This window comes from Micromonospora sp. NPDC049366, assembly GCF_044466625.1.
Classification (GTDB): Bacteria; Actinomycetota; Actinomycetes; order Mycobacteriales; family Micromonosporaceae; genus Micromonospora.
In genome coordinates this window covers 55,151-97,317 of the sequence record NZ_JBITMV010000021.1, presented here as the reverse complement: position 1 = coordinate 97,317, position 42,167 = coordinate 55,151, and the positions used below count along the sequence as shown (strand labels likewise).

At 71.3% G+C, this 42,167-nt stretch carries 39 protein-coding genes, 1 tRNA gene and 4 pseudogenes; 19 read left to right on the top strand and 25 right to left on the bottom strand.

The genetic code is table 11. The features are described from left to right. The first annotated feature begins 415 nt into the window (after nt 1-415). From ACIBTV_RS26555 to ACIBTV_RS26540, 4 genes are all read left to right on the top strand, one after another. The gene (locus ACIBTV_RS26555; RefSeq protein WP_396709179.1) at nt 416-2,152 is read left to right on the top strand and encodes an LLM class flavin-dependent oxidoreductase; all 1,737 of its coding nucleotides are present in this window, start codon (nt 416-418) and stop codon (nt 2,150-2,152) included. Beyond that, nucleotides 2,124-3,358, top strand: a protein-coding gene (locus tag ACIBTV_RS26550) for an IS3 family transposase (RefSeq protein ID WP_396709177.1) whose coding sequence is annotated in 2 segments (ribosomal slippage) — nt 2,124-2,403 and nt 2,403-3,358 — 1,236 coding nt in all. Because the reading frame shifts where the segments join, the coding sequence is not laid out codon by codon here. The genes ACIBTV_RS26555 and ACIBTV_RS26550 overlap by 29 nt, the downstream gene beginning before the upstream one ends. Nucleotides 3,359-3,389: 31 nt before the next feature. After that, nucleotides 3,390-3,554 (top strand): BBE domain-containing protein, encoded by a 165-nt coding sequence (locus ACIBTV_RS26545; RefSeq protein WP_396709175.1) that lies wholly within the window; start codon nt 3,390-3,392, stop codon nt 3,552-3,554. Between the two features lie 87 nt (nt 3,555-3,641). Continuing rightward, the gene (locus ACIBTV_RS26540) at nt 3,642-4,721 is read left to right on the top strand and encodes an LLM class flavin-dependent oxidoreductase (RefSeq protein WP_396709173.1); all 1,080 of its coding nucleotides are present in this window, start codon (nt 3,642-3,644) and stop codon (nt 4,719-4,721) included. Here the strand turns inward: ACIBTV_RS26540 and ACIBTV_RS26535 are convergent. The 3 genes from ACIBTV_RS26535 to ACIBTV_RS26525 are packed head-to-tail and all read right to left on the bottom strand — an operon-like array spanning nt 4,690 to nt 7,119. Beyond that, nucleotides 4,690-4,974, bottom strand: a complete 285-nt coding sequence (locus ACIBTV_RS26535; protein ID WP_396709171.1) for a hypothetical protein — start codon at nt 4,972-4,974, stop codon at nt 4,690-4,692. The two genes, ACIBTV_RS26540 and ACIBTV_RS26535, sit on opposite strands and share 32 nt — an antisense overlap. Beyond that, the gene (locus tag ACIBTV_RS26530; protein ID WP_396709169.1) at nt 4,955-6,271 is read right to left on the bottom strand and encodes an FAD-binding oxidoreductase; all 1,317 of its coding nucleotides are present in this window, start codon (nt 6,269-6,271) and stop codon (nt 4,955-4,957) included. Before ACIBTV_RS26530 ends, ACIBTV_RS26535 begins: the two co-directional genes overlap by 20 nt. After that, nucleotides 6,268-7,119 (bottom strand): LLM class flavin-dependent oxidoreductase, encoded by an 852-nt coding sequence (locus tag ACIBTV_RS26525; protein ID WP_396709168.1) that lies wholly within the window; start codon nt 7,117-7,119, stop codon nt 6,268-6,270. Before ACIBTV_RS26525 ends, ACIBTV_RS26530 begins: the two co-directional genes overlap by 4 nt. A 109-nt stretch (nt 7,120-7,228) precedes the next feature. On the opposite strand from ACIBTV_RS26525, the gene ACIBTV_RS26520 reads away from it, so the two are divergent. Further along, complete coding sequence (locus ACIBTV_RS26520) at nt 7,229-7,591, top strand: winged helix-turn-helix transcriptional regulator (RefSeq protein ID WP_396709166.1); 363 nt, start codon at nt 7,229-7,231, stop codon at nt 7,589-7,591. Between the two features lie 393 nt (nt 7,592-7,984). Here ACIBTV_RS26520 and ACIBTV_RS26515 read toward each other — a convergent pair whose 3' ends face one another. The 7 genes and pseudogenes from ACIBTV_RS26515 to ACIBTV_RS26485 form a co-directional block, all read right to left on the bottom strand. Beyond that, complete coding sequence (locus ACIBTV_RS26515; protein WP_396709165.1) at nt 7,985-9,457, bottom strand: MFS transporter; 1,473 nt, start codon at nt 9,455-9,457, stop codon at nt 7,985-7,987. Between the two features lie 522 nt (nt 9,458-9,979). After that, nucleotides 9,980-10,626, bottom strand: a pseudogene (locus tag ACIBTV_RS26510) (nucleotidyl transferase AbiEii/AbiGii toxin family protein). A 3-nt stretch (nt 10,627-10,629) separates the two neighbouring features. Further along, a complete protein-coding gene (locus ACIBTV_RS26505) occupies nt 10,630-11,196 on the bottom strand; it encodes a hypothetical protein (RefSeq protein ID WP_396709163.1) in 567 nt (188 codons plus the stop codon). Between the two features lie 256 nt (nt 11,197-11,452). Then, nucleotides 11,453-12,739 carry a TIGR02679 family protein gene (locus ACIBTV_RS26500; protein ID WP_396709162.1) on the bottom strand — a complete coding sequence of 429 codons (1,287 nt, stop codon included), beginning with the start codon at nt 12,737-12,739 and terminating at the stop codon, nt 11,453-11,455. Next, nucleotides 12,736-16,860, bottom strand: a complete 4,125-nt coding sequence (locus tag ACIBTV_RS26495; RefSeq protein WP_396709160.1) for a TIGR02680 family protein — start codon at nt 16,858-16,860, stop codon at nt 12,736-12,738. Before ACIBTV_RS26495 ends, ACIBTV_RS26500 begins: the two co-directional genes overlap by 4 nt. A gap of 12 nt (nt 16,861-16,872) precedes the next feature. After that, on the bottom strand, nt 16,873-18,264 hold the full coding sequence (locus tag ACIBTV_RS26490) for a DUF2398 family protein (RefSeq protein WP_396709158.1): 1,392 nt from the start codon (nt 18,262-18,264) through the stop codon (nt 16,873-16,875). Continuing rightward, nucleotides 18,261-19,829 (bottom strand): TIGR02677 family protein, encoded by a 1,569-nt coding sequence (locus ACIBTV_RS26485; RefSeq protein WP_396709156.1) that lies wholly within the window; start codon nt 19,827-19,829, stop codon nt 18,261-18,263. Before ACIBTV_RS26485 ends, ACIBTV_RS26490 begins: the two co-directional genes overlap by 4 nt. Nucleotides 19,830-20,254: 425 nt before the next feature. Here ACIBTV_RS26485 and ACIBTV_RS26480 point away from each other — a divergent pair, with 425 nt between their 5' ends. From ACIBTV_RS26480 to ACIBTV_RS26455, 6 genes and pseudogenes are all read left to right on the top strand, one after another. Then, nucleotides 20,255-20,566 (top strand): hypothetical protein, encoded by a 312-nt coding sequence (locus ACIBTV_RS26480; protein ID WP_396709154.1) that lies wholly within the window; start codon nt 20,255-20,257, stop codon nt 20,564-20,566. A gap of 6 nt (nt 20,567-20,572) precedes the next feature. Beyond that, nucleotides 20,573-21,724, top strand: coding sequence for a hypothetical protein (locus tag ACIBTV_RS26475; protein ID WP_396709152.1), 1,152 nt, complete (start codon nt 20,573-20,575; stop codon nt 21,722-21,724). Nucleotides 21,725-22,080: 356 nt separating this feature from the next. Further along, a pseudogene (locus tag ACIBTV_RS26470) lies at nt 22,081-22,500 on the top strand (IS110 family transposase); the annotation flags it as partial. 148 nt (nt 22,501-22,648) lie between these two features. Beyond that, nucleotides 22,649-23,035, top strand: coding sequence for a transposase (locus ACIBTV_RS26465; RefSeq protein ID WP_396709193.1), 387 nt, complete (start codon nt 22,649-22,651; stop codon nt 23,033-23,035). Nucleotides 23,036-23,234: 199 nt separating this feature from the next. After that, a tRNA-Arg gene (locus tag ACIBTV_RS26460) sits at nt 23,235-23,310 on the top strand. A gap of 188 nt (nt 23,311-23,498) precedes the next feature. Continuing rightward, nucleotides 23,499-23,822, top strand: coding sequence for a hypothetical protein (locus ACIBTV_RS26455; RefSeq protein WP_396709151.1), 324 nt, complete (start codon nt 23,499-23,501; stop codon nt 23,820-23,822). 293 nt (nt 23,823-24,115) lie between these two features. Here ACIBTV_RS26455 and ACIBTV_RS26450 read toward each other — a convergent pair whose 3' ends face one another. Beyond that, nucleotides 24,116-24,601, bottom strand: a complete 486-nt coding sequence (locus ACIBTV_RS26450) for an isochorismatase family protein (RefSeq protein ID WP_396709149.1) — start codon at nt 24,599-24,601, stop codon at nt 24,116-24,118. 227 nt (nt 24,602-24,828) lie between these two features. On the opposite strand from ACIBTV_RS26450, the gene ACIBTV_RS26445 reads away from it, so the two are divergent. After that, nucleotides 24,829-25,557 carry a VOC family protein gene (locus ACIBTV_RS26445; RefSeq protein ID WP_396709147.1) on the top strand — a complete coding sequence of 243 codons (729 nt, stop codon included), beginning with the start codon at nt 24,829-24,831 and terminating at the stop codon, nt 25,555-25,557. Between the two features lie 25 nt (nt 25,558-25,582). On the opposite strand, the gene ACIBTV_RS26440 is transcribed toward ACIBTV_RS26445, so the two are convergent. The 3 genes and pseudogenes from ACIBTV_RS26440 to ACIBTV_RS26430 form a co-directional block, all read right to left on the bottom strand. Continuing rightward, a complete protein-coding gene (locus tag ACIBTV_RS26440; protein ID WP_396709146.1) occupies nt 25,583-26,017 on the bottom strand; it encodes a hypothetical protein in 435 nt (144 codons plus the stop codon). A 52-nt stretch (nt 26,018-26,069) separates the two neighbouring features. Continuing rightward, a complete protein-coding gene (locus ACIBTV_RS26435; protein WP_396709144.1) occupies nt 26,070-26,435 on the bottom strand; it encodes a hypothetical protein in 366 nt (121 codons plus the stop codon). Between the two features lie 51 nt (nt 26,436-26,486). Further along, nucleotides 26,487-26,959 (bottom strand): annotated as a pseudogene (locus ACIBTV_RS26430) (GNAT family N-acetyltransferase); the annotation flags it as partial. Here ACIBTV_RS26430 and ACIBTV_RS26425 point away from each other — a divergent pair. Next, nucleotides 26,956-27,108, top strand: a pseudogene (locus ACIBTV_RS26425) (GNAT family N-acetyltransferase); the annotation flags it as partial. The pseudogenes ACIBTV_RS26430 and ACIBTV_RS26425 overlap by 4 nt on opposite strands. A 67-nt stretch (nt 27,109-27,175) precedes the next feature. On the opposite strand, the gene ACIBTV_RS26420 reads toward ACIBTV_RS26425, so the two are convergent. Both ACIBTV_RS26420 and ACIBTV_RS26415 read right to left on the bottom strand, forming a co-directional pair. Beyond that, the gene (locus tag ACIBTV_RS26420) at nt 27,176-27,640 is read right to left on the bottom strand and encodes a hypothetical protein (protein WP_396709142.1); all 465 of its coding nucleotides are present in this window, start codon (nt 27,638-27,640) and stop codon (nt 27,176-27,178) included. A 212-nt stretch (nt 27,641-27,852) separates the two neighbouring features. Next, nucleotides 27,853-28,701: an SDR family oxidoreductase gene (locus tag ACIBTV_RS26415; protein ID WP_396709140.1), complete on the bottom strand. Its 849-nt coding sequence runs from the start codon at nt 28,699-28,701 to the stop codon at nt 27,853-27,855. Nucleotides 28,702-28,817: 116 nt separating this feature from the next. Here ACIBTV_RS26415 and ACIBTV_RS26410 point away from each other — a divergent pair, with 116 nt between their 5' ends. Further along, nucleotides 28,818-29,177 carry a winged helix-turn-helix transcriptional regulator gene (locus ACIBTV_RS26410; RefSeq protein ID WP_396709138.1) on the top strand — a complete coding sequence of 120 codons (360 nt, stop codon included), beginning with the start codon at nt 28,818-28,820 and terminating at the stop codon, nt 29,175-29,177. Between the two features lie 242 nt (nt 29,178-29,419). On the opposite strand, the gene ACIBTV_RS26405 is transcribed toward ACIBTV_RS26410, so the two are convergent. From ACIBTV_RS26405 to ACIBTV_RS26390, 4 genes are all read right to left on the bottom strand, one after another. Beyond that, nucleotides 29,420-30,022 carry an ATP-dependent Clp protease proteolytic subunit gene (locus ACIBTV_RS26405; RefSeq protein WP_396709136.1) on the bottom strand — a complete coding sequence of 201 codons (603 nt, stop codon included), beginning with the start codon at nt 30,020-30,022 and terminating at the stop codon, nt 29,420-29,422. Nucleotides 30,023-30,154: 132 nt separating this feature from the next. Further along, a complete protein-coding gene (locus ACIBTV_RS26400; protein WP_396709134.1) occupies nt 30,155-30,646 on the bottom strand; it encodes a helix-turn-helix domain-containing protein in 492 nt (163 codons plus the stop codon). A gap of 161 nt (nt 30,647-30,807) precedes the next feature. Next, entirely contained in the window at nt 30,808-31,929 is a 1,122-nt protein-coding gene (locus ACIBTV_RS26395) for a hypothetical protein (RefSeq protein ID WP_396709132.1), read from the bottom strand. 13 nt (nt 31,930-31,942) lie between these two features. Next, on the bottom strand, nt 31,943-32,455 hold the full coding sequence (locus ACIBTV_RS26390; protein ID WP_396709131.1) for a sigma-70 family RNA polymerase sigma factor: 513 nt from the start codon (nt 32,453-32,455) through the stop codon (nt 31,943-31,945). Between the two features lie 163 nt (nt 32,456-32,618). On the opposite strand from ACIBTV_RS26390, the gene ACIBTV_RS26385 reads away from it, so the two are divergent. Continuing rightward, nucleotides 32,619-33,632, top strand: coding sequence for a potassium channel family protein (locus tag ACIBTV_RS26385; RefSeq protein ID WP_396709129.1), 1,014 nt, complete (start codon nt 32,619-32,621; stop codon nt 33,630-33,632). A 4-nt stretch (nt 33,633-33,636) separates the two neighbouring features. On the opposite strand, the gene ACIBTV_RS26380 is transcribed toward ACIBTV_RS26385, so the two are convergent. Continuing rightward, nucleotides 33,637-34,119, bottom strand: coding sequence for a MarR family winged helix-turn-helix transcriptional regulator (locus ACIBTV_RS26380; protein ID WP_396709127.1), 483 nt, complete (start codon nt 34,117-34,119; stop codon nt 33,637-33,639). Nucleotides 34,120-34,201: 82 nt separating this feature from the next. Between ACIBTV_RS26380 and ACIBTV_RS26375 the strand changes: the two genes are divergently transcribed. Further along, nucleotides 34,202-34,849, top strand: coding sequence for an FMN-dependent NADH-azoreductase (locus ACIBTV_RS26375; protein ID WP_396709126.1), 648 nt, complete (start codon nt 34,202-34,204; stop codon nt 34,847-34,849). A 74-nt stretch (nt 34,850-34,923) separates the two neighbouring features. Here ACIBTV_RS26375 and ACIBTV_RS26370 read toward each other — a convergent pair whose 3' ends face one another. From ACIBTV_RS26370 to ACIBTV_RS26360, 3 genes are all read right to left on the bottom strand, one after another. Beyond that, complete coding sequence (locus tag ACIBTV_RS26370; RefSeq protein WP_396709124.1) at nt 34,924-35,958, bottom strand: 2-oxoacid:ferredoxin oxidoreductase subunit beta; 1,035 nt, start codon at nt 35,956-35,958, stop codon at nt 34,924-34,926. Then, complete coding sequence (locus tag ACIBTV_RS26365; protein WP_396709122.1) at nt 35,951-37,798, bottom strand: 2-oxoacid:acceptor oxidoreductase subunit alpha; 1,848 nt, start codon at nt 37,796-37,798, stop codon at nt 35,951-35,953. The genes ACIBTV_RS26370 and ACIBTV_RS26365 overlap by 8 nt, the downstream gene beginning before the upstream one ends. A 279-nt stretch (nt 37,799-38,077) precedes the next feature. Continuing rightward, a complete protein-coding gene (locus tag ACIBTV_RS26360) occupies nt 38,078-39,499 on the bottom strand; it encodes a hypothetical protein (protein ID WP_396709120.1) in 1,422 nt (473 codons plus the stop codon). Nucleotides 39,500-39,627: 128 nt separating this feature from the next. Here ACIBTV_RS26360 and ndhC point away from each other — a divergent pair, with 128 nt between their 5' ends. Next, nucleotides 39,628-40,005: an NADH-quinone oxidoreductase subunit A gene (gene ndhC, locus ACIBTV_RS26355; protein WP_396709119.1), complete on the top strand. Its 378-nt coding sequence runs from the start codon at nt 39,628-39,630 to the stop codon at nt 40,003-40,005. A gap of 11 nt (nt 40,006-40,016) precedes the next feature. Here ndhC and folP read toward each other — a convergent pair whose 3' ends face one another. Beyond that, nucleotides 40,017-40,886 (bottom strand): dihydropteroate synthase, encoded by an 870-nt coding sequence (folP, locus tag ACIBTV_RS26350; RefSeq protein WP_396709117.1) that lies wholly within the window; start codon nt 40,884-40,886, stop codon nt 40,017-40,019. A 150-nt stretch (nt 40,887-41,036) separates the two neighbouring features. On the opposite strand from folP, the gene ACIBTV_RS26345 reads away from it, so the two are divergent. Then, nucleotides 41,037-41,651 carry a DivIVA domain-containing protein gene (locus tag ACIBTV_RS26345; protein WP_396709115.1) on the top strand — a complete coding sequence of 205 codons (615 nt, stop codon included), beginning with the start codon at nt 41,037-41,039 and terminating at the stop codon, nt 41,649-41,651. Then, nucleotides 41,648-42,145 (top strand): SRPBCC family protein, encoded by a 498-nt coding sequence (locus tag ACIBTV_RS26340; protein WP_396709113.1) that lies wholly within the window; start codon nt 41,648-41,650, stop codon nt 42,143-42,145. Before ACIBTV_RS26345 ends, ACIBTV_RS26340 begins: the two co-directional genes overlap by 4 nt. Nucleotides 42,146-42,167 lie beyond the last annotated feature (22 nt).

The window sequence follows — 42,167 nt, the reverse complement described above, 5'->3', positions numbered from 1 at the left end:
GAAGCCCCACTTACTCGGGTAGAAGTCGCCGTACTTGCTGGCCATCGCTGTTCGCCTTCCGCCGCGAACCCCTGCCGGGCATTGCGGCTCGGTGATGAAGTTGGGCCATCCGACAGAATGTCTGTCCGGAATATGGTTTGACGAACATACATCGGCAAGCGCCCCCGACGCGGTGACCTGGCCTACAAGGTGAGTTGTTAGACAAACATGTTGTCTAACAAACTATATGCATCTAAGCTTGTCGGTCCGTGCGACGCGCAGCAGAAAGAGGAATCACCCATGCGGATCCGAGCGGCCGTCGTTCCGGGCGCCGGGTGACCGCTGGCTACCGAGGCGGTCGGGAATCACCCCGCGCCCTCGCGCGCTATATGTTGACGAACAAATTATTTTTACGACAAACAGAAGAGGGTGACAGGTGGAGATCGGGGTGCTTCTGGACGCGGACAGCGCGGAGGCCGACGAACTGGTCACTCTCGCGCAGGCCGCCGAGGAGAACGGGATCGGCGTCGCTCTGGTAACTGGTAGCCGGAATGCCGATGCGTGGACCGTGGCGGCCCAGATCGCCGGGGCGACCGACCGCATCCGTGTGAGCGTTCCGCCGCGCAACGAGCCATTCGACCCGTCGGGTGTCGACTCGGCGGTTCCCGCGGTGTTCGAGAAGGGGGTGGCGACGCGCGCTGCGCTCGCCCCGGAGCGCACCCTGCCGCCGGGCGCCCGCTGGACGATCGTGGATGTCGATGTCGATGTCGATGTCGATGTCGATGTCGACGCGGTGCGCGACGCCGCCGGGGCCGGCATCCCCGTCGTGCCCGTCCACACCGCAGGCGACGTGACTCGCCTCTTACCACTGATAGCGGCCCCAGCGCCGGAGGCACCGGCCGGGCGCCCGCAACGGTCCGCACTGTCCCTGGCGCAGCGGGTGCCGGGCATCGCCTACGACGCGGTGCCGGCAAGCCTGGCCAGCCGTGCGGTCGAGCCCGGCGACCCCGAACACCGCGCCGTCGCCTCAACCTACCTGCGCGGTGGCAACCCCGGGCTCGTGCTGCGCCCGCGCACGGTTGCCGAGGTGGCGGACGCGATCGCGTTCGCCCGCGACCATCGGGACATCCCGTTCGGGGTACGCAGTGCCGGGCACGGCATCAGCGGCCGCTCCACCAACCGGGGCGGGCTGGTGATCAACGTCGGGGCGATGGACTCCCTCAAGGTTCTCGACAAGTCGCGTCGGCTGGTACGGATCGGGCCGGGCCGCACCTGGAAGCGCGTAGCGCAGTCTCTTGTCTCCCACGGGTGGGCTCTTGGCTCCGGGGACTACGGCGGCGTTGGTGTCGGCGGGCTGGCGACAGCGGGCGGCATCGGCCTGCTGTCCCGCAAGCACGGCCTCACCGTCGACCATCTTCGGGCGGTGGAACTGGTGCTGGCCGACGGCACGCCGGTCCGCGCCTCCGACACGGAGAACCCCGACCTGTTCTGGGCCGTGCGCGGAGCGGGGGCCAACTTCGGGATCGCGACGGCGTTCGAGTTCGAGACCTCCGTGGTCGGCCAGGTCGGCTGGGCGCAGCTTACTCTGGTCTCTGCCGACATCGAGGAATCGCTGTACCGCTACGGGCAGATCGCCAGCGAGGCCCCGCGGGACACCACCGTGTTCCTGGTAACCGGCCGGGCGCGGCAGGGTCGGTGGGTCGTCTCCCTCTACGCGGTGGTCGACAATCCCGACCCGGACACCGTCATCGCGCGGCTGACCCCGTTTCTCGACCTGGGTCAGCTCACTCGGCAGCAGGTGGTGATGACCCCATATCCGGGAGTGTTGGCCAACGCTGCCGACATCGGACCGGACGGCCAGCGGGGCTTCGGTGAGCCGGTCTCGCGCTCCGCGTTCATCCCGGAGCTCACCCGCCAGTTCGCTCACGATGCGGCCGAGCTGCTGAGCACCGACCTGATCTACTTCTTCGAATTGCGCGCCATGGGCGGGGCGATCACCGAGGTGTCTCCGGACGCGATGGCGTTCAGCCACCGGTCCCCGCAGTTCCAGGCGACCGCGATGAGTTCCAGCGACGACCTCCTGACGGCCGAGTGTCCCGCACCGGGTTTGATGGAGACATCGAAACCTGGGAGGAACACCCGCGATGCCGGCACCGAAGAAGTACAACGATGAGCTGCGTGAGCGTGCGACCCGGTTGGCGGTCGAGGCCCGCCGGGATCCGGCGTCGGCGGTCGGGGCGATCCGGCGGATCGCCGGGCAGCTCGGGGTTCATCCGGAGGCGTTGCGGACGTGGGTGAAGAAGGCTGAGACCGACGCCGGTGACCGGCCGGGCACCACCAGCAGCGACGCGGAACGCCTCGCCGCGTTGGAACGGGAGGTGCGTGAGCTGCGCCGGGCCAACCAGATTTTGAAGTCCGCGGCGTCTTTCTTCGCGGCGGAGCTGGACCGTCCGTCGCGATGAGGGTCGCCTTCGTCGACTCTCACCAGGAAGAACACGGTGTCCAGCCGGTCCTGCGGGCGCTTGAGGGCACGCCGGCACAGATCGCACCGTCGACCTACTACGCCGCCAAGACCCGCCCCGCCAGCGCCCGCTCACGGCGTGACGAGGAGCTGACCGCGATGATCGAGCAGGTCCACGCGGCCAACTACGGCGTCTACGGAGCCCGCAAGATCTGGCACGAGCTGCACCGTCGCGGTGTGCGGGTGGCTCGGTGCACGGTCGAGCGGCTGATGCGCGTCGCTGGGCTGCGAGGGCTGCTGCGCGATAAGTCGCCGCGGACGACCCGGCCGGCGGCCGAGACCGATCGGCCTCGTGACCTGGTGAAACGTGACTTCACCGCAGTCGGCCCGAACCAGCTGTGGGTCGCGGATCTGACCTACGTGCGTACCGCTGTGGGCTGGGTGTACGCCGCGTTCGTCCTCGACGTGTACTCCCGCATGATCGTCGGCTGGCAGGTCGCTACCAGCCTCTACACGGATCTGGCCCTCGACGCGCTGAAAATGGCGATATGGCGCCGTCAGAATCAGGGCGCTGACCTGCAAGGACTTGTGCATCACTCGGACAGGGGCGCCCAATATCGAGCAATCCGCTACAGCCAGCGCCTCGCCGAGGCCGGCGCCGTCGCCTCCGTCGGTTCCAAGGGCGACTCGTACGACAACGCGATGGCCGAGGCGTTCAACTCCCTCTACAAGGCCGAACTCGTCCGCAACAAAGGCCCCTGGCGCGGACTCGACGACCTGGAGATGGCCACCGTCGAGTACATCGACTGGTACAACAACCGGCGCCTACACGGCGAGCTCGGACACGTTCCACCCACCGAACACGAAGCACTACACGCGATGACCCACCCGGTCACCGCACCCCTGAAAACCAGCTAACCAACTCTCCATCAAACCCGGGGCTTGACACTTGGACGCCTTCCCAACGCCGGTACTGCAGCGGCTACGGCGGCTCAAGGCCGAGTACGACCCGACCAACCTGTTCCGGGACAACTTCAACATCCCTCCGGCCGAGCTCTCGGTCAGCAACATGAGCGGCGGAGACCGGGCGTCTGAGACGGAGGAGGCGGCATGACGCCCCCGGGAGAACGTCGCGCACGCACGCCGGTGACCGTCCAGCGGCATACCACCCACCGAGTTCGATAAGGATTGGGAGAAGGCAGTGGAGCTGGGTATCGGCGCGTTCGGGGATGCGAACTGGGACCCGGAGACGGGCAGGCGCATCTCGGAAGCGCAGGCGATCCGCAACATCGTGGAGTCCGGAGTGCTTGCTGAGCAGGTGGGTCTGGACTGGTTCGGTGTCGGGGAGCACCACACCCCTGAATTCCCTGGATCCGCGGCCGCGCCGATCCTGGGGGCGATCGCGGCGCAGACCAGTCGAATCAAGCTCTCCACGGCGGTGACCGTGCTCAGCACCGATGACCCGGTCCGCGTGTACGAGCAGTACTCGACGGTCGACGCGATCTCGAACGGGCGTGTCGAGCTGATCCCCGGCCGCGGATCATCGATCGAATCGTTCCCGCTCTTCGGCTACGACCCGAAGGACTACGACGAGTTGTTCGTCGAGAAGCTGGACCTCTTGCTGAAGGTCAACCAGCAGGAACGGGTCGTCTGGCAGGGTAAGACCCGCCCCGCCCTCAACGGGCAGTACATTCCGCCGCGCGCCGAGCACGGCCCTATCCCGATCTGGCTCGGCGTCGGGGGCAACCCCCGCTCGGTCATCCGGGCGGCCCAGCTGGGTCTACCGATGGCGACCGGCGTCCTGGGCGGTAACGCGATCCGCAACGCGGGTATCGCCGACCTGTACCGCCGCGCTGCCGAGAAGTTCGGCAACACGCCGCAGCAGACCCTGCTCATGCTCGGCTCGCCCGGTTTCCTGATGAAGGACGGAAAGAAGGCCCGCGACACCTTCTGGCCGCACTGGCACCAGTTCATGAAGGTGGTCGGCGATCAGCGCGGTTTCCTGCCACCCACCCGCGAACGGTACGACCAGGACACCGGAGCGCAGGGCGGGTTGTTGGTCGGCTCCCCGGAGGAGATCATCGAACGCATCCTCTTCATGCACGAGCGCTGGGGTCAGGTGCGCTCCTACATCCACATCGATACCGGGGCAGTGCCGCAGCGAGAGGTCCTCAAGACGATCGAGCTGTACGGCACCGTGGTGCGCCCGGCCGTCCAGGCCGAGCTCGGCACCGCGAGCGTCGATGAGCTCATGGGACGCACGACCCCGGCCGCCGCCTGAGCAGCACCCGGCCCTCCGGCTCCTCGTCGAGGACGGGGAGCCGGTCGGTGCCGGGCCGACCGTTCGGCGATGCTGCGATAGCACCGGTGATGCTGAGCCGGCCGACGTCGTCGCGCCGCCGGTAGTGCTCGACTTCCTCGTCGGTGACCACGCCGGCCGGCCGGTCGGCGAAGTGGTCATCGGCGTGATGCCGAGCACCGTTCCGTTCAGCGACGACAAATTGTCCCTTCTCTTTACCGAAGTTCTCCGGCAAACAGGGCTGAGCGGAAAACGCCGTCTGGGTCGTAGCGACGCCACAGCGCCAGAACGCGGTCTCCGGTGGTGCCGGGGTAGAAGCGCCGGAAGGCGGCTGCGTCGAGACGGCTTTCGAAGTTCGCGTACGCGCCTCGGGTGTGTGCACCGATCGGATGCCACACGCGGTCGAGTGTGGCCCGGTCGCCGGGTGCGAATGCCGTGCCGATGACCAGCACGTCCGAGTCGCGGTGGGAGTAGGCGGTGGCGTCCGCGGCCACGTCGTTGACGGCGCCGCCGACCGAACGCAGTTGTAGCAGCGGTGGTCGCGGTCCAGTGGCGGCCGCCGTGATGGCACGGGCCACGTCCGGGGTCATAGTGGGCAACAGGCCGTTGGTGGTGTTGACCGGCTGCTGGCCGACGTTCGCGTGCAGGTGCGCGGTCGACACCAACCCCGAGTACGGGACACGGTGCGCGCTCTGATTGAGCAGTGTGCCGATCTCGAGCAGTGGCGTGACGGCCTTGCGCATGCGCTCGATGTTCGACCCGGCGTACACCGCAGTCAGCGAAAGGACCGCCTGCCGCCCGTCGGAGATGAGCATGGCCGCGGTGGTGAGCTGGCGTGGTGCGCTGGCCAGGCATTCGGCCCAGCGGGTGAGCGTGCTTCCGTCCGGGTCTGCCACCAGAGCCAGTTGGGCAACGCCGACCTCGCGCAACTCGGTGGCCTCGATCTCGAACGCGGTAACGATGCCCACGCCTGCGCCGGCGCCACGCACGGCCCAGAACAGGTCAGGCTCGTGCTCGGCGTCGGCGCGCACGACGCGGCCGTCAGCGAGCACCACCTCGGCCGCCCGAACGCGGTCGATAGTCAGGCCGTAGTCCCGAACCAACCAGCCCACGCCGCCCGAGGTGGCGAGGCCGCCGACGCCCACGTTGCCGTGGTCGCCGGAGCTGATCGCCAGCCCTGCCGGTGCCAGAGCCTGGGCCACCTCGGCCCACCGTGCCCCGGCGCCGACCCGGACCAGCCGGGTCTTGCGGTCGAGCACGCGCACCTCATTGAGCCCCGACACGTCGATGACCACGCCGTCGTCGTTCGAGGAGCGCCCGGACAGGCCATGTCCCCCGCTGCGGACAGCGATCGGCAGACCGCTGTCGCGGGCGTACCGCAACGCGACGACCACGTCGGTGGTGGTCTCGGGCAGCACCACCATCGCCGGCCGCGCCGCCCTGGTGTAGGTGGAGCGCACCAGCCGGTAGCGCGGGTCGACCGGTGTGACGACCTTGCCGTTCAATTCCGTGGGAAGAGTCGGCGAGGTCATCGGGTCACCCGCTCCCGTACGGCCGGGATGACCTCACCGGCGAACAGTTCGAGCTGGGACTGTGGTTCCGCGACCGGCCAGAAGATGAACGTGTCGAAACGCAGGCGGGTGGACCAGTCTGCCAGCGTGTCGGCCCACTGCTCGACACCGCCGGACAGTCCGCGTACGCCCCGGGCCGTTCCGATCACGCCGATCACGTTGTAGATGCGGCGGATCGCTGCGGGGTCGCGGCCCGCTGCCCGGGCGGAGCCATCGATGATCTTCTGCTTGGCCGGCACCTCGTCCGGCGTCACGTAGATGTTCAGCGGTGAGATCCAGCCGTCCGCCGTTCTGCCGGCGACAGCAAGCATCTTGGGACCCTGGGCGCCGAGCCACACCGGCACCGGCACTGCCGGGACCGGACCGGCCTGGTAGCCCTCGATCAGGTGCTGCGCACCGCGCAGCCGGACGAAGTCGCCGGACAGCGCGGGCCGCAGCACCCGGAAGGCCTCCTCGGTGTAGGTCACCATTTCTGGGTTACTCCGGCGGGTGCCGCCCATGGCCGCGATGCCGTCCGCGAACGCGCCGCCGCCCACGCCCAAGGCCAGCCGGCCATGGTGCAGTGCGTTGAAGGTGAGTGCTGCCTTGGCGAGCATGGCTGGGGGCCGCAGTTGCATGTCGGCGACGTCGGTCATGAAACCGATCCGGCTGGTCTGCCCAGCCAGGTGGGTCAACCAGGTCCAGCTGTCGAGGTGAGCGGCTTGGTACGGATGATCCTGAATGGCCAGGTAGTCGAGGCCGGCTTCTTCGGCGGCTGAGGCTAGCCGCACCCCGTCGTCGGCACGCGCTGCATCCGGGTCGAGACTCAACCCGAAGCGAAGGAGAGTGTTTGGCATGCCCCCAACGGTCCGTGGTGAGCCGCGCCCTTCCAAACTCGACGTTATCTACTCACGAAAAATTAGTTGATATACTTGGGCCATGACCCAGCTCCCCGAGGGCACGCCGCCGGAGGCGACCGCCGCTGAGTGCCGGCAGGTCCAGTCAGTGCTGGACACGGTCGGCCGCCGCTGGTCCGGCGCGATCATGGTCGCGGCCAGCCGCGGCGCCGGGCGTTTCACCGACTTCCGGCGCGCCATCCCGGGCATCTCGGACCGAATGCTCTCGCAACGCCTGAAGGAGCTGGAGAATCTCGGCCTGCTGAGCCGCACTGTGGTGCCGACCACCCCGGTGCAGATCCTATACGAGCCGACCGCTCGCGGCTCGGAGCTGCTGAACTTCCTGCAGCCCCTCTTCCGTTGGGGCGAGAAGCACCTGCCTGCCCTGCCTCCCGTCGGAGATTAGTCGGGGGCAGAGCGCGCCCAGCCTCCTGACCGCCCGGGGGCCGGGCGGCCGCTCGCCGAGCAAATCACTGATTTCCATCGAGCTGAAGAGGTGGCGGTACCGGCCGTCGAAGGTTGGCGCAAACATCAGCCGCACCACCATTTCCGAACGCATCAAAGACCGTTGGTTCAGGCCAGTTCGTGTGGCAGTTCTCGTGTGGAAACACGAACGCCCGCATTCGCCGCAAGCTGTCTTCGACACCCTGGCCCGCCGCTGTACCGGCGACATCCTCGGCCCCGAGCGCACCCGGTCGCCTCCGCGACTACCGCCGCGTAGGCGACCGGAGGCGGGAGCGCACGGCTGCGCTCCCGCCCCCGACCGTGCGGCCGCCACGTCGCGGCCGCACGCCGCCCGTCAGTCACCGAGCGCGGGCTCCAGGTTGATGACCGGCACCTGGTCGGAATCGGCCGGCTGGGCCGACTCGGCGATGTGCCGGCCGTCGGACGAACGGATGCCGAGGATGACAACCGCGGCTGCGGCCAGCAGGATGATTCCGCCGATCATGAAACCGCGGTCGAATCCCCTGACCAGGGCCTCGTTTGCCTCGACGCCCCTGTCGACCAGGTCCAGGGTGTACGCCGCGGCGACCGAACTCAGCGTCGCCAGGCCGATCGCGCTGCCCAGCTGCTGCGAGGTGTTGATCAGGCCGGAGGCCAGCCCGCTCTCCTCGGGTTGCACACCAACCGAGGCCACCAGGAACATAGCCGCCCAGGCGAATCCCGCGCCGATCGCGGTCAGCAGCATGCCGGGCAGGACTCCGCCGGCGTAAGAGCTGTCCGCGTCGAGGAGGCCCAGGTGGAAGAGGCCGGCGGCCAGGATCAGCAGGCCGATCCACAGGGCCGGCTTGGGACCACCCTTGGCGATGATCTTCTGAGCCATCGTGCCGGCGACGGCCATCGCGACTGGCCACGGCAGGTACGCCAGTCCCACCTCGATCGGGCTGTAGCCCTTGACCTGCGCCAGGTAGAGCGTCGGGAAGAACATCATGACGAACATGCCGCCGGTCATCAGGACCATCGCCACGTTGGCGGATGCCAGAGCACGCACCTTGAAGATGCCCAGCCGCACCAGCGGCTGCTTCGACACGCGCTCAATGATCAGGAACACTACGATCAGAGCGGCCGCAGCCCCGATGAACAGCCACACCTTGCCCGAGCCCCAGCCCCACTCGGCCGCATTCACGACGCCGTAGACCAGCAGCATCAATCCGGCCGTGATGGTGACCGCACCGGGCAGGTCCATGCGGGTCCGGCCCTCGGTCGCGTGCTTGCTGTTCGGGATGAACTTCAGCGCGGCGAGGATCGCGATCGCGGCGATCGGCAGGTTGACCAGGAAGATGGCCCGCCAATCGAACCACTCGGTGAGGACACCGCCCGCCAGCATGCCGGCAGCGCTGCCGGAGGCGGTAACCGCGCTGAAGACACCGAGCGCCTTGGCCCGCTCCTTCACCCCTCCGAAGGTCACGATGATGATCGACAGCACGGCAGGGGAGATCAGAGCGCCGCCGAGCCCCTGCGCCGCCCGGCCGATAATCAACGTCTCCGGGTTCTGCGCGAACCCGTTGACCGCGGACGACAGGCCGAACAGCAGTAGGCCGACGACCAGGAGGCGCTGCCGGCCCAGAAGGTCACCGGCTCGCCCACCGAACAGCAGGAAGCCGCCGAACAGCAGGATGTAGGCGTTGATCACCCACTGCAGCTGGAGCTGGCTGTCGAAGTTCAACCCCGATCCGATGGACGGAAGCGCCACCGTCACGATGGTCGAATCGAGCACGACCATGAACTGGGCGACGAGGACGATCCAGAGAATCGTCTTGGACCTTGCCATTATTCCCCTCACAGGTAAGGACATGGGCCGGATTCGGATCGGCCGCACCCTTAGAGGATTCGGGACTGGCGGTGCAACGACAAATGGCCTCTTAGTAACTTACTTTTTTCCGCTTTTCGGTTAGTGCTCCAGCTCACGATGTTGACCTCGGCTCAGCTGCGGCCTGATGCGACCACCAAGATCAGCAGAGGTGGTGCTGTGCGAACTCGCGTAGAGACTCCCTGGGCTGGGCGAACAGGGGTCCGGATGACGTGGGTGAACGCCGGCCGCTCCCTGCCACTCCAGGTGAACCCCCAGGTCGCTAGACTGGGCCCTCGCGCCCTCGTAGCTCAGGGGATAGAGCATCGGTTTCCTAAGACGGCGCTCCGCCGGTGTCAGCAGACCGATGACCTGTGGCTTTCCTGTCGTCCCCGTTGCGTGCCGGTCGCTTCGCGGGATCGCCGCGATCGCTTGCCGAAGATCAGCCGGAACGTTGTGGGCCCTGTGGGTGCCGGCTTGACGTTGCCGCGAGTCGGGACCGAGTCACCCTTCCTCGTCGTCGAGCAGTTCGCGGCGCCACTCCGCGAATCGGCTTCGGAGATCGTCCAGCGCAGTGCCGGTGATGCCGTACTGGGCGAAGTCGTCGGGATCGAGCTGGGTGGCTTGTCCGAGGGCGTCGGCGAAGATGCGCGGGTGAAAGCCGCGGTCGGCGCGCTGCGCGAGGGTGAGGAGGGCTTCGCGGGTGTAGCGGCCTGACCGCAGGGTGGCGTCGATGTCGATGAAGTCCCGGGCGAACGCTCGCCCGTAGAGGGCGCTCATCTTGTTCGCTACCGCGTCGTCAGGGTGGAGGACGGGTCCGATCGCCATGAGGATCGGTTCGTTGGCGCGCCAGTCCACGCCGAGTTCGACCTTGGAAACCCGTACGCCGCGGTGACGGCCAGCCGGGCGAAGGTGTCGTACTGGCGCTCGGCTTCGACGGTGAGGCCGTCGTCTCGGTAGGCGTGGACGACGGCGGTGACTGCGGCGGTGAACTCGTCGCGGCGGTCCCAGGCGGTGAACAGGTCGACGTCCTCGCTGGGCCGCTCGACGAGCCCGGCGGCCTGGACCGCATAACCGCCGGCCAGCGCGAAACCGTATCGAGAGGCCGCCGCGAGCCCGGTACGGGCGAGGCGTTCGTGGAAAGGGTCCACCGCTTATGTCGCGTTGCTGCGGGTGGCGGCGAGTTCGGGGAAGGCGTCCTCCCAGCGCTGGCGGAGCTGGGGTGGCAGCCAGAGGGTGGGCCAGAGGCGCCGAAGGAGGTCGGCGTCGAGCCAGGTGTGCAGATCCTCGACCGTGCTGGCTTCGGTGAGCACCACCTTGTACATGCTGGCCAGGCGGGCGGGCCGGTTCAGGTCGTACTCGGCATGCCCGGACCAGTCGAGATGGCGCGGAAGCGTCACCGTCCCACCGGTCGGGCCGTGCAGCGCGGCAAGGGTTTCGGCCACGACGTAGGGTTTCCGGTCACCGTAGGGCTGGTAGTCCGCCGGTGGCTGGGGTGAGGTCCTGCGCCGGCTGATGTTGGTCGCCCGTCGGACCTCCGGTCGGAGCGCCTGCCGGATCGTCTCCCGGCTGTACCCGGTGACCCGCTGCAGATCCACCGGCCGCCACCCGGCCGCATGAAACGCCCGCAACTGCTCGTCCCGCTCGGTCAAGGCAGCCGCCCGCGTCGCCTCGTACCGGGCGACAACCGCATGCAGTTCGTCTTCGGAGAACCGGCTCATTCCCGTCAGCCTACCACGCTAGGCCAAGCACGCTTGGCTTCGCTGTCATTCGGATTCGGGTCCTCACCGACGGCTGCCTTGATGGCCAGCAGTTCCGGGGCGAGTCGTACCTCGTCGATGACCGGTCAACTCAACCAGCGCACGTTCGATCTGCGAGGAGGCGCTCTTTCGATCTGCGGCGACACCCGTGTTCGATACGCGGGCCTGCGGCGTTCGACCTACGGCATCCAGCAGGTTGGTCAACTCCTGCCAGCCGTTACCCGGCTCCGGTCACGCGCAGGTCGGCGATCAGCAGGTCGAGCAGCCGCTCCTCCATCACCGCGCGGCCGGTCCGCCGCATCGACTCGCCCAGCGACTCGTCCCACGGCGTCCGGGTGGGCGTACCGATCAGTGCCGTGCCGGTGCCCGCCCTCGGCAGGTAGTCAGCGGCGGTCATCCGCCACGGCACCGCGCCCGGATACCGCTGGAGAGCTGCCGCGGTCAGTCGTACGCCGGTCCAGTCGAAGTCGTTGCGCCACCGGATCGCCGCTCCGTGAGCGGCGTCGAGCAGTGTGTGGACGGCGACCGACGGCACTCCTTCGGTGCAGATCAGCGGTGGGGCCTGGGCACCGAGCGTGGTGGTGGCGGCGCGCAGCACGGCGGGGTTTTCGCAGACGTATACCTCGTCGCAGTTCAGGGTGAGCGGTGCCAGGCGCAGTTGGTGCAGGGTGACCCGCATCGGAACACCTGCCTGCGCGGCTTCCGTCAGCCACCTTCCGACCAGCCCGCCGGTGGCCGGTGCGTTGAGCACCAGCACCTGGCTGGCGAGGTCGTCCGGGACCAGACCAACCGATTCCCACAACGCCCGTTCCCGCTCGCCGTCGACCGGGAGCGCCGTCTGCTGCCAGATGGCGACGGCACGGAGGACGAGCCCGCGCAGCGGCCCGTCGGTGAGGGCCTTCGTGTCGTCCAGCACCCGGTCGGCGAAGACCGGAATTGGTTCGTCGGCCGCGGGCAGCGCATCCAGGACGCGGACCACGTCCTCGAACGGCAGTCCGGTGCGGACGATGCGGGTCAGGGTGCCGTCGCGGCGCAGCCCGTCGAGCCACTCGGCGTACCAGGCGGTGCCGGCGTGTCGGCCCTCGTGGGCCGCAGCGAGGACGGCATCGCGGGCCACCGCCTCGCGCGTCCGGTCGGACGGCCGGTTGCGCAGCGGCGCCGTCATGGTGAGCACCTCGACCAGGCCGACTCCGTGCGCGCCGCGCAGGTGCTCGTCCACCTCACCGAGTCGGATGCTGAGGCGGGCCGCTGCGGCCGAGCGGTGGGTGCCGGTGATGCCGATGATCACGAGACGTTCGTCGTCGGTGGGGATGGAAAGCGTCACGGTGGTGTCGAGCCGGCCACCGCTGCGTTCCAGGCTGCGCCGGGCGGCCGCCAGCAATCGCCGCCAGCCGGGCTGCTCGACGAGATCTACCGGGCCGCCCGGCAGGTCCCGCCCGGCCGGCACCAGCGACGGGTGTGCGGCGGCCCGATCCGACGACCGTTCGCCGTGCCCGTCTGTCATTCGTCTGTGAGGTCGAGCAGGACACCGGTCCGGTCGGTTCCGGCTTGATTACCGGGGGCGCGGCGGGTCTCCGGGGAGCCGAGCGCGCGGGCCAGGGTTCCGTCGAAGTCGGCGATGTTGGTCGAGCCGTCCCAGACCAGCAGCACGGTGGACACGGCGTGTTCCACGGCGGAGTGGGACAGGTCGTAGTGGGCGGCGCCGCTGACCGCCGGGTGGGTGGCCCAGAGGTCGTAGCCGGTCATGAACAGGTCCAGGTCGAACTGTTTCGCCAGGGCCATCAGCTCACCCCGGCCGGTGTCGTCCACGCCGGCGAACGCCTCGTCGAGGCCGAGCAGCCGGGGTGCGTCGGGTCGGGCCGAGCCGAAGAGCGCGTTGGCGGCGGCGAACAGCGGCAGGTGTAGGGAGACCGACTGTTCGCCGCCGGAGAGCTGGCTGTGTCGGGCCCGGGTCAGTGCCTCCGTGCCGCCGCCGGGGCGGTGGAGGGTGAACGCGAACGTCCGCCACTGCCGGTAGTCGAGGACGTCGCCGAGCAGTTCCCGGTAGGGCCGTTCGGGCGCGGCGGCCCGCGCCGTCTTGATCCGGGCGGCGAAGTGCCGGCGCATGGTGGTGAGCTGGGCCGGCCCGAGCCGGGCCGGGTCGCGTTCGAGGAGCTTGCAGACGTCGCGTTGCTCGGCGTCGAGGTCGTCGGCGAGCCGCCAGCCGACGCCGACGGTGAGCCCGGAGGACATCCGCCGGGCGCGCATCTGGCTGTCCATGGCCGCCACCAGGTCGCGGGCCTCAATGGTCCGGTGGTGGATCTGTCGGGCGAGTTGCCCGAGCAGGGCGTCCTCCAGCACCCGCTGCTCGGAGTCGGTCAGCAGTTGCTCCTGGTCGCGACGTTCACGGGCGATCCGGTCGGCGAAGTGGGCGACGGGGGTGAGGCCCTGCTCGTCGGCGACCCGGACCACGATCACCCCGTCGTCGGTGTCCCACTCGGGCCGGTGGTCGAGGCCGGCGGCGGGTAGTTGAGCCTGCAGTTCGGTCAGCGCGGTGGTGAGCCGGGTGGCGCTCTGCTTGAGTGACGTCTCGGTGGGGCTCAGCTCCCGGGTGGCGGCGAGGATCGCCTCGTGCAGCGCCGCCACCTGCGGATGCAGGTCGTCGTCCGACATCTGCGCCGGCCAGCGCAGGTCGGTGGGGCAGCGCAGCAGGCCCAGCAGGTCCGGCTGGGCGTACGGGCGCAGCCGCTGGGCGTCGTGCTGCGCCTCGGCGACGGCGGCAATGAGCGCCTGCTCGCCCAGCTCCACCCGGGTCAGCGCGGCTACCCGCCGTTCCCGGGCGGCGCCGAGTGAGCTACGGGCCTGCTCGACGGCCTGCTCCGCCTCGATGATCGCATCGGCGGTCCGGGCCACGTCGGCCAGCACCCGTTCCGCGTCGGCGCCCACGCTGTCGCGCAGCGTCCGGTACGCTTCCGCCTTCTCCTGGTGCCGCGCGCGGGCGGTGCGTGCGGTCTCTGCCGCGGCGGTGAACCGGTCGACTGCCTCGTCGTGTCGCTGGCGAGCCTGGTCCTCCTGCTCGGCGGCATGCGTGGCGGCGGTCCGCGCGCCCTCCAGGCGTACCCCTCGTTTCTCGAAGCGGCTCACCGCTTCGGCGGTGTCGTCAAGCCGGTCGACCGGCAGCGACCGCTCCGCCGCGCTCCGCCGCAGCGCGGCCGCGGCGGCGGCCCGTTCGGCCAGGGACTGGTCGAGGCGGGCGGCGGCGGCCGCGCTGGCTTCCTGCCGGGCGCGCAGCGTCGCGGCGGCCCGGTCCAGTTCGCGCAGCGCGGTGTGGACCGGTGCGGGTGCCGGCAGGTGCGCGGCGGCCGCGTCCACCGCCGCCAGCAGCGCCTCGACGGACGCGCGGTCGCGGTCCACCGCGTCGAGGTCGGCGTCGATGACGGTCAGCAGCCGGTCGCACTCGGTGACCCGGGCGGCGCGGCGGGTGGCCCGGGCGGTCGCGCCGATGTACTCACAGGAGGCCTTGGCGAACCGACCGGCAGCGATGCCCTGGGCGTACCGGCCGTCCACGCCGATGACCGGCGCGGCGTCGGGCGTGGTCACGTCGGCAAGCGCCACCGAGGTGAGCACCTCGGTGATCCGCGCGGCGGGCACGTCGTCCTGTTCCTCGGGGGCCAGCACGTCGGCGAGGGTGGCCCCGGTGGGTCGCCGGTGCGGCGGCAGCGGCAGCAGGTAGCCGTCGAGGTCGTCGCCGGCCAGCGCGCTCGCCGTCGTCCCGGGGTCGGGGTGCAGCCAGGCGTCCAGCAGCCCGGCCGCGTGCAGCGCCGCCTCGACGGCCGCCGCGTCCGCGCCGCTCACCCCGTCGGCGAAACGGACCAGTCGCCACAGCGGCGCGCCGGGCCGGCCGGCGCGCGTCGCCGGCCGGGTCACCGGAGCGGGTGGGGCGTCGTCGTGCTCGGCGGCGATCCGGTCCCGCTCGGCGGCCACCTCCGCCCGCCGGTCGGCCAGCGCCGCCCGCTGCGCCGCCAACGCCGCGAGTCGATCCCGCCGGTGGGTCACCGCGATGGCGGTGGCGTCGGCGTACACCTCGCGCAGGATCCGCGCGCCCGGCTCGCCGATGGTGTCCACGGCGGCGCTCAGCCCGGCGGCCAGGTCCGGGCCCGCGATGTCAGCCAGCAGCCCGGCAATGCCCTGCGCCCACTGCTCGAGCTGGGCGCGCAGCCGGGCGCGGGCCTGCGTGACGGCGTCCTCGGCGCGCCGCTCGGCCTGCTCGGCGTCGGCGACGGCGGCGGTGGCGCCGGCCGCGTCGGCGGCGGCCCGGGCGTGGTCCCGGTCGGCCTGGTCATGCCGCGCCACCTGCGCGCGGACGGCGCGCACGTCGTCGCGGCGGCCGGCGGCCCGCGCGGTGATCCGGGCCGCCAGGTCGTCGAGGGCGGAGTCGTCGGCGTTCCAGGTGATCCCGGCTGCCTCGGCGTCTAGCAGGAGATCGTCGGCGAGCCGGTCGGCCGCCGTCCGCGTGTCCCGGGCCGCGACCGTCGCCCGTTCTGATTCGGTACGCCGTCGCGCCACCGCACTCTCCTCGGCGACGACGGCCTCGTCGGCCCGTCCGGCCGCCTCGGCCAGGTCGTGCACGTGCCGCTGCAGGTCGGCGAGCTGCTCGTGGGACTGGTATGCCGCCGAGGCCTTCAGACTGTCCAGGTGGGCGCGGAGCCGTCCGGGCTCGCCCTCGACGGCCCGTAGCCGCTGACCCGCCGCGGACTCCGCCTCGGCCGCCGCGCCGGCCGCGTGTCGGGCGTCGCCGAGTGCGGTCGACCGGCTGGTGACCGCGTCGCGGCGGGCGGTCAGGGCGTCGGCGGCGGCCCGCGCGTGGGTCCGCAGATAGGTGGAGTAGACCGTCAGGAACGCGGCGGTGGCGCCGTCCGCCGCCACCAGCCCTTCGAGGGTACGGGCGACCGCCTCCATGTCGTCGAAGGAGCGGGCGGCCTCCACCAGCAGGTGGTCCTCGACCGGGCGCAGCCCCCGTTGCAGCGTGCGGGACAGCTCGACCGGGTTGAGGTCCTTGGCCAGTTGCGGCTTGCGCAGGGTCAGCACCAGGTCCAGCAGTTGCTCGTAGCGGGCCGGGCCGAGGCCGAACAGCCTGTTGTCGACGAGCTGCCGGTAGTCCTCGGCCGAGTCCCGCACCGCCTCGGCGCCCAGCCGGTCGATCAGGTCGCGGCGGGTCAGTGGCCGGTCGTCGGCGTCCAGCAGGGAGAAGTCCACCCCGACCCGGCCGTCGAACACGAAGTGCCAGCGGGTGACCCGGTCGACGTGCCGGTGTGCCCGCAACCCGATGCCGACGGTCACGTACTGCTCGCCGTCGCCGAACTCCATCCACACGTACGCGTGGGTGACCTCCTGCCCCCGGTAGAGCAGGTTCGACTTCATCGTCCGGTCCTCGCTGGCGAACGGGTTGAGCCGGCGCGGTTCGATCCGCCCGTCGAGGACGAACGGGAACAGCACCTCCAGCGCCTTGGTCTTGCCGGAGCCGTTGGGCCCGCGCAGCACCAGCCACCCGTCGACGAAGCTGAACTCCTCGTCCCGGTAGTCCCACAGGTTGATGATCCCGGCGCGGGTGGGGGCGAACCGGTGGACGGCGCGTTGCTCGATCACGATCGACTTCCCTCAGAACAGGGTTTCGGTGGAGGCGCGGGGCTTGACCGTGGCGACGGTGTGGCGGTAGCGGCCCACCAGCGGCCGGACGAGCACCCCGCCCGGCACGGCGGTGACCGCACCGAACCGCTCCAGCAGCGCGACCGCCTCGGCGCGCAGGCGCTCCGGGTCGGCGTGCCACTGGGCGCCGAACGCGGTCCCGTACCGCTGCAGGATCTCTCCGACGGCGGTACGCAGGAAGCTGTCGGTGATGAACGGCAACCGGCCGGCGCTGTCGGTCTCGTCGAGGCCGCTCTCGCCTTCGACAGTCCAGTGCTCGTCCGAGCCGGCGTCGTCGAGGCGTATCAGGGTGGCCGTGGGCAGGCCGGTGTCGATGTGGCCCGCCAACGCCTGCTGCCGGGCCCGCCCGTCGGGCGGGGTCAGCCGCTTGACCCGGCGGCCGTCGGGGTCCGCCACCCGGTCGGCCATCTCCACCGCCAGCAGCACCGCGGCCTGCGCCACCGAGCCGGTGCCCGGGAACCGCTCCGCGGTGAACCCGGCGGTGTCCACCAGCAGCACGCCCTCGGCCCGCCGCTCCACCCGCAGACCGGTCAGCCGGGCCAGGTCGGTGGCGAGCGCGGAGCCGCGCAGATGGTTGGCGACCGCCGGGTCGACGTCGGTGTGGTAGACGACCGGTAATTCCACCACCGCCCGCCGGGCCGCCTGGGCCGCCTGCCGGCGCTCGGCGTTGCCGCTGCTGCTCATCGCCCGATCGAGCATCGCCGACACCGAGTCGATGTGCTGCAGCACCCGGGGCGGCCGGAACAGCGCGAACACCACGTCCCGCGCCACGTCGTACAACGCCTCACCCGCCCCGGGGTCACTGGCCCAGGCGGCGCTGGAGCCGTCGGCCAGCCGCAGCACGCCCCGCTCCTCCAGCCAGCCGACCGCGTCCACGAACGCCCGTCGGTCCGGGCCGTGGTCCGGATCCAGCCCGAGGCCGGTGATCCGGTTCGCGTCGCCGGCCACCGAGTCGGCCAACTCGCTGAGGGTGATCTGGATCCCGGCGCGGCCCAGCACCGCCAGGCACAACGACAGGTACGCGTAGCGCTGCCGGTCGAACGGTCGCCCGGTGCGCGACACCGCCGGTTGGGTGCCGTCGAGCTGGTCCTTCGCCCGTACCAGCCGGGCCGTGGAACCGTGCAGCTCCAGGCGGTATCCGAACGCCTCGGCGAGATCCCGACGCAGGGTGGCGGCGAACCGTCGTAGCCGGGGCAGCGCCCGCTCGTCGGGCCAGGTCGCCGTGATCAGCGGGTGGCGCAGAATCAGCCGAACCGCCCGCTGGTAGTCCGCCAACTCCAGCTCCGGGACATCGACGGCGAACCGGTGGACCGCCGGCCGGAGCGCGCTCGGTTCCGCGGTCACGCCGGCACCAGCTCGGGACGGCGGACCGCGGTGTGCTGGGCAGCGGTGACCGTCAGCGTGTACCCGTCCAGATGCAACTGGCCCTCGGCGGTGCGCACCGTGGTGAACCGGCCCGGCGTCGGGGTGAGGGTCAGCCGCACGCCGTGCGCGGCGGCTGCCAGCGGCACCCCCGTTCGGCCACCCACCCGGGCCGCCAGTGCGATGTCGAGCAGGCGCAGCAGGACCTGGGTCTGCGATCCGTCCAACTGGTGACCGTCCACGCCCTCGGCGGCCAGCGCCGTCGCCGCGTCGGCCAACCGGCGCTCTCGGGCGAGCTGGTCGCCGCGCAGCCGGTGCCGCCGGTCGTCGACCCGGTCCAGCCGGGCCGGCCGTCCCCGACCCTGCCCCGGTGCCCGGCCGGTGGTCACCAGGGTGCGGGACAGCTCCACCGCCGGCGCCTCCCACCACGACAACCGGCCGGCGATCGCCTCCGGATCCGGGTGCGCCACCCCGGCGTGGCGCGGAGCGCCGAGGCCGAACACGACGTCGAACAGGGCGTGCGCGGCCTCCTGGGTGCCGGTGTGGGTGAACCACGCAGCCAGGTGCCGCAACTGCGACTCCCGGCTGACCCCGCCGCGTCGCGCCTCGGTGACCCGGCGCAGCAGAGCCAGAACGTCACCGATCGCGGCGATGGTGGCGTCCGACAATCGGTCCACCTCGCTGGGCTGCTCCGGGCCCGGCGGCGCCAACCAGGACCGCAGCCCCGCCCAGCGCCGCCGCCAGTCCTCCAGGCGCTGCACCGGGGTGTGGAACAGCCGCTCGTCGGCCTCGGCGGCCGCCTCGATCAGCCGCTCCAGACCGGTCGCCTCCACCTCGTGCACCGCCGCGCGCAGCCGGGGCGTGTACCGCTGCAACTCGTCGTGGAAGTCCCGCAGATGAGCCAGCAGCGCGTCCTTGTGCGCGAGGAACACCTCCGGCCGCACGTCGTTGGTCCGCCCCAGGTCGCCCAGCATGTGGTAGAAGCGGGCGGCCCGCTCGGCGATGTCGGCCAACGCCCGGTCCAATCGGTTGAACTTTCGGTAGACCTCTTCCGCGTCCCCGGCCTCGTTGGCCGCGGCGAGCGCGTTCAGGTCCGCCAGCAGGTCGGCGAAGACCAGCCGGGACAGCGTCGAGTCGTCCATGCTCGCCGACAGCACCGCCTCCACCGCCCGGTGCGCCCGGTAGCCCGCCTCGGTGAACTGGTACACCGAGTGCCGGTTGCGGTATTCCGCCAGCGTCGTGGCCCGGGAACCGTCCTGTCCCCGGTCGAGCACCCCCCACTCCACCAGGGCGTCGAGCAGCCGCGGCAACTCCAGCCCGGCCGGATCCGGGCAGTCGGCGTCCGCCTCGTGCAGCGTCGCCAGCGCGGCGGCCACGTCGGAGGTGTGCAGCACCACGTGGTAGCTGGACCGTGCCGAGTCGAACGCCCGCAGCAGCCACAGATAGGCGAACCGGTTCTCCGCCGTCACGTAACCGAACAGCCGCATCCGGTCGTCCAGCCCGAAGTCGTCGAGGCCGAACGTGGGCCTGGATGGCTGCGCGGTCATCGTTCTCCTCACGGGACGCGAACGGCTACCCACCCTACCCACCCGGTCTCGAAGGGCGGTGAGAACAGGCTGGCCATGTATGCGAGCTGGCCGGCTGTACCTTTTTGCGCTCCAAGTGGGCCTGTTCTCGCGCCGCACGGCGTACACGTGGGCCCGGAACCGGTCGGCGAACAACGCCAGCTTGTCCCGAGTCGACGAAGCCATGGTGACCAGCCCCGGCGGCTCAACCGGCGCCGACAACTGCTCCGGCGCCGCAGTCGTGTCCTGGCCGCGCAACTCCAGCAGACGTCCCAGTCGGGCGTTCTCCGCCCGTAACCGCTCCACCTCCCGCCGAAGATCGACGAACTCGGCCACCGAACCCATGCCGACGATCCTCGCGCATCAGGCTCCGGACACCCCGACACCCGGTCCGGTATCCTCCGCCGATGGCATCGAAGGGCACCGCCGCGCTGCAGGCGATGATCGAGGAAGCCACGGTCGACACGGACGGTTACGAGGACGAACGCACCGGCCTGTTCACCATGATCGAGGAGCATCTGGCGGTGCCGTTCACCACCACCGTCCTCGGCGTCGAGGTCACCGTGCGGAAGATCGACCTGACCGCGGACAGCATCGTCGCGGTCTGCGCCCGAGGTCGCCACCGGCAGAGGATCGACCTGCTCGACCTGCCGATGCCCACCCCGGCACCGGACGGCGCCGCGTGGGTCGACGCCTATCGGCACTGGGTCGGAAGGTAGGCCCTCGTGAGTGAGTACCAGTACTACGAGTTCACCGCCGTCGACCGGCCCCTCACCGGCCGGGAGCGGGCCGAGCTGCGGTCGCTGTCCACCCGGGCCGACATCACCGCCACCAGCTTCGTCAACACCTACGAGTGGGGCAACTTCAAGGGCGACCCGCGAACGCTCATGGAACGGTACTTCGACGCGCACCTGTACCTGGCGAACTGGGGCACCCGCCAGCTCATGCTGCGGTTACCGAAGAACGTGCTCGACCCCGCCACCGTCGCCCGGTACTGCCAGGGTGACAGCGCATCCGCCTGGACCGCCGGCACGCACGTCATCATCGACCTGTACGACGAGGACGAGGACGGCACCGACGAGTGGGACCTCGACGGCCACGGCCTGCTCGCCTCGATCATCCCGGTCCGGGCCGGCCTCGCCGCCGGTGACCTGCGCCTGCTCTACCTGGCCTGGCTGCGCTGCGTACAGTCCGCCGAGATCGCCGACGACGAGCCTGAACCGCCCGCCCCGGACGGACTGGGCAGCCTCGACGCGTCCCTCACCGCCGTTGCCGAGTTTCTGCGCATCGACCCCGATCTGATCGCAGCTGCGGCGGCCGGGTCGTCGCCGGCCGGCTCCGGTGAACCGACCGCCGCGCAACTACGCACCTGGGTCGTCGGACTGCCCGTACGGGACAAGGACGCCATCCTGGCCGACCTGATCACCGGCGGCGACAGCCACCTGCGCAACCGACTGCTGCGCCGCTACCGCGACGCGCATCCCACCGACGCGTCCACCCCGACGGCCGCCCGCACGGCCGGGGAGCTACTCGCCACCGCCGCCGACCTGCGCGCCGAACGGGAGCGCCTCGACGCCGAGCGGCGCGAACGCGACCGGGTTCGCAGGGAACGGTCCGCCGCAGCAGCCCGGCAACGGCACCTCGACACCCTCGCGAGCGACCAACCCGCCGCATGGCAGCGGGTCGACGAACTCATCGCCACGAAGAAACCCCGCGAGTACGACACCGCTGTACAACTCCTCGTCGATCTGCGCGACCTTGGCGAACGCGACGGGGACAGCTCATCGTTCCGAGACCGGTTGGCCGAGTTGCGGGCGGTGCACGCCCGCAAGCCCAGCCTGCTCGAACGCCTCAACCTCGCAGGCCTCGACACCTGACGGCATGGTTCGCCGCCCGGCGACCATCACCGAGGCGCGCAAGATCGTGAACCGCTCGGGGTTCCGGCGTGACGCCCCTGATGGCGGCGGCATGGGCTCCGGGTGTCCGCCGAGCCCCGCAACCGGACATCGAACTGTGTCGTCTGCCGTGTGGACCCGGCGGGTCGGGTGACTGTCTGGGTGTGTGCTGCCGATGTCATGGCCAGCTAGGAGTAGGACGCCCCGGCCCTCGCTGATGACCGCTGTATCAGCACTGGATGGAGACTTGCGACCGATCGCCCTTTCCGAAGTTGTGGCCACTGAACCGCGGCGGGTCCAAGCCCCTTGGCCAGCACGAGCGAAAAGGATGATGCCCGATGGGCAGCCTGTGGGCCGGCGTCGACGTCGGCAAGACCCACCACCACGTGTGCGTCATTGACGACGACGGCACCGTGGTCCTGTCCGAGAAGATCCCCAACGACCAGCACGCGGTCTCCAGCATCGCCGGGCGGCTCGGCAAACGCCGCAAGCCGATCCGCTGGGCCGTCGACCTGCGAGGCGGGCCCGCCTCGCTGCTGTTGGCGGTCCTGTTTGACCGGGGTGCGGACGTGCGCTACGTCAGCGGCACGGTCACCTCGCGGATGGCGGAGGCGTTCCACGGCGAACGCAAGACCGACGCCCACGACGCCTACGTCATCGCCCAGACCCTGCGCATGCGCGGCGATCTACCGACCCTCACCCTCGCGGACGGGGTGCAGCAGCAGTTGAAGCTGCTCGTCTCCCGCCGTCTCGACCTGGTCGCCGACCGGGTCCGTCTCACTGCCCGCATCCAGGACCTGCTGGCCATGATCAGCCCCGCGCTGGAGAAGACGCTGAACCTGCGCAGCAAGGGCGCGCTGCGGCTCCTCGCCCAGTGGCAGACACCCGCCGGACTGCGCCGCGCCGGTGAAGCCCGCATCCTGGCCTACCTACGCCAGCACGGCATGCGGGCCGCCAAGCACCGCCATCGAGGAAACCGTCGCAGGCATCGTCGCCGAGCACGCGTTGGGAGAGATCGTCACCAGTTTGCCCGGAATCGGCACCACCCTCGCCGCCGAGTTCCTCGCCCACGCCGGCACCCTTACCACCTACCCGAGCGCTGCGGCGCTCGCCGCGCACGCCGGGCTCGCGCCGATCTCCCGCGACTCCGGCCGCAGGCAGGGTCACCAGGTTCGGCCGCACCGCTACCACCGGTCTACGCCGGGTGTTCAGTATGTCCAGTTTCACGACAAGACCCCCTACCAGCCCAAACAACCAAGATCGGCAGAGGTGGCGCTGCGCGAACTCGCGTAGAGACTCCTCCAGCGGATGCCAACGGGGGTCAACCGCTGCCAATGCGGGTCACTGTGGCCCACCTCGGTCGCAAACCGGGGCTCGTGTGCTCCGGGTGTGGTCCTGGGCTGGGCGAACGGCGGTCCGGGGAACGTAGGTGAACGTGGGCCACTCCCTGCCACCCCAGGTGAACCCCCAGGTCGCTAGACTAGGCGCTCGCGCCCTCGTAGCTCAGGGGATAGAGCATCGGTTTCCTAAACCGTGTGTCGCAGGTTCGAATCCTGCCGGGGGCACCAAATCACAGTCACGATCACCGATCACTGATCCGCTCTCCGGGGCATCGCGTCGCCCAACCCGGCCGACCGCACCGGCAGGTTGAAGCGACGGTCTACGACTTCCCGACGAGGAGATCCGCCGCTACAGAGGGTGGACCGCCAAGATCCAACTAGCGCGCGTGCGCACACCGTGTGGGACCCTTCTGCGCATGGAAGAGGCGAAGTCGATCGTCGTGCAGCTGTACTGCCGTTTTGAGATCACAGTCGATGACTCGGAGGCTGTGTTCGAGGCTGCCGAGCGGCGGCTGCGGGCTGCCGACATCGACTGGCCGAGCGAGCCGGGCGCCCTGGAAGAGGCGGTCGCTGGATTGCGAAGCGACTTGGAGCAGTCGGTTGCCAGCTTGGTCGATCCTGACCGGGTGTTGGCGGACGTTGCCGGCATGGATGTGCGCCGTGGGCGGTGGTGGGCTGAGATCGGCGGCCCGTCCGAGCGATTCCAGCCCGGCTTCAGGTCGCTGGATGCGGAGACGTGATTCCGCGGTCGCTGCTCCCAGGTCGGCAGTCGGCCCGTGCCCGTTGCGTGCCCGTTCAGGTGGGCGGCGGCGGTCAACGACGGCCAGCTCCTGGACGTGACAGCCAGCGTGGCGACGCAGGTCGCGGAACAGGCGCGGAAAGACCTTGAGTCATCTGCCCAGGTCAACCGCGACCCCGAGGCGAGATCCGGAACGGCGACATCAATTGGGCTACGGCACGCCGGTCAGAGCTCAGCGATCCTGTCGTTGACGGTGGCCTCGAATCCGGCCGTGAGTGGGCGCGGCGGGCGACCTCATCTGAGCCGTTCGAGCACCTCGTCGGTGGTGACCACCTCGCCGAACCGGGGCAGGACCACCGTCAGTGCGTGCTCGTGTTCGCCGGCTGTCATGCCGCTCATCGCATCGGACGCGAAGATGACCTCGAACCCGTGATCGGATGCGGCGCGCGCGGTCGACTCGACGCCCATCGTCGTCGCAATACCGGTCATGACCACTGTGTCCACACCGCGTTCCCGCAGCCGGTCGGCCAAGTCCGTGCCATAGAACGCGCCGATGGTCCGCTTCACGACGGCGATGTCGCCGGGCTGCGGCTGCATCTCCGGGACGAACCCGCTGCCGGGTGGCTGCTCGGCGACGCCCGGCCGATCCACCCGGACCAGCACCACGGTGCCGCCAGCCCGGCGGAACGCCGTCACCAGACGGCTTGCGCGGGCCACCACGTCGGAGCCCTTGTGGGGACCCATGTCCTGCTCGACGATACGCGGCATCAGGTCCACCACGATCAGCGCGGTACGTCCGGCGGCGATCGGCTGGGTAAGGGGTGACGACACTATGTGAACCTAACAGCTCGGCAGGCCCAGGAGTGTCACCGTCCATGCCGCGGCCGAACGGTGTGGCAATCGCGCCAGCCAGAAGACCTGCGCACTGCTGCATCGGGGTCCACCGCCGACCGGGGCGCGACGGTGGTGAACAACGCGGATCAACCGTCAGCCCTAGGATCGCCGGTATGGTGACGCGGCTCGTCCAGATCAACATGAAGGCCCGGGACGACTCCGCCCTGGGCGGCTTCTGGGCGGAGGTGCTCGGCTGGGAGGCCTCCCGCGAGGGACCCGGCGTGACGAACCTCGAACCCGAGGGCTTCGTCTACCCCGACCCTGTCGCGGTCTGCATCGATCTCGTCGTCTCCCCGGAGCCCAAGACGGTGAAGAACCGTGTCCACGTCGACCTCGCCACCACCTCGGTGGAGCACCAGACGGAGTTGGTCGCGCGCCTGACGGATCTGGGCGCCACACCCGCCGACATCGGCCAGGGTGACGTCCCATGGACGGTGCTGGTCGATCCGGAGGGCAACGAGTTCTGCGTGCTTGACCCGCGACCGCGGTACCGGGACACGGGGCCGATCGCGGCGGTGGTGGTCGACTGCGCGGACCCGCGAGCGATGGCCCGCTTCTGGGGTGAGGCCACGGACTGGGTCGTGCACGAGGTGACCGACGACAGCGCGGCTCTCCGCTCCGCCAAGGGCGTCGGCCCCTATCTGGAGTTCATCCGTACGGCGGACCCGAAGACCGTGTGGAACCGGGTCCATCTCGACGTCCGGCCCTATCCGGGTGACGACCTGGCGGCCGAGGCGGCCAGGCTGCGGGCGCTCGGCGCCACCACCATCGACCTGGACGTCCCGTGGAAGGTCCTCGCCGACCCGGAGGGCAACGAGTTCTGCCTCCTCAGCCCGAGCTGACCCGAAGCCTCGTCACCGCTCACAGTCACGCCCACGGTGGGAGGTATCGACTCACGTAGTCGCGGGCCCGTGGGACGGGGTCCTGCCAGTATCGGTCCGGCGTCCGGGAGTGGTGCGTCGCGCAGAAATCGGCGAGGCTGTCCACAATGGCGATGTGCTCCAGCGGGCGGCCCTCGAAGGCCACGTTGACCGCCAGGAACTCCGGCTCGGGATTCCAGCCGGAGTGATCGAACGCCCAGCCGTCCCAGCGGGCGTAGACGTGGAAGACCTGCCAGCCGCCGGCGAGGCGTATCCCGGCGATGTCGATCGCCCGGTCCGGGTAGGTGTCCCGGCACACCCAGGCCAGGATGTGACACGCCCCGGAGGCGAAGAAGGCCTGGTCCGTTCGGTCCCAGGAGATGCGCTGATCCGAACGCTCGATCGCGGTCCGGCGAAATGCGCCCGCTGCTTCGGCCGCCACCACCGGACCCTAACCGGGCGCCGTCGGGGCCACAACGCGCGGGCGTGCGGTGCTAGCCGACGTACCAGTCGAACAGTTCCCACCCGGGCGGTGTCGCCATCACGAGCAGCATGAGGACGCTGGCGCCGCTGACCGCCGCCAGCAGCCGCCAGCGCGGCTGTGCGTCGCGGGCGGCGGTGGACGCCAGTAACGGCAGGGCCAGCAGCAGGCAGATCAGCGCCGGGACGTAGCCCACGCCGACGGCGGCCACCGCCGGCCAGGACCAGCCGGGCGGCGCCTGCTCGGGGAAGTGGTCGGCCTCGGCGAGGAGGTACGCGACCGCCGCGTACGCGTACGCGGCGAGGACTGTCAGCTGCACCCAGGTGAGGCCCCACACCCGTCGGCCGGTGCCCGCGGTCGCCTGAACTGTCGCCTCCATCGCGGCAGGATATCGGCGTCCGCCGCCGGCGGCAGCCCCTCCCGACGGGGGCTACCGGTCCGAGGTGTGCACCGCGTGCGACTGCTGCATGATCCAGGTCGGCAGCGGCTCCTCGACGACGCGTACGACCTCCCAGCCGGCGCGGCGGTAGACCTCGACGTTGCCGGGGTTGCTGGTCTCCAGGACGGCTGGCACGCCCTCCTCGGCGGCCCGGCGGAGCCCGGCCCGCATGACCGCGTGACCCCAGCGGCGGCCGGCGTAGTCGGGGTGGGCGCCGAGGACGCCGAGGTACCAGAACGGGGTGGTCGGCAGGGCGGCGTGGACCGCCCGCTCGTACGCGTGGACCCGGCTCAACTCGGCGGGGGCAGCTCGGCGGCGAGGCTGTCGTCGCCCGGTCCGTCGGCGACCGCGGGCGGTTCCCAGATCGCGACCGACGCGCCGTGACCGATCGTCCAGATCGTCTGCCGGTGCACCCGCTTGTCGAAGAGATGCCCGAAGAACGCGGCGGCGTGGCGCGGATCAGTCCGGCATCTTCCCGGAGAACACGGCGAGCCTCGCCCTGCACGAGCGGGCCGGATTCCGGGTCCTCGGCGTCCGGGAACGGGTGGGTCGGCATCACGGCCGTTGGCGGGACGTCATCCTGGTGGAACGCCGCAGCCCCGTCGTCGGCTGACGGGCGTCCAGCATCGTGCGGCGGGGTCGACCGGCAGGAGCGGCGCACCTGCCGGTCGACCCGGTGATCAGTTGCCGCAGGCCGTGTCCATCGCGGTCAGGTGCTTCTCCAGGGTGGGCTCGTCGACCTCCATCGCCTTCGCGTCGGCCATCCGCTGCTCGATCGCCGTGGCCAGGTTCTCGAAGGAGCCGCGTACGGCCGGGTCGGCCGCCTGGGGCGCCTGGGCCCGCAGGCCGGTCACGATGGTCGTGTAGCGCTCGCGGATCAGCCGGTTCTTCTCGGCCTCGGCGACCGGCTTGTCGATCTGGGCGATGGCGTCGTCCGCCATGCCGACGAAGCCGGCCTTCACCGCGTCCAGTGCGGCGGCGCAGACCGTCTTGCTGTTGGCGGCGACGTCGACCGTCGGGCTGGCGGCGGCACCGGTCGGCGCGCCGGCCGTGGGTTCGCTCTTCTTCTCGCAGCCGGCGACCGGGCCGGCGAGGGCCGCCAGGGCGGCGAGGGTACCGAGGGCGCGCAGGCGCATGGTGGGCATGGTGATGTCTCCCCGTGTGTGGTGCTGGTCGGTCTGCGTGGGCGGAACTGACGCCCTGACCGCTGGCTGGCCACTGTAGACGGGGTTGTGACCTCCGTCGATCTCGATTCGGCGGTCACCCGCGCGGCTTGCGGGCCACCAGGTACGCCTGTGGCGTCGTCCCGGTCCCGCCGGCCGCCCGCGGGTGCGGGCGGGGCGGCCGGCGGACGCCGTCAGAGCGCGGTGCGGAGCGCCTCGGCCAGGGTGACCGGCGGACGACCGATGAGTCGGGCCAGGTCGTCGCCCTCGACCTCCAACTCGCCGCGGGCGAGGCCGCGGTCGCTGTCGGCGAGGACGGCGGCGAAGTCGGCGGGTACGCCCGCGCCCACCAGCACCTCGGCGTACTTCTCCTCGGACAGGTCGGTGTAGGTCACGGCCTGGCCGGTCTGCCGGGACAGCTCCTCGGCCAGCTCGGTCAGGGTGAACGGCGCGCCACCCAGTTCGTACACCTGGTTGGCGTGGCCGTCGGTGGTGACCACCACGGCGGCGGCCTCGGCGAAGTCGGCACGGGTGGCCGCGCTGACCCGGCCGTCCTCGGCGGCGCCGGCGACCCCGTACTGGAGGTAGGTGGGGACCTGGTCGGTGTAGTTCTCCAGGTACCAGCTGTTGCGGAGGAAGACGTACGGCAGGCCGGAGGCGGCGATCTCCTGCTCGATCGCGTAGTGCTCCTTGGCGAGGATCAGGCCGGACCGGTCCGCCTTGGGGGCGCTGGTGTAGGCGATGAGGCCGACACCCGCCTCCTTGGCCGCGTCGATCACGTTGCGGGACTGCGCCACCCGGCGGCCGAGTTCGTTGCCGGAGACGTACACCAGCTTCTCCGCGCCGGCGAAGGCGGTGCGCAGCGACGCGGGGTCGTTGTAGTCGCCGTGCCGCACGGTCACCCCGCGTTCGGCGAGGTCGGCGAGCTTGGTGGTGTCCCGGCCGAGCGCGACGATGTCGTCGGCCGGTACGCCCCGGCTGAGCAGCGATTCCACGACGAGTCGACCGAGGTGGCCGGTGACACCGGTGACGACGATGGACATGCGATCTCCCTCTCGAGTGGGTCGGACCTCTGCTCCAACGGGAAGCACTTCCCGTTACTTCCCGTTGGAGAGTAGGCACCTTGAAGTGCGTAAGCGCCCTGTGGGAGAGTGATGTCGTGAAGCCCGACGTGTACAGCCAGAGGTGCGGCAGCCGGCAGGTCCTCGACCGCATCGGTGACCGGTGGAGCGTCCTGGTGGTGCTCACCCTCGCCGACGGGACCAAGCGCTACGGCGACCTGGCCCGGCGCATCGAGGGGGTGAGCCAGAAGATGCTCACCCAGACGCTACGCGCCCTGGAGCGCGACGGCCTGGTCACCCGCGAGGTGCACGCCTCCGTCCCGCCCCGGGTCGACTACGCCCTGACCGACCTCGGGCGCAGTCTGCTCGACCTGGTCTCCGGGCTGGAGGCGTGGGCGACCACCCACCTCGACGAGGTGGAGGCCGCCCGGGTCCGCTACGACGCCCAGGCGATGTAACGAGATTCGGTGGGAAGACGCTGCGGCGCGAGCGCGGGCGCGGGATTCCCGGCGCGCATAGTCTCTCAGTAACCGAGAGCCGACAGGTCGTGGTAATCCCACGATCGGGCGTCGGACGCGAGTGAGGGGCGTGTTCGACCCGCTGTCGGTGCTCAGCCGCTGTTCGGAGGCGCGTCACGCTGACCCTGCCCTGACGGTGCGCGGCGGCGACCGGCGGGACCATCGCCGGCCGCCGCCGCCGTTCAGCTCACCGCCAGTTCGTCGACGCCCGTGATCACCTGATCGATCAGCCCGTACTCGCGGGCCTCGTCGGCGGTGAACCAGCGGTCCCGGTCCCAGTCGCGTTGGATCTCCTCCAGCGTCCGACCGCTGTGCCGGGCGATCAACTCCTGCATGCTCCGCTTCACGCGCAGCAGGTTCTCCGCCTGGATGGTGATGTCGGCACTCGTCCCGCCGAAACCCCCGGACGGCTGGTGCATCATGATCCGCGAGTGCGGCAGCGCGTACCGCTTGCCGGCCGTGCCGCCGCACAGCAGGAACTGCCCCATCGAGCCGGCGAAGCCGATCGCCAGGGTGGCCACGTCGTTGCGGACGTACCGCATCGTGTCGTAGACCGCCATGCCCGCGCTGACCGAGCCGCCCGGCGAGTTGATGTAGAGGAAGATGTCCCGCTCGGGGTCCTCGGCCGCCAGCAGCAGGATCTGGGCGCAGATCTGGTTCGCCGTCGTGTCGGTGACCTCCGAGCCGAGGAAGACGATGCGCTCCTTCAGCAGCCGCTCGAACACCTGGTCGCCGAAGGACGGCCGCCCGTCGTCCAGCATCCGCACAGCCTCGTAACCGATCATCGCGCCGCCCTCCCGCGTGCCGGCGGGCGGTGGGACCGCCCGGGAACCGGCCTCACCAGCGTGCGCGCGGCCTCGGCGGCGGGCCCAGCGATTCTGCCGGCGGCGAATCTGCCGCCGGCAGAACGACAGCCCCTAGACGGTCGTCAGCCGCCGCGGGCCCGTGCGGGCTCGTCGGCAGCCGATCAACCGGACGGTACGCGGACCGGGGCGCGCCGCCGGCCGAGGACCGAACCGGTCCACCCGCAGGGTCGGCCCACTCGCGCCGGGACCGCGGTGCAGCATCGCCCGCGGCGTACGCGGCCCCAGCGGCAGGGCCGGCCCGCCGTCGCGTCGGCTCGCCGGGACCGGCTCCAGCGTGGTCAGCCCGCGCGGTGCGGCGGGCACCCGCGGCTCGACCTGGCGCAGGTCGTCCCGGGCCTCCTCCAGCAGCTCGGAGAGGTGGATGCCGAGCGCCCGGCAGATCGCCGCCAGCACCTCCGAGGAGGCCTCCTTACGACCCCGTTCCACCTCGGAAAGGTAGGGCACGGAGACGCCGGCAACCTCGGCCACCTCGCGCAGCGTGCGGCCCTGCCGCAGGCGCAGCCGGCGCAGCACCCCACCTATCACCCGTCGCAGCAACGACATGCCGGCCTCACTCTCGCGGTCGTCGTTCCGGGGACACCCCCATCATGCCCGCCGCCGACGGCCGGCTCCGTCCGGTGCCGCCGCCGGCCGAGCGGCTGGTCGTCGACGCCGAGCGCGGCGACGGGCGCCCGGGTGACGGGGCGTCCGTCGCCGCGGGGGCGTCACGGGTGCAGGTGCGGCAGCCAGCCGGCGGCCGTCGAACCGACGGCGAGCTGCCCGAACAGCGTCCGCGTGCCGCCGGCGGGCAGCAGCGCGTGATCGTCGACGACGACGTCGACCCCGTTGACGTCGTAGACGGTCAGCGACTCGTCGCCCCCCTGCCCGCCGAACCGGGCGGGACGGCCGCCGACCGTGGTGTTCGGGTCGGGGTGCGCCTTGTGCCCCGGGGCGGTGTCCGGTCGGTGGCGGTAGAAACCGACGGTGAGGGTGCGGGCGCGCTGCTGGGCGGGTGCGGCGCCCGGCGGCTCCGCCGACCAGGTCGTCGTCGCGGACCAGGAGAGCGGGTCGCCGCGCGTCTCCGACACGTCCAGCGTGATCACCCGCAAGGTCTCGGGTACGCCCCGGACGGGCACCGGGAGCGACACCGGATCGTGACCGAACCGCAGCGACCGGGCCACCCGCACCGCCGTGTCCGACGCGTCGCCCGAGCCGCCGAAGACCCGGACCTGTGCCCAGCCGTCCGGGGCGTACCGCCAGCGCAGGATGGCCTCGGGTTGATCTGCCCCGGAGTACCGCGCGAAGGTGCTCGGGACGCCGTTCAGGTCGGGGCCGACGCTGGTCCCGAGCGGGCGGGCCGGGGCGCCGTCGTCGCGCTGCGGGGCCGACGGCTCGACCCCCTTCGGGTACAGGTTCACCGAGACGCCGCGCCACCGGTCGCCCGGTGCGCCCGTGGTGGCACCCAGGTACACGCCCGGCCCGGATTGCAGCAGCCCGGCCTGGTACTGGACGGTGCGGACACCGTCCGGCAGCCACTCGAACCGTACGTGCCGCACCGTGGGGTCCACGACGGTCAACGCCGCCGGCAGAGCGGTCGCGCCCTCCGCGAGCGTCCCGTCGGCCGACCCGGCACTGATCGGCGCCCGGTCGGGGGCCAGCAGGCCCGGCACCGTCATCCCCCCGGCGATCAGCGCGGCCACCAGCAACGCCGCGGCGCCGCCCTGGGCGTACCGGCGCTGCCGCCGCCCCCGGGTCATCGCCCGGTCCACGTCGAGCACCGTGGAGCGGGTCTCCACCGCCTCGACCTCGGACCGCATCAGGTCCGCCAGTTCACGTTCGTCCAGCATGGTGGTTCCCTTCTCAGCGGGCGGTCAGGGTGGGGGCGAGCAGGGCACGCAGGGTGGACAGGCCTTTCGCGGCCTGGCTCTTCACGGTGCCGGGCGAGCAGTCGAGGGCGTGGGCGGTCTCCTCGACGCTGAGATCCTGGAAGTACCGGAGCACGAGCACCGCGCGTTGTCGGGGCGGCACCTGACGCAGCGCCCCGATGAGGGTGATCCGGTCGGTCGGGTCGACCGGGTCGGTGTGCCGCTCGGGCAGCGCGGCGCCGAGCGCCACCCGGGCCCAGCGCAGCCGCCGTTCGTCCAGCAGGCGCCGGAGCAGCATGGTCCGGACGAGGGCGTCCAGGTGGTCCGCCCGGCGGGCGCGGGCCCAGTTGCGGTACAGCTCGGTGAGCACCCGTTGCAGGATGTCGTCGCCACGGTCCCAGTCGCCGGTCATCAGGTAGGCGGTGCGCCGCCACCGCACCATCCGGGAGCGCACGTAGTCGGTGTACTCAGCGTCGGCCTCGGCTCGTCGCCCGCCGGTTGTCGTCACGAGGGGTACGCCCTCCCTGTCTGCCGGCCTCGGCCGGTTCGTCGCTGCCGTCAGGTAGTCGGGTGCGGGGTCCGGGCCGGTTGCCCCGCTCGACGACCCCGGCGTGCGGATCTCCGCGTACCCGCTATGTTGTGGGCGTGCAGGCGACGGAGCAGGTGCGACGGTGATCCATTTTCCCGCGCAACGGCGGGGCCCCCTCAGTGCGCTCAGCCTGCGCCTGGCGGCCGCGATCGGCCTGGTCTTCGCGACCGTGGCGGTCGTCTATCTGGACCGGGACGGCTACCGCGACGTCAACGAGGACGGCATCACCCTCCTCGACGCCTTCTACTACACGGTGGTGACCCTCTCGACCACCGGCTACGGGGACATCACCCCGTTCAGCGAGAGCGCCCGGCTGGTGAACGTCGTGTTCATCACCCCGGCGCGGGTGCTGTTCCTGATCATCCTGGTCGGCACCACCCTGGAAGTCCTGACCGAGCAGTACCGGACCGGCCGTCGGCTGACGCGGTGGAGGAAGACCGTGAAAAACCACGTCATCATCTGCGGCTACGGCACGAAGGGCCGCAGCGCGGTCACCGCCCTGCTGGAGAACGGGCTCGACAAGTCCCGCATCATCATCGTCGAGCGCAGCGGCGCGGCGCTGCGGCAGGCCACGTCCGCCGGGCTCGTCGCGATCGAGGGCTCCGCGACCCGTTCGGCGACCCTGGACGAGGCGCACGTACGCACCGCCAAGGCCGTGATCATCGCGACCGACAGCGACGACGCGTCGGTCCTGGTGGCCCTGACCGTACGGCAGTTGACCGCCGGTCAGGTGCGGATCATCGCCGCCGCGCGGGAGGCGGAGAACGCTCCGCTGCTCAAGCAGAGCGGCGCGCACCACGTGATCGTCTCCTCGGCCACCGCGGGTCGCCTGCTGGGCCTGTCGACGTCCGCCCCGCCGCTGATCGACGTCGTGGAGGACCTGCTCACGCCGGGGCAGGGCATGGCGTTGGCGATGCGGTCGGCGGAGCGGGACGAGGTCGGCCGCTCGCCACGTGAGCTGGACTCGTTGGTCATCGCGCTGGTGCGCCGGGGCAAGGTGGTCACGCTGGCGGACCGGGCCGGCGCGGTGATCGAGACCGGCGACATGCTGGTGCACGTCCGCGACGACCGGCCGCAGTCGACGACGGTCGCCTGACCGGTCAGCAGGAGCTGTCCGGGGCCCCCTCGGCAGCGGCCTCGGCGCAGGTGACCGGCGCGCTCGCGGCGCGGCAGAGCAACTCGTAGAGCGTCTCGCGCTCGGCCGGGCTGAGGGCGCCGAGCACCTCGTCCTCGACGGTGGCGAGGGCGCACTCGGCCTCGCGGAGCCGTTTCGTGCCGGTTTCGGTCATGCTGACCACGTGCCGGCGGCGGTCCTCCGCTGAGCGCTTCCGCTCGACCAGCCCCTCCGCCTCCAGGTCGTTGAGCAGCCCGACGACGTTTGTGCCGTCGATCTGGAGGGTGCCGGCGAGCGCCTGCTGGCTGATGTCGCCGGAGGTGCGCAGCACCGTGAGCGCGACGATGTGCCGGGGGCGCAGGCCGAGGGGGGCGAGCACGGATTCCGCTCGCAGTCTCATCCGCCGCGCCAGGTGATCAAGCAGTGCGCCGGACGGGCGCTCCATCTGGCCGGCCTCCCCCGCAGACATGTGACCCAGTCTACCCACGCACAGAAGATGGGCCTGCTATAAATGGTTTGCCCGGCACTAACGATCTGCGAAGGGTTATCCAATGGCACACCTGTTGCACATCGACTCGAGCATCCGGGGGGAGCAGTCGGTCAGTCGCCGGCTCACCGCTCGCGCCGTCACCGGCTGGCGCGCCGCCAACCCGGACGGAACCGTGACCTACCGCGACCTCGGTCGGAACCCGCTGCCCCACCTCGACGAGGCGGGCGCCCTGGCGCGGATGCTCCCCGCCGACCAGCACACGCCCGCGCAGCGGGCATCGTGGCAGCTGACCGAGGAACTGGTGGACGAGGTGAAGCGGGCCGACACGGTCCTGCTCGGCCTCCCGCTCTACAACTACGGCGCGCCGAGCAGCGTGAAGGCATGGGTCGACCACCTCATCGCCGCCGGCCTGTCGTACGACCCGACGACCAACGCTGGTCTGCTCGGCGGCCGTGACTTCATCGTGCTGGCCAGCCGGGGTGGCGGCTACAGCCCCGGCACCCCGCGCGAGGGTTGGGACCACGCCTCGCCGTGGCTGCCGCACGGCCTCTCGCTGACCGGCCTGGAGCCGCGCCTCATCGCCTGCGAGCTCAGCCTCGCCCCGGTCACCCCGGCCATGGCCGAGCTGATCCCGCTGCACGAGGAGAGCCTCGCCGCCGCGGAGCGCGCGATCGACGAGCTGTGGGTGCCGGCCCCGACCGTGGCCTGACCGACGCCGCCCGGAAGACGGAAGGGCGGGCCGTTCCGATCGGAACGGCCCGCCCTTCGGCGTCAGCAGACGGGTCAGAGGATCGTCCAGGTGTCCCCACTGTTGAGCAGCCCGGCGAGCTGCTGCTCCGGAGTCTCGGTGACCTTCGCCCGGGCGGCCGCCAACTGGCCCTGCACCACGCTGTCGTAGGACGGCCGGTCGACCGAGCGGAAGACACCGATCGGCGTGTTGCGCAGGTCGAGGCCGGGCAGCCGGGACAGCGCGAAGGCGTACGCGGGGTCGGTGACCGTGGCATCGTGCACGACGATCTCGTCGGGGCTGGTGGCGGCGGTCTCGCGTACCTCCAGGCCGAAGCCGCCCGGCGGGTGGACGACGCAGAACTGCCCGTCCTTGCCGAACGTGATCGGCTGCCCGTGCTCCAGCCGGATCAGGTAGTCGTCCCGGGTCGCCGGCTCCTTGAGCTGGTCGAACGCGCCGTCGTTGAAGATGTTGCAGTTCTGGTAGATCTCCACGAACGCGGAGCCCTCGTGCTCGGCGGCGGCGCGCAGCACCGACTGGAGGTGCTTGCGGTCGGAGTCGATGGTGCGGGCGACGAAGGTCGCCTCGGCGCCGAGGGCCAGCGACAACGGGTTGAACGGGGCGTCCGCCGAGCCGACCGGCGTCGACTTGGTGATCTTGCCGACCTCGGAGGTCGGAGAATACTGACCCTTGGTCAGCCCGTAGATCCGGTTGTTGAAGAGCAGGATCTTGAGGTTGACGTTGCGGCGCAGCGCGTGGATCAGGTGGTTGCCGCCGATGGAGAGCGCGTCGCCGTCGCCGGTGACCGCCCAGACCGACAGGTCCGGGCGGGAGGCGGAGAGGCCGGTGGCGATCGCCGGGGCGCGGCCGTGGATCGAGTGCATCCCGTAGGTGTTCATGTAGTACGGGAAGCGGGACGAGCAGCCGATCCCGGAGACGAAGACGATGCGCTCCCGGGGGATGTTCAGCTCCGGCATGAACTGCTGGACGGCGGCGAGGATGGCGTAGTCACCGCAGCCGGGGCACCAGCGCACCTCCTGGTCGGACTTGAAGTCCTTGGCGGTGAGCTTGAGGGCGATGGGCTCAGACATTCTTCAGGACCTCTTCCAGCATCGTCTCCAGCTCGTTGGCCGTGAACGGCAGGCCGCGGACCTGGTTGTAGCTGATCGCGTCGACCAGGTAGCGCGCCCGGACCACGTGGGCGAGCTGGCCGAGGTTCATCTCGGGGATGACCACGCGGTCGTACGAGCGCAGCACGGCCTCGAGGTTGGCCGGCATCGGGTTCAGGTGTCGCAGGTGCGCCTGGGCGATCGACAGACCGCGCTGGCGCAGCCCACGGCAGGCGGCCCCGATCGGTCCGTACGTCGAGCCCCAGCCGAGCACCAGCACGCGGGCGTCGCCGTCCGGGTCGTCGACCTCGACGTCCGGCACCGGGATGGTCTCGATGCGGGCCGCCCGGGTACGCACCATGAAGTCGTGGTTCGCCGGGTCGTACGAGATGTCGCCGGTCTTGTCGGCCTTCTCCAGGCCGCCGATCCGGTGCTCCAGGCCCGGGGTGCCGGGGATGGCCCACGGCCGGGCCAGGGTCTCCGGGTCGCGCAGGTAGGGCAGGAAGGTCGTGCCGTCCTCGCCGTTCGGCGCGCTGGCGAACTCCACCCGCAGGTCGGGCAGGGACTCCACGTCGGGCAGCAGCCACGGCTCGGAGCCGTTCGCGACGTAGTTGTCCGACAGCAGGATGACCGGGGTGCGGTAGGTCAGCGCGATCCGGGCGGCCTCCAGCGCGGCGTAGAAGCAGTCCGACGGCGACTTGGGGGCGATCACGGCCACCGGGGCCTCGCCGTGCCGACCGTAGAGCGCCATGTTGAGGTCGGCCTGCTCGGTCTTGGTCGGCATGCCGGTCGACGGCCCGGCCCGCTGCACGTCGACGATGACCAGGGGCAGCTCCAGGGCCACCGCCAGGGAGATCGTCTCGCTCTTCAGCGCCACGCCGGGGCCGGAGGTCGTGGTCACGCCCAGCGAGCCGCCGTACGACGCGCCCAGCGCCGCGCCGACCGCCGCGATCTCGTCCTCCGCCTGCATGGTGAGCACGCCGAACTTCTTGTGCTTGCTCAGCTCGTGGAGGATGTCCGACGCCGGCGTGATCGGGTAGGCGCCGAGGAAGACCGGCAGCCCCGAGCGGACGCCGGCAGCGACCAGCCCGAGCGAGAGCGCCGCGTTGCCGGTGATGTTGCGGTAGGTGCCGGGCTGCATCTTCGCCGGCTTGACCTCGTAGCGGACCGCGAAGTCCTCGGTGGTCTCACCGAAGTTCCAGCCGGCCCGGAAGGCGGCGACGTTGGCGGCGACCAGCTCCGGCCGGGCCGCGAACTTGCGCTCCAGGAACCGCAGCGTCGACTCGTACGGGCGGGAGTACATCCAGCTCAGCAGCCCGAGGGCGAACATGTTCTTCGCCCGCTCGGCGTCCTTCTTGGACACCTCCTGGTCGGCGAGCGCGCCGATCGTCATCGAGGTCAGCGCCACCGGGTGGACCACGTAGCCGGCGAGCGTCTCGTCGTCGAGCGGGCTGACCTGGTAGCCCACCTTGGCCAGGTTGCGCTTGGTGAACTCGTCGGTGTTGACGATGATGTCCGCGCCGCGCGGCAGGTCGACCAGGTTGGCCTTCAACGCGGCCGGGTTCATCGCCACGAGCACGTTCGGCGCGTCACCCGGGGTCAGGATGTCGTAGTCGGCGAAGTGGACCTGGAAGCTCGACACACCCGGCAGGGTGCCTGCGGGCGCCCGGATCTCGGCGGGGAAGTTGGGCAGCGTGGAGATGTCGTTGCCGAGCTGCGCGGTCTCCGAGGTGAACCGGTCACCGGTCAGCTGCATGCCATCGCCGGAGTCGCCGGCGAACCGGATGACCACCCGGTCCAGTTGACGGATCTGCTTGGTCACGCCTGCACCTCGCTTCGCTGCGCGCGGTCGCGCGGGCGGCTCGCAATGATGGTGACCTCGCCTTGCCCGGCCACGTGACCTCCTTGACGCACCGCTGCACCCGACCGGACGTGATCGGCCCGGCCCGTTGTGTTTTCTCACCTGAGAGCCTACGTCGGATCGACCCGTCACCTTCCCCGGGTGTTGGGCGACTGAGACCGGATCAGGGGGTGAAATTCACCACTTAGTGGCGTTTCATATCGCGCGCCGTAATCGAGATCACCGCCGGCCCCGTGAACCTCAATCGCGCGGCGCCGACGCGGCCTCGTTCACCGGCCCGGAGAGGCGGCGACGCAGCGAGGTGGTGGCCAGCCCCAGCGCCAGCACGACCAGCAGGGCCGACACCGCGATGAGGGTGATCGCCGTACGCCGGACCGAGTCGCCCCCACCGGCCGAGCCGACGGCCGTCCCGTCGGTCAGCACGCCCTGCGAGCCGGTCGGCGCGGCGCCGGTGGCGACCGGGGTGGCCAGTGCCGCCGCCGCGGTGATCCGGAAGCTCATCTGCACCTGCCGGCTCTGTCCGCTACGCGGGTCGAGAGTGCCGATGACGGCACCCGACAACGGCGCCTGTCGCTGGGCCTCGGGCGTCGCCTCGACCGGCAGGCGCAGCTCGGCGGCCTCCCCGGCGAGGACCGTGCCCACGTCGCAGCGGGTCCGGGTGGCGTCGACCGCGGCGCAGCCGGCGGGCGGCACCGGCACGGTGACCCCGGCGGGAAGAACCACCTCGATGCCACCTGAGGCGTCGACCGTGCCGGTGTTGCCCAGCCGCACGGCGAGGTCCGGCGCCTCGCCGCTGACGTCGAAGGCCACCTCGCCGGTCTCCAGCGCGATGCCCGGCGCCGGCGGGCCCGGTGGGAAGAGCACCGCGAAGCCCTCGTGGTCGCTGACCGGGCCGGTCGTCCCGGGAGCGCTCGCGGTCACCGCGACCGAGCCGCTGAGCGGCATCTGTCGCCAGGCCGTGCCGTCGACCCGGACCCGGACCATGGTGCTGAAGCGCGCGCCCGCCTCGGCCGTCCACTCCCCGCAGCGGTGGCTGCCGCCGCCCTGCGCGGCGCAGCCCTCGGTGCCGGCGTCGGTCAACCCCGGCGGCAGGATGTAGGTGAGCCGGATCCGCTGTGCCACCCGGCCGGTGTTCGTGACCGTGACCCGCAGGGTGGTGGCCGTGCTGGCCGAGTTCCAGTACCGGGCGGGCACGGCGACGTCGCCGGTGGTCACCCGTACCCCGAGCAGTGGGGCGGCCGGATCGTTCCCGGGCGCCGTCGGTCGAAGCGGCGGCCGGTCCGGCGGCAGGGGCGGACGGGTCGTCATGGAGGGGCTCGCGCTGGGCGCCGTCGTGGTGGGGGTGGTGGAGGGCGCCGAACTGGTCGGCGGGGCGGGTTCGGTGGTCACCGGCGGCGGAGGGGTCGTCTCGGCCGGCGGTTCCATCGTCGACGGGGCGCTGGTCGGCTCTCCCGGGCCGGTCGGTTCTCCCGTCGGCGGGTCCCCGCCCGGATCCTCGGCGGGGCCGGTGATGCCCGCGACCGGGCCGGTCGCGGGGGAGGCGGCGGTGGCCCAGGCGGGCACGACGACGGCCGCGGCCACCAGGCCGAGCGTCATCGAGACGGCCAGCGCGGGGAGGTGCCGACGACGTGCCTCTCGGCCGGCGGTCCTCGCGCGGGTCATGTGTCCTCCGTACGACGGGTGTGGCGTCCAATGTTCGTAACAGTTGCCCGGCGGCACTAGTCCCGCGGGGAAACAAATCCGTAACGTGTTCGGTACGTGCTGCCCGGGGTGGGCGGTAGGCTGCCGGCGTGACCGGATACCTGGGCTCGTACGCGACGCTCGGGCTCGTGCTGCTCGTCAGCGTGGTCTTCTTCGTGACGGCGTTCTCGGCCAATCGGGTGTTACGCCCCGGCCGACCGGCTGATCCCCCCGGCAAGCGGGCCACCTACGAGTGCGGGCTCGATCCGGTGGGCGGCGACTGGGCACAGATGCAGATCCGCTACTACGTCTACGCCTACCTCTACGTGCTGTTCGCGGTGGAGGCGGTGTTCCTCTTCCCCTGGGCGGTGGTCTTCGACCGGCCCGGGTTCGGCCTGGTCACGGTGGTCGAGATGGCGATCTTCGTGGCGGTGCTCGCGCTGGGCATCCTCTACGCCTGGCGGAGGAACATCCTGCGCTGGACCTGACCCGCCGGGGATCAGGCGAGGCCGCGCCGGGTGGCCGCCGGAGGGCGGTCACCGCGGATCGAGGCGACCATGTCGAGCACCCGGCGGGTCGGCAGGACCTGGTGGGCGCGGAACACCCGGGCGCCCAGCCAGGCCGAGACGGCCGTGGCCGCCAGCGTCCCCTCCAATCGTTCGGCGACCGGCAGGTCCAGGGTCTCGCCGACGAAGTCCTTGTTGGAGAGCGCCACCAGCAGCGGCCAGCCGGTCGCGCTGAGCTCGCCCAGCCGCCGGGTGATCTCCAGCGAGTGGTGGGTGTTCTTGCCGAAGTCGTGCGCCGGGTCGATCAGGATGCCGTCCGGGCGTACGCCCAGGGCCACCGCGCGCTCGGCGAGGCCGGTGACGGTGGCGATCACGTCGGCCACCACGTCGTCGAAGGCGGCCCGGTGCGGCCGGGTACGGGGTGCCAGCCCGCCGGCGTGCGAGCAGACGAGACCGGTGCCGGTCTCGGCCGCGACCCGGGCCAGCGCCGGGTCGGAGCCGGACCAGGTGTCGTTCAGCAGGTCCGCCCCGGCGGCCACCGCCTCCACCGCGACCTCCGCCCGCCAGGTGTCGATGGAGATCACGACGTCGGGGAAGGCCGCCCGGACGGCGGCGATCGTGTCGACCGTACGACGGATCTCCTCCGCCACGTCCACCTCGGCGCCGGGGCCGGCCTTGACCCCGCCGATGTCGATGATGCCGGCGCCCTCGGCCACCGCCCGCTCCACCGCTCGCAGCGCGCTGTCCGCGGCGAAGGTGGACCCCCGGTCGAAGAACGAGTCCGGTGTGCGATTGACGATCGCCATCACCACCAACTCGCCCGGGGCGAACCTCCGCCCACCGAGCCGGAGCTCACCGGCCATGCCGCCTCCTCACGGTCCACCGGCCGGCTCACCCACACCACCGGCCGGTCCCGACGCTAGCCGGTCCGGCAACCGCTCTTCTGCGCGGTAGGTCGTACCGGCGTGGGTGGCGGGGTCGCTCCGGCCCGGTCGGCATGCCACGATCTCTTCATGGGTCAGGTACTGCTCATGCTGGTCGTGGCGTTGACCGTCGCGGCGGTCGTGTTCGGGGTGACGGTGCTGGTCACCGGCCGGGATCCGGGCCTGGCGCCCGCCGAGCCGGACGGGCGCGCCGTGCCGCTGCCGGGCAACCGCCCACTGCGGGAGTCGGATGTGGCGGACGTCCGGTTCGACACCGTGCTGCGTGGGTACCAGATGACCCAGGTCGACCAGGCGATGCGCCGGGCGGCCTACGACATCGGCTACAAGTCCGAGCTGATCGGCGTCCTGGAGGCGGAGGTGGCCGCGTTGCGCGAGGGGCGGACGGCCGACGCCGAGGTCCTGCGCCGTGCCCGCGAGCAGGCGGCCGGCGCCACCACCAACGGTGTGGCCGCGGTGCCGGGCGCCGCCTCCGGCGGACCGACCACCGACGCCGACCCGGTGGGGCCGGCGGTCGGGCCGGTGACGGTGACCGCGGACGGCCAGGCGGGCACCGCCGGGCGGCGGAGCGGCCTGCCCGACCCCACCACCTCGCCCGCCGACTTTGACGGCACGGCGCCCGCCGGTGGCGAGCCCGCCGAGGGGGCGGCGCGGCCCGGACCGGTGGTGTCCTCGGAGTCGACGTGACCCGATCCGACGGCGTGGACGGCCTGGGCGAGGCGGCCCAGCCGGGCGCCGGCGAGGTGACCGCCACGGTGATCGTCGACGCCCCGGCGGAGCGGGTGTTCGCCGCGCTGCTGGCCTGGGAGCGCCAGTCGTCGTGGATCCCCTTCACCCGGGTCCGGGTCAAGGAGGGCGACGGGCGTGAGGGCAGCCTGATCGAGGCGGTGACCGCCCTCGGCCCGGCCGAGCTGCGCGACGAGATGCGGGTTGTCCGGGTCGACGAGCCCTACGAGATAGGTGTGGTGCACTGCGGCGCCCTGCTGCGTGGTCCCGGCGTGCTGCGCTGCACCCCACTGGCCCGCGACCGCACGCAGGTCGTGTGGCACGAGTGGTTCCACCTGCCCGGCGGGCCGGCCGGTCGGGTCGCCTGGCCGGTGCTCTGGCCCGGCTCCAAGTTCGGCCTGACCCAGGCGCTGCGCAGGTTCGGTCGCCTGGTGGAGCAGGGCCGCCTTCCCTGACCCGGGGCGCTGCCGCACCGGG

Bases quoted from the DNA above. Each gene is read 5' to 3' on its own strand.
- ACIBTV_RS26530 (WP_396709169.1), bottom strand. From the start codon at position 6,271: ATGACCTCGCCGACTCTTCCCACGGAATTGAACGGCAAGGTCGTCACA.
- ACIBTV_RS26520 (WP_396709166.1), top strand. From the start codon at position 7,229: ATGACCCAGCTCCCCGAGGGCACGCCGCCGGAGGCGACCGCCGCTGAG.
- ACIBTV_RS26515 (WP_396709165.1), bottom strand. From the start codon at position 9,457: ATGGCAAGGTCCAAGACGATTCTCTGGATCGTCCTCGTCGCCCAGTTC.
- ACIBTV_RS26505 (WP_396709163.1), bottom strand. From the start codon at position 11,196: ATGAGCCGGTTCTCCGAAGACGAACTGCATGCGGTTGTCGCCCGGTAC.
- ACIBTV_RS26500 (WP_396709162.1), bottom strand. From the start codon at position 12,739: ATGACAGACGGGCACGGCGAACGGTCGTCGGATCGGGCCGCCGCACAC.
- ACIBTV_RS26485 (WP_396709156.1), bottom strand. From the start codon at position 19,829: ATGACCGCGCAGCCATCCAGGCCCACGTTCGGCCTCGACGACTTCGGG.
- ACIBTV_RS26480 (WP_396709154.1), top strand. From the start codon at position 20,255: ATGGCATCGAAGGGCACCGCCGCGCTGCAGGCGATGATCGAGGAAGCC.
- ACIBTV_RS26455 (WP_396709151.1), top strand. From the start codon at position 23,499: ATGGAAGAGGCGAAGTCGATCGTCGTGCAGCTGTACTGCCGTTTTGAG.
- ACIBTV_RS26445 (WP_396709147.1), top strand. From the start codon at position 24,829: ATGGTGACGCGGCTCGTCCAGATCAACATGAAGGCCCGGGACGACTCC.
- ACIBTV_RS26435 (WP_396709144.1), bottom strand. From the start codon at position 26,435: ATGGAGGCGACAGTTCAGGCGACCGCGGGCACCGGCCGACGGGTGTGG.
- ACIBTV_RS26420 (WP_396709142.1), bottom strand. From the start codon at position 27,640: ATGCCCACCATGCGCCTGCGCGCCCTCGGTACCCTCGCCGCCCTGGCG.
- ACIBTV_RS26415 (WP_396709140.1), bottom strand. From the start codon at position 28,701: ATGTCCATCGTCGTCACCGGTGTCACCGGCCACCTCGGTCGACTCGTC.
- ACIBTV_RS26405 (WP_396709136.1), bottom strand. From the start codon at position 30,022: ATGATCGGTTACGAGGCTGTGCGGATGCTGGACGACGGGCGGCCGTCC.
- ACIBTV_RS26400 (WP_396709134.1), bottom strand. From the start codon at position 30,646: ATGTCGTTGCTGCGACGGGTGATAGGTGGGGTGCTGCGCCGGCTGCGC.
- ACIBTV_RS26395 (WP_396709132.1), bottom strand. From the start codon at position 31,929: ATGCTGGACGAACGTGAACTGGCGGACCTGATGCGGTCCGAGGTCGAG.
- ACIBTV_RS26380 (WP_396709127.1), bottom strand. From the start codon at position 34,119: ATGTCTGCGGGGGAGGCCGGCCAGATGGAGCGCCCGTCCGGCGCACTG.
- ACIBTV_RS26375 (WP_396709126.1), top strand. From the start codon at position 34,202: ATGGCACACCTGTTGCACATCGACTCGAGCATCCGGGGGGAGCAGTCG.
- ACIBTV_RS26370 (WP_396709124.1), bottom strand. From the start codon at position 35,958: ATGTCTGAGCCCATCGCCCTCAAGCTCACCGCCAAGGACTTCAAGTCC.
- ACIBTV_RS26360 (WP_396709120.1), bottom strand. From the start codon at position 39,499: ATGACCCGCGCGAGGACCGCCGGCCGAGAGGCACGTCGTCGGCACCTC.
- folP (WP_396709117.1), bottom strand. From the start codon at position 40,886: ATGGCCGGTGAGCTCCGGCTCGGTGGGCGGAGGTTCGCCCCGGGCGAG.
- ACIBTV_RS26345 (WP_396709115.1), top strand. From the start codon at position 41,037: ATGGGTCAGGTACTGCTCATGCTGGTCGTGGCGTTGACCGTCGCGGCG.